The organism is Sporolactobacillus terrae, assembly GCF_019930545.1.
GTDB lineage: Bacteria > Bacillota > Bacilli > Bacillales > Sporolactobacillaceae > Sporolactobacillus > Sporolactobacillus terrae.
Window position 1 is genome coordinate 2189562 of record NZ_CP082837.1, and the last position, 57671, is coordinate 2247232.

General features: G+C 46.9%; 57 protein-coding genes, 3 pseudogenes and 1 riboswitch (2 of these 61 cut by a window edge). Of the genes and pseudogenes, 20 read left to right on the top strand and 40 right to left on the bottom strand.

Translation table 11 applies throughout. The features are described 5' to 3' along the window. Both K7399_RS10430 and K7399_RS10435 read right to left on the bottom strand, forming a co-directional pair. Positions 1-53 carry the 5' end (the start) of a rhodanese-like domain-containing protein gene (locus K7399_RS10430; RefSeq protein WP_223362600.1) on the bottom strand. The gene continues 292 nt to the left of window position 1, outside the view, so the window shows 53 of its 345 coding nt (coding positions 1-53); the start codon lies at positions 51-53; the stop codon falls past the left edge of the window. A gap of 23 nt (positions 54-76) precedes the next feature. Further along, complete coding sequence (locus K7399_RS10435; protein WP_028976641.1) at positions 77-340, bottom strand: metal-sensitive transcriptional regulator; 264 nt, start codon at positions 338-340, stop codon at positions 77-79. A 321-nt stretch (positions 341-661) separates the two neighbouring features. Between K7399_RS10435 and K7399_RS10440 the strand changes: the two genes are divergently transcribed. Beyond that, a complete protein-coding gene (locus tag K7399_RS10440) occupies positions 662-967 on the top strand; it encodes a type II toxin-antitoxin system RelB/DinJ family antitoxin (RefSeq protein WP_128167022.1) in 306 nt (101 codons plus the stop codon). A gap of 248 nt (positions 968-1215) precedes the next feature. Here K7399_RS10440 and K7399_RS10445 read toward each other — a convergent pair whose 3' ends face one another. The 3 genes from K7399_RS10445 to K7399_RS10455 form a co-directional block, all read right to left on the bottom strand. Next, positions 1216-1566 carry a DUF2200 domain-containing protein gene (locus tag K7399_RS10445; protein WP_010026441.1) on the bottom strand — a complete coding sequence of 117 codons (351 nt, stop codon included), beginning with the start codon at positions 1564-1566 and terminating at the stop codon, positions 1216-1218. A gap of 158 nt (positions 1567-1724) precedes the next feature. Then, positions 1725-2687 carry a tRNA dihydrouridine synthase gene (locus K7399_RS10450; RefSeq protein ID WP_010026442.1) on the bottom strand — a complete coding sequence of 321 codons (963 nt, stop codon included), beginning with the start codon at positions 2685-2687 and terminating at the stop codon, positions 1725-1727. 396 nt (positions 2688-3083) lie between these two features. After that, positions 3084-3992, bottom strand: coding sequence for an RpnC/YadD family protein (locus K7399_RS10455; RefSeq protein WP_223362297.1), 909 nt, complete (start codon positions 3990-3992; stop codon positions 3084-3086). A gap of 298 nt (positions 3993-4290) precedes the next feature. On the opposite strand from K7399_RS10455, the gene K7399_RS10460 reads away from it, so the two are divergent. Both K7399_RS10460 and K7399_RS16225 read left to right on the top strand, forming a co-directional pair. Then, a complete protein-coding gene (locus K7399_RS10460) occupies positions 4291-5904 on the top strand; it encodes a multicopper oxidase family protein (RefSeq protein ID WP_028976638.1) in 1614 nt (537 codons plus the stop codon). A 34-nt stretch (positions 5905-5938) separates the two neighbouring features. Then, a complete protein-coding gene (locus tag K7399_RS16225; RefSeq protein WP_272947200.1) occupies positions 5939-6205 on the top strand; it encodes an SHOCT domain-containing protein in 267 nt (88 codons plus the stop codon). Between the two features lie 195 nt (positions 6206-6400). Here the strand turns inward: K7399_RS16225 and K7399_RS10470 are convergent. Together K7399_RS10470 and K7399_RS10475 are read right to left on the bottom strand one after the other, a co-directional pair. Next, a pseudogene (locus K7399_RS10470) lies at positions 6401-6599 on the bottom strand (helix-turn-helix domain-containing protein). 478 nt (positions 6600-7077) lie between these two features. Next, the gene (locus K7399_RS10475) at positions 7078-7716 is read right to left on the bottom strand and encodes a TetR/AcrR family transcriptional regulator (protein ID WP_128167026.1); all 639 of its coding nucleotides are present in this window, start codon (positions 7714-7716) and stop codon (positions 7078-7080) included. Between the two features lie 179 nt (positions 7717-7895). Here K7399_RS10475 and K7399_RS10480 point away from each other — a divergent pair, with 179 nt between their 5' ends. The 3 genes and pseudogenes from K7399_RS10480 to K7399_RS10490 all read left to right on the top strand — a co-directional run bounded on the left by K7399_RS10480 (position 7896) and on the right by K7399_RS10490 (position 12747). Then, entirely contained in the window at positions 7896-8795 is a 900-nt protein-coding gene (locus K7399_RS10480; protein ID WP_128167028.1) for an SDR family oxidoreductase, read from the top strand. Positions 8796-9705: 910 nt separating this feature from the next. Then, a pseudogene (locus K7399_RS10485) lies at positions 9706-10649 on the top strand (SDR family oxidoreductase). A gap of 562 nt (positions 10650-11211) precedes the next feature. Further along, positions 11212-12747 (top strand): multicopper oxidase family protein, encoded by a 1536-nt coding sequence (locus tag K7399_RS10490; protein WP_128167030.1) that lies wholly within the window; start codon positions 11212-11214, stop codon positions 12745-12747. 264 nt (positions 12748-13011) lie between these two features. Here K7399_RS10490 and rlmD (K7399_RS10495) read toward each other — a convergent pair. After that, a pseudogene (rlmD, locus tag K7399_RS10495) lies at positions 13012-13428 on the bottom strand (23S rRNA (uracil(1939)-C(5))-methyltransferase RlmD); the annotation flags it as partial. Positions 13429-13598: 170 nt separating this feature from the next. Then, entirely contained in the window at positions 13599-13898 is a 300-nt protein-coding gene (locus K7399_RS10500) for a retropepsin-like aspartic protease (protein ID WP_223362298.1), read from the bottom strand. Between the two features lie 134 nt (positions 13899-14032). On the opposite strand from K7399_RS10500, the gene istA reads away from it, so the two are divergent. After that, positions 14033-15586, top strand: coding sequence for an IS21 family transposase (gene istA, locus K7399_RS10505; RefSeq protein ID WP_028977443.1), 1554 nt, complete (start codon positions 14033-14035; stop codon positions 15584-15586). Further along, complete coding sequence (gene istB, locus K7399_RS10510) at positions 15583-16326, top strand: IS21-like element helper ATPase IstB (protein ID WP_223362299.1); 744 nt, start codon at positions 15583-15585, stop codon at positions 16324-16326. Before istA ends, istB begins: the two co-directional genes overlap by 4 nt. A gap of 245 nt (positions 16327-16571) precedes the next feature. Here the strand turns inward: istB and K7399_RS10515 are convergent, their stop codons facing one another. Both K7399_RS10515 and rlmD (K7399_RS10520) read right to left on the bottom strand, forming a co-directional pair. Then, positions 16572-16817 carry a hypothetical protein gene (locus tag K7399_RS10515; protein WP_010023864.1) on the bottom strand — a complete coding sequence of 82 codons (246 nt, stop codon included), beginning with the start codon at positions 16815-16817 and terminating at the stop codon, positions 16572-16574. Between the two features lie 218 nt (positions 16818-17035). Further along, positions 17036-18409 carry a 23S rRNA (uracil(1939)-C(5))-methyltransferase RlmD gene (gene rlmD, locus K7399_RS10520; RefSeq protein ID WP_128167032.1) on the bottom strand — a complete coding sequence of 458 codons (1374 nt, stop codon included), beginning with the start codon at positions 18407-18409 and terminating at the stop codon, positions 17036-17038. A gap of 510 nt (positions 18410-18919) precedes the next feature. On the opposite strand from rlmD (K7399_RS10520), the gene K7399_RS10525 reads away from it, so the two are divergent. Continuing rightward, positions 18920-20128, top strand: coding sequence for an MFS transporter (locus tag K7399_RS10525; RefSeq protein WP_128167034.1), 1209 nt, complete (start codon positions 18920-18922; stop codon positions 20126-20128). Positions 20129-20184: 56 nt separating this feature from the next. On the opposite strand, the gene K7399_RS10530 is transcribed toward K7399_RS10525, so the two are convergent. The 10 genes from K7399_RS10530 to K7399_RS10575 all read right to left on the bottom strand — a co-directional run bounded on the left by K7399_RS10530 (position 20185) and on the right by K7399_RS10575 (position 32294). Next, a complete protein-coding gene (locus tag K7399_RS10530; RefSeq protein WP_010023859.1) occupies positions 20185-21123 on the bottom strand; it encodes a diacylglycerol kinase in 939 nt (312 codons plus the stop codon). 430 nt (positions 21124-21553) lie between these two features. Beyond that, entirely contained in the window at positions 21554-22990 is a 1437-nt protein-coding gene (gene gatB / locus K7399_RS10535; protein ID WP_028983584.1) for an Asp-tRNA(Asn)/Glu-tRNA(Gln) amidotransferase subunit GatB, read from the bottom strand. Continuing rightward, on the bottom strand, positions 22987-24444 hold the full coding sequence (gene gatA / locus K7399_RS10540; RefSeq protein WP_128167036.1) for an Asp-tRNA(Asn)/Glu-tRNA(Gln) amidotransferase subunit GatA: 1458 nt from the start codon (positions 24442-24444) through the stop codon (positions 22987-22989). The genes gatB and gatA overlap by 4 nt, the downstream gene beginning before the upstream one ends. A gap of 24 nt (positions 24445-24468) precedes the next feature. Next, a complete protein-coding gene (gene gatC, locus K7399_RS10545; RefSeq protein ID WP_010023855.1) occupies positions 24469-24765 on the bottom strand; it encodes an Asp-tRNA(Asn)/Glu-tRNA(Gln) amidotransferase subunit GatC in 297 nt (98 codons plus the stop codon). A gap of 135 nt (positions 24766-24900) precedes the next feature. After that, complete coding sequence (locus K7399_RS10550) at positions 24901-25524, bottom strand: LysE family translocator (protein ID WP_128167038.1); 624 nt, start codon at positions 25522-25524, stop codon at positions 24901-24903. Positions 25525-25533: 9 nt separating this feature from the next. Beyond that, a complete protein-coding gene (locus tag K7399_RS10555) occupies positions 25534-25995 on the bottom strand; it encodes an Lrp/AsnC family transcriptional regulator (protein WP_128167040.1) in 462 nt (153 codons plus the stop codon). Positions 25996-26148: 153 nt separating this feature from the next. Continuing rightward, positions 26149-27387 (bottom strand): CamS family sex pheromone protein, encoded by a 1239-nt coding sequence (locus tag K7399_RS10560; RefSeq protein ID WP_128167042.1) that lies wholly within the window; start codon positions 27385-27387, stop codon positions 26149-26151. Positions 27388-27402: 15 nt separating this feature from the next. After that, positions 27403-29406 carry an NAD-dependent DNA ligase LigA gene (ligA, locus tag K7399_RS10565; RefSeq protein ID WP_128167044.1) on the bottom strand — a complete coding sequence of 668 codons (2004 nt, stop codon included), beginning with the start codon at positions 29404-29406 and terminating at the stop codon, positions 27403-27405. A gap of 221 nt (positions 29407-29627) precedes the next feature. Further along, positions 29628-31856, bottom strand: coding sequence for a DNA helicase PcrA (pcrA, locus tag K7399_RS10570; RefSeq protein WP_010025126.1), 2229 nt, complete (start codon positions 31854-31856; stop codon positions 29628-29630). A 141-nt stretch (positions 31857-31997) separates the two neighbouring features. Next, positions 31998-32294, bottom strand: a complete 297-nt coding sequence (locus K7399_RS10575; RefSeq protein WP_010025127.1) for a YerC/YecD family TrpR-related protein — start codon at positions 32292-32294, stop codon at positions 31998-32000. 320 nt (positions 32295-32614) lie between these two features. On the opposite strand from K7399_RS10575, the gene K7399_RS10580 reads away from it, so the two are divergent. Further along, positions 32615-33178, top strand: a complete 564-nt coding sequence (locus tag K7399_RS10580) for an HAD-IA family hydrolase (RefSeq protein ID WP_028976626.1) — start codon at positions 32615-32617, stop codon at positions 33176-33178. Between the two features lie 305 nt (positions 33179-33483). Here the strand turns inward: K7399_RS10580 and K7399_RS10585 are convergent, their stop codons facing one another. After that, entirely contained in the window at positions 33484-34464 is a 981-nt protein-coding gene (locus K7399_RS10585) for an L-lactate dehydrogenase (protein ID WP_128167046.1), read from the bottom strand. 216 nt (positions 34465-34680) lie between these two features. Here K7399_RS10585 and K7399_RS10590 point away from each other — a divergent pair, with 216 nt between their 5' ends. The 10 genes from K7399_RS10590 to K7399_RS10635 all read left to right on the top strand — a co-directional run bounded on the left by K7399_RS10590 (position 34681) and on the right by K7399_RS10635 (position 39322). After that, the gene (locus tag K7399_RS10590) at positions 34681-35049 is read left to right on the top strand and encodes a GNAT family N-acetyltransferase (RefSeq protein ID WP_206612214.1); all 369 of its coding nucleotides are present in this window, start codon (positions 34681-34683) and stop codon (positions 35047-35049) included. Further along, positions 34965-35147, top strand: a complete 183-nt coding sequence (locus K7399_RS16300) for a GNAT family N-acetyltransferase (RefSeq protein ID WP_223362300.1) — start codon at positions 34965-34967, stop codon at positions 35145-35147. The genes K7399_RS10590 and K7399_RS16300 overlap by 85 nt, the downstream gene beginning before the upstream one ends. Before the next feature lie 12 nt (positions 35148-35159). Continuing rightward, a complete protein-coding gene (locus K7399_RS10600) occupies positions 35160-35591 on the top strand; it encodes a GNAT family N-acetyltransferase (RefSeq protein ID WP_128167048.1) in 432 nt (143 codons plus the stop codon). Positions 35592-35616: 25 nt separating this feature from the next. Continuing rightward, positions 35617-36042: a GNAT family N-acetyltransferase gene (locus K7399_RS10605; protein ID WP_164875500.1), complete on the top strand. Its 426-nt coding sequence runs from the start codon at positions 35617-35619 to the stop codon at positions 36040-36042. Continuing rightward, positions 36039-36566, top strand: coding sequence for an AAA family ATPase (locus K7399_RS10610; protein WP_037563184.1), 528 nt, complete (start codon positions 36039-36041; stop codon positions 36564-36566). The genes K7399_RS10605 and K7399_RS10610 overlap by 4 nt, the downstream gene beginning before the upstream one ends. A gap of 185 nt (positions 36567-36751) precedes the next feature. Further along, entirely contained in the window at positions 36752-37081 is a 330-nt protein-coding gene (locus K7399_RS10615; protein ID WP_028976621.1) for a PadR family transcriptional regulator, read from the top strand. Beyond that, entirely contained in the window at positions 37078-37425 is a 348-nt protein-coding gene (locus tag K7399_RS10620; protein WP_028976620.1) for a DUF1048 domain-containing protein, read from the top strand. Before K7399_RS10615 ends, K7399_RS10620 begins: the two co-directional genes overlap by 4 nt. Before the next feature lie 9 nt (positions 37426-37434). After that, entirely contained in the window at positions 37435-37809 is a 375-nt protein-coding gene (locus K7399_RS10625) for a DUF1048 domain-containing protein (protein WP_028976619.1), read from the top strand. Continuing rightward, positions 37793-38551, top strand: coding sequence for an ABC transporter ATP-binding protein (locus K7399_RS10630; RefSeq protein WP_028976618.1), 759 nt, complete (start codon positions 37793-37795; stop codon positions 38549-38551). The genes K7399_RS10625 and K7399_RS10630 overlap by 17 nt, the downstream gene beginning before the upstream one ends. After that, positions 38552-39322, top strand: a complete 771-nt coding sequence (locus K7399_RS10635) for an ABC transporter permease (protein WP_028976617.1) — start codon at positions 38552-38554, stop codon at positions 39320-39322. It abuts the gene before it with no gap. A gap of 292 nt (positions 39323-39614) precedes the next feature. Here K7399_RS10635 and K7399_RS10640 read toward each other — a convergent pair whose 3' ends face one another. From K7399_RS10640 to K7399_RS10725, 18 genes are all read right to left on the bottom strand, one after another. Next, positions 39615-40508, bottom strand: a complete 894-nt coding sequence (locus K7399_RS10640; RefSeq protein WP_028976616.1) for an AraC family transcriptional regulator — start codon at positions 40506-40508, stop codon at positions 39615-39617. A gap of 135 nt (positions 40509-40643) precedes the next feature. Next, a complete protein-coding gene (locus tag K7399_RS10645; RefSeq protein ID WP_037563183.1) occupies positions 40644-40844 on the bottom strand; it encodes a carboxymuconolactone decarboxylase family protein in 201 nt (66 codons plus the stop codon). A 1000-nt stretch (positions 40845-41844) separates the two neighbouring features. Next, entirely contained in the window at positions 41845-43116 is a 1272-nt protein-coding gene (purD, locus tag K7399_RS10650) for a phosphoribosylamine--glycine ligase (protein WP_028976613.1), read from the bottom strand. Positions 43117-43146: 30 nt separating this feature from the next. After that, on the bottom strand, positions 43147-44691 hold the full coding sequence (gene purH, locus K7399_RS10655) for a bifunctional phosphoribosylaminoimidazolecarboxamide formyltransferase/IMP cyclohydrolase (protein WP_028976612.1): 1545 nt from the start codon (positions 44689-44691) through the stop codon (positions 43147-43149). A 135-nt stretch (positions 44692-44826) separates the two neighbouring features. Further along, a complete protein-coding gene (gene purN / locus K7399_RS10660; protein WP_028976611.1) occupies positions 44827-45396 on the bottom strand; it encodes a phosphoribosylglycinamide formyltransferase in 570 nt (189 codons plus the stop codon). Next, on the bottom strand, positions 45386-46429 hold the full coding sequence (purM, locus tag K7399_RS10665) for a phosphoribosylformylglycinamidine cyclo-ligase (RefSeq protein ID WP_028976610.1): 1044 nt from the start codon (positions 46427-46429) through the stop codon (positions 45386-45388). The genes purN and purM overlap by 11 nt, the downstream gene beginning before the upstream one ends. A 10-nt stretch (positions 46430-46439) precedes the next feature. Beyond that, a complete protein-coding gene (purF, locus tag K7399_RS10670; protein ID WP_223362301.1) occupies positions 46440-47864 on the bottom strand; it encodes an amidophosphoribosyltransferase in 1425 nt (474 codons plus the stop codon). Continuing rightward, positions 47840-50062, bottom strand: a complete 2223-nt coding sequence (gene purL, locus K7399_RS10675) for a phosphoribosylformylglycinamidine synthase subunit PurL (protein WP_028976609.1) — start codon at positions 50060-50062, stop codon at positions 47840-47842. The genes purF and purL overlap by 25 nt, the downstream gene beginning before the upstream one ends. Next, a complete protein-coding gene (purQ, locus tag K7399_RS10680; protein WP_028976608.1) occupies positions 50043-50735 on the bottom strand; it encodes a phosphoribosylformylglycinamidine synthase subunit PurQ in 693 nt (230 codons plus the stop codon). Before purQ ends, purL begins: the two co-directional genes overlap by 20 nt. After that, a complete protein-coding gene (gene purS / locus K7399_RS10685; protein ID WP_010024447.1) occupies positions 50732-50983 on the bottom strand; it encodes a phosphoribosylformylglycinamidine synthase subunit PurS in 252 nt (83 codons plus the stop codon). The genes purQ and purS overlap by 4 nt, the downstream gene beginning before the upstream one ends. After that, positions 50980-51690 carry a phosphoribosylaminoimidazolesuccinocarboxamide synthase gene (gene purC, locus K7399_RS10690; protein ID WP_128167052.1) on the bottom strand — a complete coding sequence of 237 codons (711 nt, stop codon included), beginning with the start codon at positions 51688-51690 and terminating at the stop codon, positions 50980-50982. The genes purS and purC overlap by 4 nt, the downstream gene beginning before the upstream one ends. Positions 51691-51733: 43 nt before the next feature. Then, the gene (gene purB, locus K7399_RS10695; RefSeq protein ID WP_010024449.1) at positions 51734-53032 is read right to left on the bottom strand and encodes an adenylosuccinate lyase; all 1299 of its coding nucleotides are present in this window, start codon (positions 53030-53032) and stop codon (positions 51734-51736) included. Next, entirely contained in the window at positions 53029-54180 is a 1152-nt protein-coding gene (purK, locus tag K7399_RS10700) for a 5-(carboxyamino)imidazole ribonucleotide synthase (RefSeq protein WP_128167054.1), read from the bottom strand. The genes purB and purK overlap by 4 nt, the downstream gene beginning before the upstream one ends. Then, entirely contained in the window at positions 54177-54665 is a 489-nt protein-coding gene (purE, locus tag K7399_RS10705) for a 5-(carboxyamino)imidazole ribonucleotide mutase (protein ID WP_010024451.1), read from the bottom strand. The genes purK and purE overlap by 4 nt, the downstream gene beginning before the upstream one ends. Before the next feature lie 188 nt (positions 54666-54853). After that, positions 54854-54955, bottom strand: a riboswitch (purine riboswitch). Positions 54956-55043: 88 nt separating this feature from the next. Then, positions 55044-55220, bottom strand: coding sequence for an NETI motif-containing protein (locus K7399_RS10710; RefSeq protein WP_081791739.1), 177 nt, complete (start codon positions 55218-55220; stop codon positions 55044-55046). 146 nt (positions 55221-55366) lie between these two features. Then, a complete protein-coding gene (locus K7399_RS10715) occupies positions 55367-55645 on the bottom strand; it encodes a hypothetical protein (RefSeq protein ID WP_028976604.1) in 279 nt (92 codons plus the stop codon). Positions 55646-55863: 218 nt separating this feature from the next. Then, positions 55864-57171, bottom strand: coding sequence for an NCS2 family permease (locus K7399_RS10720; protein ID WP_028976603.1), 1308 nt, complete (start codon positions 57169-57171; stop codon positions 55864-55866). Positions 57172-57538: 367 nt separating this feature from the next. After that, positions 57539-57671: the final stretch of a TcaA second domain-containing protein gene (locus tag K7399_RS10725; RefSeq protein ID WP_128167056.1), read on the bottom strand. It continues 989 nt past the right edge of the window; only the last 133 of its 1122 coding nucleotides appear in the window; its start codon lies off the right edge, out of view; the stop codon is at positions 57539-57541.

Here is a 57671-nt window from a genome sequence, read left to right on the forward strand (position 1 = left end):
TTAGGTTTGCAAAAGAACAGGCAGTTCATATCTACTTTTCCTCTTTTCGCCATTCGATTCACCGCATCTTGATCCTTTAGCGACTTTTCACCAGCATTTGAACCGCTTCATTTATGATGGATTCAGCTGATCCGCCGCCGCTTTCAATCTGCTCTCGCAGACAGGCTTCCAAATTCTTTCCAATTACTAAACCAAGTGCACGATCCATTGCCGTCCGAGCAGCAGTCATCTGGGTCACTACACTGCGGCAGTCTTCGCCTTGTTCCATCATGTTAAGAATCCCGCGGATCTGACCATCAATTCGTTTCAATCGATTTTTCATTTGCGCTGTATACTCCATAAACAGCCTCCTTATACCCCTATAGGTATAATAATTGATGCATTTTTTTCTGTCAAATAAAAGGACAGTTTAGCTAAGCGAAAGACCTAGATGATCGGAAACCTCCTCAGCTTTTTTAAAAATGCCTGTACGGTCTCGCCATTCGCCCTTCAAATAGCTTCCAGACTATTCATCAATCCGTACAACACGGGATTTATCAATCGTTTCGATTCCTGAAGATTTCTCTTTCTTCATCCGTATTTCTAAAATTTCACAACATTTGCACTATGATTGCACATCGCAATACAATCGAATATAATTTTGGTATAGGAGGTGTTTCGAATGACAAGAACATCAAACATTTTCGCCCGTGTCGAACCTGAAATTAAGGAGCAGGCTGAACAAGTGCTGAAGCAGCTTGGTATTCCCATGTCCAACGCGATCAGTCTTTTTCTGCGTCAGGTCGTGCTGCAGCGTGGGATTCCCTTCGATATAAAACTGTCCGAAAACAAGCCGCTCACTTTCGAATCTCTCAATGAAAAGACGTTCAACGATGAAATTGAAAAAGGACTAGCTGACCTGACTGCCGGGAGAATTACATCGGCTGACCGCGTCGCCGAGAAGATGAGGCAGGATTATGGCAAATGAGTCAGTGGAAGATTGTATTCCTTCGGAAATGTTCCATTATAGTACTTAATCGACTCGATGATCTGTTTCATTTTCTTAGGATCCTTTCGTATATGTGTCGACCAATTCATGTTGTATCCTTTGCGCACTCATGGCATCAAAATAACTTTAAGCTTGAGCCACTAAATAGCGATCATCAATACATTCCTGTAACAATACTTGATGAAAAAACATCCTGTCGCTCTGGCGGCAGTGGTGTTCTTTCACCCTCAGCTTCTTAGAATCTTCTCCATCGACTTGCCTTTCGCCAGTTCGTCCACCAGTTTGTCAAGCCAACGAATTTTCTGCATAAGCGGGTCTTCGATGTCTTCGACGCGATGTCCACAAATCACGCCTTTAATTTTGACGGCGTTGGGGTTGACTTGCGGCGCATCGGCGAAGAACGTTTCAAAATCAGCGTTCTTGTCAATTTGCTCCTCAAGACCTGCATCGTCATAACCCGTCAGCCAGCAAATCACAGCATCCACCTCAGATTTACTGCGCCCTTTTCGCTCAGCCTTTTGAATGTAGAGCGGATAAACTCTCGAAAACGCCATTTTGTACACGCGTTCATTTTTCATATCATGCCACTCCCCTTTGCTTCTATCCATTCACTCAATGACTACTGGAATAATTCCAGACAGAATGACTTCAGTAAGAGTATTCTTTACTGCTTATAGCTGATTGTTGATTCAACCGGATGAAACAATCGGACATTGCTCGCTAGACCATCTTTGTCTCATTCCCGAACAAAGTGATCCAGCAATGTACGCACTTCATCGGTTGACTTTGTACTCATCAACTGATTTCTTAATTCACTTGCCCCGCGAAAACCGCGGACATAGATCTTAAAAAAGCGATGAAGCGCTGTAAACGGACGCAGCTCTAATTCTTCCGAATACTGATCATAGAGATCCAGATGCAGCTTTAAGAGATTAAGCAGTTCCTGGCTACTATGATCTTTCGGTTCCTTTTCAAAAGCAAATGGATTTGTAAAAATACCGCGCCCAATCATGAGTCCATCAATGCCATATTGATCAGCGAGCTTCAAGCCGGTTTGACGGTCAGTGATATCGCCATTGATCGTCAAAAGTGTATCCGGTGCCACCTGGTCACGCAGTTTCTTAATCTCCGGAATGAGTTCCCAATGGGCATCGACCTTGCTCATTTCCTTTCTTGTACGCAAATGGATGGTAAGATTCGCGATGTCTTGTTTCAATAGATGCGTCAGCCAGTTACGCCATTCGTCTACATCCGTGTAACCCAGCCTTGTCTTCACACTTACAGGCAGTCCCCCTGCTTTGGTTGCTTGGATTAAATCGGCTGCAATTTCAGGACGCAGGATAAGGCCGCTTCCCATCCCATTCGCCGTCACATTAGGCACCGGGCAGCCCATATTGATATCCACCCCACGAAACCCTTGTTTCGCCAGACCAATACTCATCCGCCGAAAGTGTTCAGGTTTATCCCCCCATATTTGGGCAACTATCGGTTGTTCATCCTCTGTAAACGTCAAACGCCCACGCACACTTTGGATTCCCTCTGGGTGACAATAGCTCTCCGTATTTGTAAACTCGGTAAAAAACACATCAGGTATGGCTGCCGCACGCACGACATGACGAAAAACAACATCCGTTACTTCTTCCATTGGTGCCAGTACAAAAAAAGGCCGCGGCAAATCATGCCAAAAATTATCGATCATCGTTACATTCAAATCCTCACATTATGGGATGCCTGACCAAAATCGCCATCCCCAAAATTACTTTCTTAACACTTATAGCACGCACAAGTACCTTAAAGCAAATGACCTACATTTGACACGATAATTTTCACACGTAACAAAAGCCAACAAGAAAAGGATGCTTATTAAATTGGAAATGTTTCTTTTGGTTTAGAAGCTCTTGACTATAAAGTGCTGCTCTCTAAAATTTTCCGGATAGAAATTTTGTCCATACCTTCCTTACAGTAACCTGAACTATTCATGATCCACTCCGGCGACTAGCTAGAACATGTGGTTAACAAAGGAATTCATCTTTACCTGTACGAGCAAATAGGGTAGGCGGTCATTCATTGGGGGAACACTATAATTCAGCTCATTTTACCCATTGTGATCCTCCAACTTAATGATCTCTTTATCGCTCAATCCGGTTAGTTCGCTGATTTCAGCATGACGCATTCCTTTTTGCAACAGTTTTCGGGCAAATTGTTCCTTTGCTTTTCGTTCTCCTTGTTCAATTCCTTGTTCAATTCCCTGCTCAATTCCCTGTTCAATTCCCTCTTTCTTTCCGCGGTCATAAAAGGAATTGGGCCACTTGAGCACTTCTTCGCGAATTTCTTCCGGAAGCTTTTTTGCTTGATCCATCAATTGATCCACCTCTTCCTTTTCTAATTGAAGATAGGTCTCGAAAAATCCATTGATCATGCTTTCACGCGCTTCTCCAAGATGCATTGTGATCATTTGCCTGATAAAAGCAAGTCGTACCTGTACACGTTCCCTTTTCGAGTAGTTCATCTTGCTCATCAGCGCGGCGGCGGCAGGATTATTGCTGTTCATAAATTTTCGCCAGCTCATTCTAGAAAGTTCGAGTTTTAAAAAATGGAACGTGCTAACAACCATTAGATGCGGCACTTTTATCACAAATTCGTCCGGTTCATCTCTAACTCCATCATAACTAAAAATGGCGATTGGTAAAACAGGTTTTCGAAATTTCAGATAGATCATGCTGTAATAGATATACATCCGTTCGGAAAAATCATCTTGGTAATAATTCTGTGCTTCAAGATGGACAATCAGGATGACATCCTTTTTTGATTTCAGCTTCGTTTCTGCGATTACATCTGCCCGTTTTTTGTCGCCTTCGACCATATCCGCAAACAGTTCCTCGGAAAGGAATTTTTTCTCGGAAAGATCGAGTGCCTGGTAAATTTTCGGGAAGAATGCTTCGAGAAATTCATCAAAAAATTCGTGAAGCAGGACTTTAAAGTGTCGATCGTGGTCTATAGACATAGGAAGCCTCCTTGCGAGGTATGTTTCGATCATTCGAGAGGAATGTGTGAAGGGAATCGAGAAGAGAACAAATGAGAACAAATGATCGTGCTTGCTATTAGTATACCTTATATTGAATAAATGCTTCAAGTCGTTTAGAGAAAACAGTGCCAGGTTGACGTGAGTAAAACTCGGTATCGGTTGCGCCTTCATATGCTTATACTTTTATTCAATTTTTTATTCAATTTCTCTTCAATCCTCACAGTTTCCCCACATTTATACGCTACACTGATGGAAACCAGATAAGGAGTTATCACTCATGAATAAGTTGCTTTTCGTTGCGGTCGCTGGTTTCGCATTACTGCTTATCACGGCGTGTTCGGCGAATACAGAGAACAGCAATAAAGCGATTGACCAGCAGGAAGCGGGCAGTGAATTCGCGACATCACAATCACCTCAAATAATAAAGGGACCAAATATTACGCTCGTTGCCAAAAAGGGGACACAAAAGTTAAGCAGTGGCGTCACCGTTCCGGTCTGGACGTTTAATGGATCGGCTCCCGGACCGGAAATTCGCGTGAAAAAAGGCGAGAAAGTGCGTGTCACGCTTAAAAATGAGCTCCCCTCACCTGTTTCCATACACTGGCACGGTTATCCAGTCCCAAATAAAATGGACGGCGTACCAGGTGTGACGCAGGATGCCGTTGCACCAGGAAAGAATTTTACCTATTCGTTCGTCGCCGACAAAGCAGGAACCTACTGGTATCATTCACACCAGGACTCAGTGAATCAGGTGGATCGGGGATTATATGGCGCTTTTGTTGTCGAAGAGCCCGAAGAAAAGTATGACAGGGATTACACGTTGATGCTGGATGAATGGGTGACCGATAAACGTCAGATTAACCGTCAAATCGCGTCTATGACTCAGGGAAACAGCCAAAAAGAAAACAAAGACTCCGGAGGAATGAATCATATGCCCGGCATGAATAGGAACGATTCGGATCATGACCGTGATAGGATGGATATGGGGAACATAGACATGTCCGGAAACATGATGAAAAATAATATGAGCATGTATGACCTGTATACGATTAATGGAAAAAGCGGTCACTCCGTGAAACCACTGGACGTTAAAAAAGGGGATAATGTCCGGCTTCGCTTCATTAATGCAGGCTATCTCCCGCATGATATTCATATCCATGGCCATAGCATCAGAGTCATCGCCACCGACGGTCAGCCGATTAACAATCCTCAGGCTGTCAAGAATCAGGTCATTCCTGTTGCACCTGGTGAACGCTATGATGTTTCCTTTATTGCCGACAATCCGGGGAAATGGTACATTGAAGATCAAGGAACCACAAAGGCTGCGGACGGCATGAAAACCGTTATTGACTATGCGGGGAGCAAGACAACAACCGATCGGCCTAATCCCGACTCGTCTCTGCCGGCAATCAACTTCGATCAATACGGGGCGAACGCAAAACCGACGTTTACTTTGAACCAGAAGTACGATGTGAACTACACGATGGATTTGAACGCTGGCATGGACAACAATGGGATGATCTATACCATTAACGGGAAGACCTTCCCGAATTTCGATCCGATTAAGGTCAGAAGGGGGGATCGTGTAAAGGTTAAACTGGTCAATCGTGATCCTATGAACAATCATCCGATGCACCTGCATGGTCACTTCTTCCAAGTACTAAGTAAAAATGGCAAACCAGTAACCGGTTCACCGATTTATAAAGATACGTTAAATGTGAAACCAGGAGAAACCGATGAAGTCGCCTTTCTGGCAGATAACCCCGGAAACTGGCTGTTTCACTGCCATGATCTTCATCATGCATCGGCCGGTATGGTGACAGAAGTCAATTATACCGATGATCATTCGAACGATGTAACAGATCCCTCAAACGATAATAAATCAGATTAAAGCCTTTAAATGAAAAAGCAGGTTCTTCCATTAAATGATAAAGAAGAAAGGTGTGGTAGATATGATGGGATGGAATAACGGTATGATGGGTGGATTCGGAATAGGTATGGGGTTCATCGGGTGGCTTTTACAACTCGCACTCTTTATTGTCGTAATTTATCTGGTGATTTCCTTAATCAAAAATTCAAATCACCATTCGAACACCAGCGATCATGCCGAATCGATTTTAAAAGAACGCTTTGCCCGAGGCGAGATCACGGAAGATGAGTACAAAAAAATGAAAAAGATTTTACATGACTGATAATGAGATTCGCCTAAATATATGTTGAGGAGGAAAAGTTACATGACTTTTTCTCCTCTTTTTTGTACGCGTATATTTGTCAAAATCATCAGCTGTTTTCATGTAGACAAAAACGTGTTCGAAACGATCTCACTTATCGATGTCATTTGGCTCAACCAAGACTTTGACTTCGGGTTTTCAGGAAAAAGTCAGGTTTCAGGTTTCATCCGTAAACTCAAGAATATCCCCGGCTGGCCGGCATATTTTGTTCAGCGTGTCAAACTAGATTGCTCTGGCTTTTCCATTTTTCAAAATTGATCTATTCGCCATTATAAATACCTACCCGTTCGAACAGTTCGGTCACACTCATCTTTCTTTTTGCCATCATGACATCGAGCGTCACCCGGATTGCCACATAGGCGTATTTTTATTGTATTTCAATAATGTTTTGTTACCTTTCAATAAAACAAAGTCATGAAACAGCCCGTGTTCGTTACTCAGTGTTTCCACACATTCATTTATTGCTTGCTCATCTGATCAGCAATAAATTGAACAGGCAGGCGGAGCGTGAACGTGCTGCCTTCCCCTGGTCTACTTTTTACCGTGATACCGCCGCCAAGCTTTTTTGCAATTTGCTCTGAGATCGGTTACGGCACCATCGGCTTCCATCCACTGGTGGCGATCGATGGGGCGACAGGCGAAGAGACCGTGTCCGCCCATTGTTTTTAGCAGGGGTTGGACTCGGTCCTTTGCCATTTGCTACCCTGCGAATGGAATCGAAAGCTTTTTAGCAATTGCCGCTTCAGGTCTCCCAAAAATCATGAACAAAGAGCGCAATTCTTATTGCAGAATTGCGCCCTATTGCTGAAGACATACTACGGGTACGAACAGGATTATGAAATGGTTTGTAAAACTTTAGAAACCTCTTTTTCAATAACGGAATCATCTACGGTATCTAAATGTTCAGGCTTAAGCAATTGATATTCTTTCATTTTATAAAAATCCATAATCGCTTGTTTCAAGGTAACATCATACTGAATTGAAAATGAGGGTTCCATGAAATGCCGCAACACAGCGTCGTCTTGAACCATAAACAACACCGCATTCAATTTGTTGAATATCTTCTGCTTCATTCCGGATTCAAAAAAGGTTTGTAAATTTTTAATTCGACTTTGTTGCGCAGCTGCAAGATCCTCAAAATGGTGCGGGTAAAATTCTTTGAGATCATTTAAGAACAAATCAGATATAAAAGCTACACATATCAACGATTGCAAAAACGTCATTTGAAAGCGTTCAACGTAAGAGACAGAATCATCTTTTACAAAGGTATCAGCCCCTTGCAAGTAATTAATATAATACATGACAACCCGTTGAATGATTTCATCTTTGGATGAAAAATGCTTATAAAGTGTCACTTTGCTAATATCCATATATTTTGCGATATCGTCTATTTTTAATTGGCTGAATTTGTTTCTTCTTATAACAGGTTTTATTTTTTCAATATATTGATCGACGCTCACGGGTTTTCTCACGAATGAAACCTCCTTTGACAGTTATATTATACCGACATCGCTTTGTTATCACAAACGTATTTTACATTGATTATTAAATTAACAAATTTAATTAAATTAGTTTACTTTGTTAATTCTGTGTTGTATAATTCTTTTTGTAGCCGAACATCTTTATAGAAATATCCAAAGGAGGTAAGAACATGCGTGTTTTTGTTACAGGAGCGACAGGATTCATCGGAACTGCAGTTGTCCGTGAACTCATCGAGGCAGGGCATCAGGTCATTGGCCTTGCTCGTTCAGACAAATCTGCCGATACATTAAAAGTTGAAGGGGCCGAGGTGCACCGCGGTTCCCTCGACGATCTTGACAGCCTTCGCAGCGGTGCCTCTGCTGCGGACGGCGTCATTCATCTAGCATTTAAGCACGACTTCTCAGACTACGGCAAGGCGATCTCAGACGACCTACGCGCCGTCAAGGCAATGGGGGAAGTGCTTGAGGGTACAGGCAAACCGTTCGTGATCACCTCGGGAACATTGATGCTCACATACGTACTCCCGCCAGGGCAAATCGGGACGGAAAAGGATGTGGTCGACAACTCAGTACCCAGGGGCGAAGCGGAGAACGTGGTTATCGCGCTGGCTGAGCGTGGGGTACGGTCATCGCTCGTCCGTCTCGCACCTTCCGTTCATGGCCTTGGCGATCACGGCTTCGTATCGAGCTTGATCGGCATTGCTCGCGACAAAGGCGTCTCGGCCTACATCGGCGACGGTTACAACCGCTGGCCGGCCGTTCATCGCCTCGATGCGGCGCGTCTGTTCCGGTTGGCTGTGGAAGCCGCCCCAGGGGGTTCACGGCTGCAAGGGGTCACTGATGAGGGAGTGCCATTCCGTGACATCGCCGGTGTCATCGGTCGTCACCTGAACCTGCCGGTGGTCAGCATTTCCCGCGAGGAGGCGGACGCCCACTTCGGATGGCTCGGCGCCTTTGTGTCGGCTGACAACCCAACGTCGAGTGCGCTGACTCAGGAACGCTTGGGATGGCAGCCAGTGCATCCTAAGCTCATTCCAGATCTCGAAAAAGGACATTACTTCAGCAACTAAAGGTACAGAGGGCAGAAAAAAAATCTGCCCTCTGTTTCTTTAACAGGAGAGGATTCTCCTTTCGCCTTATTCTATTAAATGGCCCTTCAATGGAATAATATGATTTACGGTCTTATATGTAGTGTAGTTAAGTACATAAATCATATTTATAGTATTTTTATATATTGTCATCTCATTGAACATTGGCTTTTACACGGTTAAGTTAGTTTCCAGTCCTGATTGCTCGTGTTATACCCCAAAATATAAAGCGATATAATGCTGCAACAAGAAAGAAAGGCCAAATATATTCAAAAGCAGTGTAAGACGTATTACTGATTAAAAGAGAGTTTAAAAAAAACTAGGAATAGAGACAAATACTCCATTAAAGAATCTTTAGATCTATATTTTTCATACAAATATTTAGTCTTTCTAAAATTAAAGACATCTTTTAATTCCTTAGTACGCCATCCTTTGACAAGTCCTAGCCCTATTATATAAATTCCCAGAGCAGGCCCATAGTCTACATCCAAGACCCGTGTTATTACACAATAAATTATAGGTGAATAAAACTAAATACATTTTACTATCCCCCTTTAGAGGATGGGATAGGTTTGCACGTAACGAGGATTAACATAATAAGGCGGTCTTGGTCCTATTAACGGCATTGGCCACGTGTAAGGATTGTCATTATAGAGCATCTCTACTTTTTCATCTGAAAAATTCACGAGTAATAATTTGACTTCAGGACTATATTGAAACAAGCGAATAACCTCCTCTTAAACTTCTTAATACACCTTATTCAGCGACTTCTCATAAAGAGCAAGTACTTCTTTCATCAAGCTGTAAACAATTGTGGATTGAAACATGCACTGGGTACGCCCATGTAACATAATGTAAAAGGGTATTTTCTATTAAGGCAAGGAGGTCTCCAATGGAGCAGGATGAGCAAAAAAATCAGAAGAGTATCACCAATGGAAATTATCCAATGTATCCAAATTACGGGGTCATAACTCGCTATGAGGAAATTCCGATTAATGTCCCTGAACAACGTCAACTTCGACAACCGGGCGTGGAAGGACTGATGGTCCCCCACCCATTATTGAAAATCCGAACTATAAAGGGAGTGGGAAGTTAACAGGAAAAGTCGCCCTCATCACAGGTGGGGACAGTGGTATCGGAGCAGCTGTAGCGATTGCGTTTGCTAAAGAAGACGCAGATGTTGCTATTTCATACTTAGATGAACATGAGGATGCAAACCGAACAAAAGCACGGATCGAACAACTCGGCAAGCGCTGCATTCTATTGCCAGGTGATGTCCGGGATAAAATTCAATGTATCTCCAACGTGGAACAAACGATTCAATCATTTGGACGACTGGATATTCTTGTTAACCACGTGGGTATCCAGTTCCAGCAACCAAGTTTACTCGATATCACAGACGAGCAATTCGATGACACCTGTAAAGTGAATATCTATTCTCATTTTTACACAACTCGAGCGGCGCTTCCCCATTTGAAACCAGGTAGCTCAATTATTAATACATCTTCGGTTGTGGCTTTTGAAGGTCCTGCACAATTGATTGATTACACATCAACGAAGGCAGCGAATATTGGCTTTACTCGTGCTTTGGCCAATAATCTTATAGGTAAGGGAATTCGGGTCAATGCTGTAGCACCAGGATCAACCTGGACTCCGCTCCAGCCGTCAACGTATTCTGCAGATCAGGTCGCGATATTGGGTGCCAGTAATCCGATGCGGAGAATGGCCCAACCATTTGAGCTTGCGCCAGCGTACGTCTTTCTTGCCTCCGACGATTCCAGATTTGTTACTGGCCAAACCATTCATGTTAATGGTGGAGAGGTGACATCATCATAAGGTCCTATTCAACCAGAAATTCCATTAAATAAGTTAATCATTGAGGGTACAACGGTAAGCGTCAATAGTCCCCACCTGTAACCAGATGGGGATTCGTTATATGATTTATTTAGCAGATGAGGAGACGCGACAATCTTCCGGGATGGCTGTTGACCGAGAAGTTGTTCCATCAGATTCGTGGATGAAAAAGGCAAGACAGATACTTGAAGGGATTCAATCCGTTTTCTTTCGCTGTCTCCACAACACTGTAGATAACCGCACTGGCCTGTGCAAAAGATGTGCAGGGTTTGACGCTTACCTGTGCTGAAAGCAAACAACTTTTTACCACTTTTTTTACTATATTTGTCGTGAACAACATAAACATTCTATAGAAGAAAATTATTTCTATAGGAGGTTACCATGGATCAAAAGGATCAAAGTCATCCATTTAAACGATTTTAAAACGACTTTTATTCAGTCGCCCTCAGATGATTAAACCTTTGATACCCATGACTTGCTTTTAAATCAAGGATTATTTATAGAAACATGTTGACATTACGGTATGTTATAAAGGAGACGAATTATGATTCTCTCTAAATTTGTAGACGAACTACCCATCCCACCTATTTTAAAACCTCGATGGAAAGATCCGTTTTATACTTATTACGAAGTAACTATGACTGAATTCCGTCAGTCACTTCATCGTCAGTTAAATGACTCAACTGTTTGGGGGTACGAAGATGGCTATCCAGGGCCTACAATTGAAGTCGAACGTGGCGAAAAAGTGTTGATTAAATGGATGAACAATCTTCCTGATAAGCATCTTTTTCCAATCGATTATACGGTTCATGGTGCCCATCAGGACGTGCCTGATGTAAGAACAGTCGTGCACGTACACGGTGCTTGCGTTGAATGGGAAAGCGATGGCTACCCAGAGGCTTGGTTTACAAAGGGCTTCAAACACGTGGGGCCATATTTTAGAAAGCAAATATATCGATATGATAATTGCAATCATGCCTGCACTTTATGGTATCATGACCATACGCTTGGTATTACGCGGCTAAATATTTATGCAGGTTTAGCAGGATTCTATCTTATCAGAGAAAATCGGGAACGTTCATTGAATTTACCGAGTGGGAACTATGAGATTCCTCTTATGATTCAAGACCGAACATTTAATAAGGATGGTTCGCTTTACTACCCGAAGCAACCAGAGAAACCGATTCCTGAATTAGAAACGTCGATTACTCCTGAATTTATTGGGGATACGATTCTAGTAAACGGTAAGGTATGGCCTTATTTAAAAGTGGAACCACGTAAATACCGCTTTAGGCTTTTAAACGCATCCAACACGCGTTTCTATAGGATTAAGCTTGATTCTGGACAACTTATGTATCAAATTGCGACTGATGGAGGGTTGCTGGACTATCCAATTGGTATCAAGGAAATCATGTTAGCCCCTGCAGAAAGGGCAGATGTGATCATTGATTTTACCAATTTAGAAGGGAAGAATATTATCATGACAAATGATGCCCCCGCTCCCTTTCCAGGGGGTGACAAACCGGATCCAAATACGGTTGGTCAAGTGATGCAATTTAGAGTAACTCTTCCTTTATCAAGTGTTGACACGAGTACAATTCCGGCTCATATGATACCTGTTCCAAAAATAAAAGAACAGTCAGTTTCGAGGATAAGATACCTAACATTAAATGATACTATGGATCAGTACGGTCGTGAATGGATGCTATTGGATCATAAACCATGGGCAGCACCCATATCAGAAAATCCAAAATTAGGGGCAACCGAGATATGGTACCTCATCAACGTAACTGGTAATTCACACCCAATTCATCTTCACTTAATTGATTTTCAAATACTTGACCGAAGAAATTTCGATGTTGATACGTTTAACAAGGAGAAGGTTATCGACTATACAGGTCCGGCAATGCCGCCGGAACCACAAGAACGAGGATGGAAAGATACCGTTCGAGCTAATCCGAAGCAAGTTACTCGAATAATCATGCAGTTCGGACCATTTACCGGGTTATATATATGGCACTGTCATATCTTGGAGCACGAGGATTATGAGATGATGAGACCTTATCGTATTATCCGATAATGATCGGTGACCTGTCAAAATTAACTTGAAACACCGGGATGGTACTTAATGTTATCCTAATTATTCACAATTTAACTTACCAATATTTTAAAAATATGATCTGGGGTTCAAGCTCCTAACTTTGCTAAAAGTCTTCAGAAAGTTGGTTGAAGGCAAAATCAAGGCAGGGCAAGTGATAGTAGAGAAAAGACCCCGAAATCAGAAAAGTTTATTTTAATCAGGGTCGGAATCGGAAATGTTTATTTTGACTGAGCGATTTATTTTTTAGTTAGACAAATTCCTTTGTAGCAGTGCGACTGTCTCCACGTGCATCTTCTGCGGAAACATGTCCACCGGCTGCACTTCAACAGTCTTAAATCCACCTGCTTCTAACACTTTTAAATCCCTTGCCAATGTCGCTGGATTACAAGACACATACACAATTCGTTTCGGTTTCATGTCGATCATGGTTTGAAGAAGGGCTTCATCGCAGCCTTTTCGCGGAGGATCTACGACAATGACATCAGCTTTTATCCCTTGATCATACCATTCTGGGATGACTTTTTCTGCTTGTCCTGCTTTAAAAGTGGCATTTGTTATTTGATTTAATTCGGCATTCTTCTTTGCATCTTCTATCGCTTCAGGAACAATTTCAACCCCATAAACATGTCCTGCTTTTTGAGCGAGGCATAATGAAATAGTCATTTCGGTGCCTGTCACTTATCGAATCATCTAACTGTTTACGCTTAAAGATAGGAGTTACCTCCTATCCTCCAAAACTCGCTACGAGTGGGTGGCTAACCTTACTCGACGGGAATCCCACCCGCTAAATGTTACGACCTAAGCTCGGTCGCTCTGACAGGCACCAAACTTTAATTCGAAGGATTTAACTCCAAGTTTTCTAGGTCAATTGTAAAGTTATATGATTTTAAAATATCTAACCCTAGTAATCCATTGTGATTATTAGGCAACATTCCTATATCTATTTCAAAATTCTTAATAGAAAATGTATCAATTTTAATATTGTCCATAACTTTTGTATAAAACGGAACAGTTCCACCTATCCCATAAGCTTCATAAATCACGTCCCCATTTTCATATCTAACCCCAATTTTCTCCAAAATATCCGGGTTAATTACTGTATGAGAAGATCCTGTATTGTATATTGCCATTGAATAGGGACAGCTGTGCCAAGTTTTTGGGACAGTAAAGACATCAAATTGGGACAGTTAGGACATGTGAGGGACACCTCCTGTATAATGAGCTTGCACCTAGTGGTGTAAATCCATTACAGGAGGTTTTTTTAATGATCAAATACCGTGAAATTTTGCGGCTTCATGCTCAGGGATTTAGCCATCGGCATATTGCTTCGAGCTGCGGATGTTCGAAGAATACCATTGGCAATGTCCTGAGGCGGGCTGGAGAGAAAGGAGTCTCATGGCCACTGGATAAGGACATGGATAATCCTGAACTCCAGAATATTCTTTTTCCTGAAAAGCATCGATCTGAGATGAGACGTCCACCGGATTGTAGCTATCTCCACCAGGAAATGGCTCGAAGCGGAGTGACCCTGTCATTGCTTTGGCATGAATATGTAGAAACGTGTAGACAAAACAAGGAGATCCCTTACAGTTATCGGCAATTCTGTCGTTTTTACAACAGCTATGTGATAAAGACCAAAGCAACCATGAGAATTAAAAGAAAGCCTGGTGAAGCAATGGAAGTGGATTGGGCAGGTCAAACTGCTTCAATTCAGGATTCTATCACCGGACAGACCATTCCTGCTTACGTCTTCATATCTGTGTTACCTTGTAGTCAATATGCTTACGTCGAGGCATTTCTATCCATGGATACACCAAGCTGGATAACCGCTCATATCCATGCCCTGCAGTTTTTCGGTGGGGTTCCCCGAATGATTATTCCTGACAATTTAAAGACTGGTGTTGAACGATCATCCTCAACAGACCCGGTGATCAATCGCTCGTATCAGGAAATGGCTGAGCATTATCAAACAGCGATTGTTCCTGCCAGGGTTCGCCACCCGAAGGACAAACCCAATGTAGAAGGGGGTGTTCGAATCATATCAACTTGGATTATTGCCTCCCTGAGAAACGGTCAATACTTTTCGATTTCCGAGCTGAATCAAGCGATAAGAGAGAAATTAACGGAATATAATGAGAAGCCCTTTCAGAAAAAAGATGGAAGCAGGCAATCCGCTTTTGCGGAGGAGGAGAAGTTTGCCCTTCTCCCTTTACCTGCTTCCTCATACGAATTAGCGACATGGAAAAAAGCTACCGTACCCTTTGATTATCACATATCTGTAGAAAAAATGTACTATTCCGTTCCCTATGAATACATGAAACACCAGGTGGATGTTCGAGTGACCCGAAACATGATCGAAATCTATTTTAATCACTTCCGCGTTGCTTCGCATATCAGACTTTATGGGAAGAAAGGTCAGCTATCTACCAATCCCGAGCATATGCCCGATAAACATAAGGATTATTTATCGATGAACCGAGATTATTTTATGTCCTGGGCTAAGGAAGTCGGGGTTCATACACTCATTACTGTAAAAGCGATTCTCGCTTCATACAAAGTAGAAAAACAGGCACTTAAATCATGTTCATCACTCACAAAACTAGCAGATAAATACTCTGTAGAACGCCTCGAACGGGCATGTGGACGTGCCTTAGACTATTCGCCAAGACCCAATCTGAACAGTATTAAGACCATTTTAAAAACAGGTCAGGATAAACAACAACTAGACTCTATCAATCCACCAAAATCAAATACAAATCAAAGCGATACTCACGGTTTCGTTAGAGGTGCAGCCTACTATGGGAGGAAAGAAAAATGACGAGCGAAAATACCTTATCAAAATTATATGATATGAGATTGACCTCTATGGCTGAACAATATAGCGAGCAATTACGCGATAGCCAATACAATGATTTATCATTCGAAGATCGATTCAGTCTCTTAGTGGATCGTGAGTGGGATCGAAGAAAGAACAACAAACTGGATCGCCTGATTAAGAAGGCAGGATTTCGATATAATCAAGCCTGTATTGAAGACATTGAATATCATCCTGATCGCAAACTGGACAAAACTCAGATTCTACGATTAGCCTCCGGACAATACATTCAGGACAAGCATAACTTGATCATTCAAGGGGCTTCTGGGAACGGAAAATCCTATCTCTCTTGTGCTTTTGGCATGGCGGCCTGTCGACAGTTTTATACAGTGAAATATACTCGTCTGCCTGATTTACTCGATGAGCTAGCCGTTGCCAGAGGAGAAGGGATTTTCCAAAAAGTCATGAAGTTATATCGCAAAGTCGATCTTCTTATCCTGGATGAATGGCTACTCACCCCATTGAGAGAAAACGAAGCACGTGATTTACTGGAAATTATCGAGACTCGACATCAAGTGTCCTCAACGATTTTCTGTTCTCAATTTGATGCACAAGGATGGTATGAAAATATTGGCCAGGCAACCCTCGCCGATGCCATTCTCGATCGTATCATTCACGATTCATACACCATCTTAATTGATGGAGAAGTGTCCATGAGAGAAAGACACGGATTAAAAGAATAAGAAAAATGGGTCGCAGAGGCATCATCTACGGATGATCCCTCTGCATTTTTAGCTCTGCCTGTCCCTCGCATGGCACACATGTCCCTCGTTTATGTCCTAAGTGTCCCAAAAACATGGCATAACTGGGCTTTTGCGATGGCAATATACACCTGTATCGACAATTACATCATTAATTTCTACTGCCATTCCACGAAATTCCACATAAAGAGTTGTTGTAATAAGTTGCCCATCATATGAAAGCTTCATTAGATTCTTCTCACTTTCATTAAAGGATCTCTGCGAATGTAAATTACAAATTCTTCATTAGATGTGTGATAAACAATAGTTCCTTCTTTAGCACGGAAGAATTCTTTGTTTGCATCCTTTTCGGAAATGGTTCTTATTGGGGCTACTTCATCAACAATTTTCTTGTCACCTTCTTCATGATAATCAAGAATTGAAACCAAAAGAAACTGATTTGGAAATAGCTCCCTCGCTTCTTGCCATTTCATTTTATCCAGCCCTCCTCCTACCAATACCTTTACTTTTATTATAATTCATTCAAAAAGAATTATCATACAATAGAGTAGATGTTCAGGTGCTTATAACACTTAAGAAGAAAACAGGCTCCGAAATAATTGTGCCGTTACAATCACAAATTTCCAACCCCTATTAAATTAAGTGCCACTTAAAGACTTTAGCCCAGTCTTAAGACTGGGCAAGTTTTCTACTATTTTAAAATGAGTTGCACCACCAACTCCACATGCATCGTCTGCGGAAACATATCCACAGGCTGCACTTTTTTGATCTCGAATCCACCTGCTGTCAGCAGTTTCAGATCGCGTGCGAGCGTTGCCGGGTTGCAGGAGACATAGACGATCCGCTGCGGCTGCATGGCGATCATTGTGTCGATCAGTGAGGCGTCACAGCCTTTGCGTGGCGGATCAACGACAATGACATCCGGTTCAATGCCTTGGTCGCGCCATTTGGGGATGACGTCTTCTGATTTTCCCGCCTCAAAGGTGGCGTTGGTAATCTTGTTGAGTTCAGCATTTTTCCGCGCGTCCTCGATCGCTTCGGGAACGATTTCGACGCCATAGACGTGTTTGGCCTGTTTGGCAAGGAACAGGGAAATCGTGCCAATACCACAATAGGCATCGATTACCGTTTCTTTTCCGGTCAGTCCGGCATATTCCAAGGCTTTCCCGTAAAGGACGTCGGTCTGAGTAGGGTTAACCTGGAAAAATGATCGCGCCGAAATGGCAAAAGTGACGTCGCCAATTTGGTCGTAGATCGTGTCACGGCCCCAGAGTGTTTTCGTTTCGTTGCCGAAAATCGCGTTGGTGCGCTTTGTATTGATATTTTGGGCAATCGACTTGATCTGCGGATAGCGCTCAGTGAGTACCTTAATCAGCGTTTTGCGGTGCGGGAGTTCTTCACCGCGCGTGACAAAGACGACCATCACTTCGCCGGTTTTCTTGCCAACGCGTGCCATGACATGGCGCAGCACGCCGCGATGCTTGGCTTCGTCGTAGGGCATGATGTGATGTTCTTCAGCGATCTTGCGTGCAGATTGTACGATTTCATCGATCAGTGGATCGGTGATCATGCAGTGATCCATGGTGACGATCTCGTGGCTGCGCTTTTTGTAAAAACCGAAGGCGAATTTGCCGTTTTGTATGGCGACCGGTACTTGAATTTTGTTGCGGTAATTCCACGGTTCGTCCATGCCAAGCGTTGGTTCAACTGGGATAGCGGATAGTCCGCCAATCCGTTCCAAAGCGCTCTGAACGATTTCCCGTTTGTAGGCAAGCTGACCCGCGGCGCTGATATGTTGAATGGAGCAGCCGCCGCATTGCGGATAGTATGGGCATGGTGCTTCTGCGCGGCGATCACTTGTCTCAATCCGTTCGATCAAGCGACCGTAACCGTAACCTTTTTTCGTTTTGATGACTTGAATTTTTGCTTTTTCGCCAGGCAGTCCACCGGGAATAAATAGTGTATAACCGTCGACCTTGGCCACGGCGGAACCGTCTTGAGTCAGGTCGTTGAAGGTGACTTCAAGCTGTTGATTTTTTTGTACAGGTATATTGAATGCTGCCATTGCTTCGAGCTCCTAATTGTTTCAATCTATTTTACACGTCTGTTGTTTCAGATGTTGAAGTTTGAATTGGGCTGCTTTGCTGCCTACGTTTACTTAGTGCCCTTTCCCCTTATTCTAAGATAGCGGGAAAAAGGCGAGAAAACAAGCGGATCCTCCCTTTTCTCGTCACTTACCTTCGTCTCCAATTGACAGCATTCCGCCCGTGATGTTACCCTTTTATTATATTTATCAAAGGAGGCTTGCTGCTCATGGGATTTTTCATCCGTATTTGGTAAGATCGGCAATAAAAAAGAAGCGCTTTTTCCACAATTGTGGGCTTTTTTATGCTGCTTGCCTTATGGATGATCAACCTGAGCACATCGAATATCGACGCAAATCCTGTGCCTTCTTTGCTGTGCTTCCGTTTGTATCTCCATGCAAAGCTTTTGCCCGCGTTGTGGACGTAAGCTCTGCATTTTTTATTGCCCTTTCGACCAAACGACAATAAAAAAATGCATGGGGGATTTAAGAATGGCACAGAAACTTCTTTGGAGACGCAAATTTTTTACATTGCTTGGCGGTCAGGCGGTTTCATTGATTACCAGCAGTATTTTACAGATGGCGATCATCTTTTATCTTACGGAACGAACCGGATCAGCAATGGTTTTATCGTTGGCAGCGCTCGTCGGCTTTTTGCCGCAGGCATTATTCGGTCCGATGATTGGTGTACTGGTTGATCGGATGAGCCGGAAAGCGGTGATGATCGGCGCTGATTTAATGGTTGCGCTGGCAGGCGGCATGCTCGCTGTCGTTGCGCTTTTTATCGAACTGCCGATCTGGATCATTATGGTGATCCTCTTTATCCGCAGCATTGGTACTGCCTTTCACGGACCGGCATTCAATGCAACGACACCGCTCATCGTGCCGGAAGACCGGCTGACCAAGTGTTCCGGATACAGTCAGATGATCCAGTCGATTGGTTTTATCATCAGTCCTGCTGCTGCAGCGTTCTTATACGCGATCTGGGATCTGAAGGAGATCATTTTGCTTGATATCGGCGGCGCACTCGTTGCCAGCGCAACGGTTGCCGCGCTGGCGATTCCAAGTCCTGAGCCGTACAGCAAAGCCGGGCGCCAACATTTTATGCAGGAGATTAGGGAAGGCTATGATGCCATCCGTGAAAACAAGGGCTTGTTTGCGCTGCTTTGGATCGGCACCTTGTACATGTTCGTTTATTCGCCAATCAGCGCGCTCTATCCTTTAATGAGCATGCAGTATTTCGGCGGTACAGCGGCCCATGCGTCGGCGGCTGAAGTGGCTTTCGCTGTCGGCATGCTTGGCGGAGGCATCCTGCTAAGTGCTTGGGGCGGTTTTAAAAAGCGTACCATAACGCTGTGCGCATCGATCCTGCTCATGGGGATCAGTATTGCTGCATCCGGCTTGCTTCCGAGCAGCACTTTTCCGATTTTTCTCGTTTGCTGCGCATTCATGGGCTTGTCCGCTCCCTTTTATGGCGTACAAACGGCTCTTTTTCAAGAAAAAATTAAAGCGGAATATCTAGGCCGTGTCTTTTCGCTATTTGGCAGTTTGGCTTCACTTGCCATGCCGGTCGGCTTGCTTTTTTCCGGGTTGTTTGCGGAACAGCTCGGCGTCCATCGCTGGTTTTTCATTTCTGGCCTGGCCGTCATTGGCATTGCCGTAATGGCCTTCCGGCTGCCGTCTATTCATCAATTAAATTAATTGCTAGAAAGTGCCATGAACCTTTTCGAAGTTCATGGCACTTTTTTATTTAATCATCACTGCAGTTGCTTAACGGCTTGCTGCACGTCCAGTTCATGGGCTTCTTTGGCCTCTTTGGGAACGATCAGATGAAGATGGTGGTAGAGATTGACAATTTCACCGGGCAGGTCGCCGCCATATTCTCCATCAATATTGAGCTGCATTTTTTCTTCCGATTCAACTTTAATACGGCTTGCTTGTGCGTAGATCACTTTTGGATCCTTCATGTGCTCGCCGCGTGTTGCCATCGATGCAAGGCGAATGAATTCAGCGAGATTGGACGCCTTGAGTATAATCAAATCAAACAGACCGTCATTCATTTTCGCTTCCGGTGCCAGTTTCTCAAATCCGCCGACCGAGTTGCTGTTTGAAACAAGAAACAACATAATGTCGCCTTCAAAGCTGCGGTCGTCATAGTCGATTCTGACTTTGATCGGGCGGATCGATGGCAGCATTTCAATCCCCTTGATGAAATAAGCCATTTGCCCGAGCATGGTTTTCAGTTTGCTCGGAACGTCGTAGGTCAGCTCGGTCAGCTTGCCGCCGCCGGCAATATTGACAAAATAACGGTCATTGACTTTGCCGATGTCGATCGGCATTTCATGACCCTCGCAGAGTACATCGCAGGCCTTAACGATGTCTCGAGGAATTCCGATCGCCCGGGCGAAGTCATTCGTTGTGCCCAAAGGTAAGATGCCGAGTTTCGGTCGATAATTCTGTTCGGCAAGTCCATTGATTACTTCGTTTATTGTACCGTCTCCGCCCGCCGCAACAACAAGATCAAATTTGCGGTCAACCGCTTTACGTGCGCCGGCCGTAGCATCGCCCTCATGTTTGGTGGCGTAAGCGGATGCTTCATAACCCACATCTTCTAGCCGATCCAAAATGTAGGCAATGTTCTTTTTCGCCAGTTCCCGGCCTGACGTCGGGTTATAAATGATTCTAGCCCTCTTCATGTTTATCACCCAATCAATTTCTGTGAAGATTTGTCAACGCTCAAGCTCAAAAAATTTACTGTACCGTGCAACTCTGAGGCGATCCATTTTCTTGAATGATCGCTGCCCCATTGGCGGGTTCATCCATGCGCATCAATTTTTGACGTTTAAAACGGGCGATGCCAGTCCGTTCCCATCGCCCATCCTTTCTCAACTAATTATATTGTAAACGTTTCTTAAAATCAAAATTTCAACGATGTAAAACATTTGGATTAAAACAGTTGGATTTTGTTGCACGGTTTTCGAGCGTAGCGTGGGATCCGTAAGTCGATGGCCGCTCAGTACATCCGGTCTTTACGCGCATCGTCCGATCAGCGGCATGAACCAGCTGTACCGTAGGAAGCAAAAAAGGACCCCCTGTTAAAGGGATCCCGTTTTCATTCCATAAAACTTATAGTTTGTTAATTTCTTCGAGAATGATCTTGTTGACCATTTTTGGATTGGCCTTTCCGCGTGACTGCTTCATCACTTGGCCGACAAGGAAGCCAAGTGCACGGTCTTTGCCGTTCTTGTAGTCAATCATTGACTGTTTATTGGCTTCGAGAATCGGCAAGATCAATTCGTTCAGTGCGCCTGCGTCGGAAATCTGAATCAAGCCCTTGGCTTTAACGATTTCTTCAGGGTCGCCGCCTTTTTCAATCAAATCCTTGAAGACTTTCTTAGCGATCTTGCTGGAAATTGTACCTTTTTCGATCAGTTTAACCAGCTTCGCCAATCCTTCGGCGGTCATCGGTACCTGATCGATTGTCTTGTAGTTGCTGTTCAGGTAGGCAGAGACTTCGCCCATCAGCCAGTTGGATACGAGCTTTGCGTCAGCTCCCTGAGCAACGGCCTCCTGGAAGAAATCGGACATGGTCTTGGTTTGTGTCAGAACCATGGCATCATATTCCGGCAGACCGAGTTCGTCCACATAGCGCTTTTGACGCGAGTCCGGCAGTTCCGGAATTTCAGCTTTAATGCGGTCGATCCATTCCTGATCGATCTTCAGCTTAATAATGTCCGGTTCCGGGAAGTAGCGATAGTCATCGGAGCCTTCCTTGCCGCGCATGACGGTCGTCGTCTTGGTTGCGTCATTATAACGGCGCGTTTCCTGAACCACTTCCCCGCCGGAGAGCAGGACGCGTTCCTGGCGCTTTTCTTCATAGGCCAAACCTTTTTCAACAAAGGCAAAAGAGTTGAGGTTCTTCAGCTCGGTCTTTGTGCCGAAGCCCGTCTGACCAAACGGACGAATCGAGATGTTGGCGTCGCAACGCAGCGAGCCTTCTTCCATCTTCACATCGGATACGTCAATGTACTGCATAATCGCTTTCAGCTTTTCAAGGTATGCATAAGCTTCCTGTGGATTGCGCATATCTGCTTCAGAAACGATTTCGATCAGCGGTGTGCCGACACGGTTGAAGTCGACAAGAGAACCGGAACCGTCTTCCAAGTGACTAAGCTTGCCGGCGTCTTCTTCAAGATGCAGACGATGCACGCCGATCTTCTTCTTCTTGCCGTCGACCTCGATTTCAATATAACCGTTGCGACCGATCGGCTGATCAAACTGTGAAATCTGATAGGCTTTCGGATTATCCGGGTAGAAGTAGTTCTTGCGGTCAAATTTCGTCTCGCGTGAAATGTCGCAGTTGAGTGCAAGTGCTGCTTTGATCGCATAGTCGACTGCTTCATGGTTCAGAATCGGCAGTACGCCCGGGTGTCCGAGACAGATCGGGCAGGTATTCGTATTCGGTTCTGCACCAAATTGGTTGGCGCAGCCGCAGAAGGCTTTCGTTTTCGTTTTCAATTCAACATGGACTTCGAGTCCGATAACTGTTTCAAAATTGCTCATTTGTTCATCGCCCCTTTGGCAGGCGTTAGTGTAAATCCGGTGGATTGCTCATACGCGTGTGCGGCGCGGTACAAGGTCTCTTCGCCGAATGGACGGCCGATCATCTGTAAACCGACCGGAAGACCGTCCGCAAGACCACACGGTAAACTGATTGCCGGCACGCCGGCGAGGTTCACCGGAATCGTCAGCAGGTCGTTTGCATACATCGTTAACGGATCATCGATGTTTTCGCCGATTTTAAAAGCAGTGGTCGGTGTCGTTGGTCCAACAATGAGGTCGTGATCCGCAAACACTTTTTCAAAGTCTTGTTTGATCAGCGTACGGACTTGCTGCGCTTTTTTATAGTAGGCATCATAATAGCCGGAGCTTAACGCAAAGGTTCCCAGCATGATGCGGCGTTTCACTTCGTCACCGAAGCCTTCGCTTCTGGATTTCTTATACATTTCAATCAAGTCGTCCGTTTCCGCACGAACTCCGTAACGGACGCCGTCGAAGCGTGCCAAGTTCGCCGATGCTTCTGAGGAAGCAATGATGTAGTAAGCAGGAACGGCGTACTTCGAATGCGGAAGCGAGACTTCATCAATGACAGCGCCCAAGGATTCAAGCTGCTTGATGGCAGCACGGATTTGTCCTTTTACCGATTCATCGATACCTTCGCCAAGGTATTCTTTCGGAACGGCGACACGCAGTCCTTTGATATCGCCGGTGAGTGCAGCCGCATAGTTCGGTACCGCGACATCGGCGCTTGTGGAGTCGTGTCGGTCAAGACCGGCGATCGCTTGAAGCAGATAGGCATTGTCTTCTACCGTACGGGTAATTGGTCCTGCCTGATCCAGCGACGAGGCGAACGCAACGAGTCCGTAACGCGACACACGTCCATAGGTTGGTTTCATGCCGACAACGCCGCAGAATGCAGATGGTTGACGTATTGAACCGCCGGTATCGGTACCAAGTGCGAACAAGACTTCTCCGGCAGCAACAGCTGCAGCAGAACCGCCACTGGAGCCTCCCGGAACGCGGTCCAAGTCCCAAGGATTCTTCGCTTTCTTGAAGAATGAGGTTTCGGTTGAGGAGCCCATGGCGAATTCATCCATGTTCAGCTTCCCGATTGTGATCGCTTTTTGTGCATTGACCTTCTCAACGACCGTCGCGTCATAGAGGGGATCATAGTTTTCAAGAATATGGCTGGCACAAGTGGTTCTCAATCCCTTTGTAACCATGTTATCTTTAATTCCAATCGGCATACCGGCAAGAATCGCATCGCCTGCTCCGGTTTCATCCAGCGCCTTGGCTTGTTCTCGGGCTGCCTCTTCATTTAATGTCAGAAATGCTTGCACGTCACCATCGACTTCACCAATGCGCGCGAACGCTTCGTCGACAAGATCGGATGCCTTAATTTCCTTGTTATGTAACTTTTGAGACAAAGACACAAGGCCTTCTTCAAAAAGTGGCATCTCGGTTTTCCTCCTTCTCTTCAATCAATCCGCACTCATAATCTGCGGCACTTTGATTTGTCCGTCTTCTTGTTCCGGCGCATTCTTCAGCGCCTCTTCACGTGGCAGCGACGGTTCGACAACATCCTCGCGCATCACATTATACATGTCGCGTACATGTGTCGTCGGCTCGATGCCGTCCGTATTCAGCTCGTTCAGCTGTTCGGCGAAGCCAATGATGTCGTCCAGCTGTGTGGTGAAGGTTTCAATCTCTTCATCTGTAAAAGAAAGACGTGCTAAATTTGCGACGTATTTCACTTGATCTTTATCAATTCTGCTCATCTTTTTCACCTCCGCCAATCGGCTTCATCTGCCGCCTTCCGGCAAATGTCCACAATAAATTTATCATATCAAATACTATTGACAAGATGCAATAACTGCAAGCGCCAAGGTCACGCTTTTCAGCAAAAAGATGCCTTAAAGCAATTTGTTAAATACGTGGTAAAGCGAAACAATCGCAAATCCAAAAATGACCACGGCCGACAAGTGATCCACCCAAATGAATGCTTTTCTGTCCATCTTTTCCCGAAAAGAACCGATACATACGCTGAGCAGCAGCCACCAAAACGCCGATCCGGAAAAGACGCCAAGTACAATGGAAAAGGCTTGCCATGGATCACCTGAGGTCAGCCCAATACCGGCAAACATGCTAATAAACGACAAAATGGTCATCGGATTGGTCAGTGTCAAAACAAACGTCGACCCGTATGCACCGAACAAGCGATTCGACTTCCCCGGTTTTGCGGCATCTGCCGTACCGGCAGATCGCCACGTTCGGACTGCAAGAAAAACAAGAAAAAGTCCGCCAAACGTTTGCAACCACATTTGTTGGTCCAGAAGGAAATGCGCGATTACCGTCAAGCCAAAGGCTGCTAATGAGCCGAAACAGGCATCGGCCGTTGCAGCACCTATTCCGGACAGCAGACCGACAAGCCGGCCAGCGGTTAAGGTTCGACGAATGCACAGCACGCCGATTGGACCAACCGGTGCGGCGATCGCCAAGCCTAAAAGGAAACCTTTGAAATAAAAGGAGGCATCCATCGGCTCACCTCACGAAAACCGTTCGGAATGGATCGGAAGCTGGGTGGTTTCCTTCAACGAATTCATCACAATGGTCGTACGCGTGCGCAATCCGGGCAGCCGCTTCAATTCAGCGCTAATCAAGCGATCCAAGTCCTTCGTGTTCCTTGCACGAATTTTAACTAAGTAGTCGTAATCGCCGGCAATATGATGGCATTCCTGAACTTCTGGCAATGTATCGATCAGCGCAAGGAAAGCGGCACGCTGGTCCATTTGCTCTAATGTCACAGCAACAAAAGCGGTACATGTATTCCCGACCAGTTCAGGATCAAGTACTGCTTCATAGGCGCGGATCACGCCTTTGTCTTCCAAGCGGCGCACGCGTTCCGCAACGGCCGGCGAAGACATCTCAATTTCGGCGGCCAGATCGGACCATGTGGCTCGTCCATTCTTCATGAGGCTTTGCAACAGTCTCCTATCAAGCTTATCCAACCAAACACCTCCTTGTTTTTCTGTATATATGTCCTTTATCCTTTAATATATTATCCATTTTACATTACTTTCATAATATTGTTAATTTATATTTCAAAAAATAATAAAAAAGCAAAACTGCTAGCCACCGCAATTTTGCTTTTCAGATGAACGTTATTGTTGGTAAATATGCACATAGGGTTCATCCATGTCCTTCGTCCGTTCGACGAGCGCCTCAGCATTCGAGCCGCTTGAGATATAGATGTGGACCGGAACATGCTGTGGGAAAGCCAATCGATTTTTCACAACAGAGGCAACGTAATTCGTAAACCCAATCAGTTCCGTCTTATCAACAAACTTATTAAAATTGATCTCTAAGGTAATATCGGCCAGTTCATCATTTTGATAGAAGCCTTTACCAATGACACCAAGATAATTTGGATAGTACTTTTGTATATCTGTCTTGAATTGATCAAATTTTTGGAGATCGCTTTTATAATCTTTTGTGGCCTGATCCGACGGGAACAAAACATGCTGTTGCTTAATCGTCGTCCATTTATTAATGGAACGTGAGCCTGAGGCAACTTCCGTTGACGCGAAGAAATTGCCGGGTACGAGCGAATCAGGCGCTGAGGTCATGTATAAAGTAACGTAAATCGGTATGTTTTGCAGTTCCTGAATCGGCTGGTTCTCTGAATCTTTAAGGCTGCGGATGCGCTGAACAACTTTCGCTGCCTGCGATTTGCCCCATTCTTTAACCTTTGCCTGATTTAGCTTTTCAGAGATTGGGTAGAGTTTATCCTTGTAGTTGATGCTGTCTGCATACACGGAATTGAGCGACAAAGCGATCGACATACCGGCAATCTTGTAGGCACCGCTGCTGTTTTTCTTCATGTAGTCCTGTTCAAGCACGTAATTCAAATACTTCGGACTGTTTTTTGACTGCTCGACGATATTTTTTCCCTTACCGAGCTTTGGATTTAAACCGTCAACAACCGGCTGCCGTTTACTTGAATCGTTGGTTTTCTTATTGGCGAGGCGCTGTGGTTCATTCATATAGCGATACAGCATGCTATTGATGTCTTTATCGGTGAGGTACTGTCCACTCTGAAAAACATAGTCGCCGGGACCGAAGACATTCTTGGAAAGATCCATCAATCCCGACTCAAGCTGATCCATATCGACACGATTGTCCGGACCGTACTGAATGTAGCCACGTGTCGTATTGCCTGATTTCGGTCGCAGCATCTGGTAGTCCGAATCATTGGTGCTTGGAATCAAACTTGCATTTTCCGTTTTTCCCTCGCTGTTTTTCACCTTGCTGTCTTTACTGGCATTGAACCAACATCCTGAGAGTATCAGCTGCAAAGCGAGCAGAATTGAAACCGCAGCCGCTGCTTTTTTCCATTTCATCGTTTGCGCATCCCCTTATTCCTTGAGCGTTTCTGCAAAGCGCGCTTCATCCCAAACCTCAATCTGAAGTTCTTGGGCTTTTTTCAGTTTGGAACCTGCCGCCTCTCCAGCAACGACCAAATCGGTACTCTTGCTGACACTTCCGGTGACGTTCCCGCCGCGCGCTTCAATCGCTTGTTTGGCTTCCTGACGCGTCATCTGTGTCAGTTTTCCGGTCAAGACAACGGTTTTCCCATTAAACGGTGAATCGGATTGCGCCGCTTCTTCAGGATCTGGGCCAAGATAAGTCATCGTAACGCCAGCGCTTTTCAATTCGCCAATCAGAGCTTGGGCTTCAGGTTGAGCGAAATAAGTCGTGAGAGAGTCGGCCATTTTCGTTCCAATTTCATCCACAGAAAGCAGTGCCTCCGCATCGGCAGCAGCCAAGTGATCGATGTCTTTAAATGACTGCGCCAGAATTCGGGCTGCTTTTGCACCGATATGACGGATGCCAAGTCCAAACAGCAGATGTTCGAGCGAGTTTTCCTTTGAGCGCTCAATGGCCTGCAGTAAATTATCGGTTGATTTCTCGCCCATCCGCTCCATCGAGAGCAAGTCCTCGCGCTTCAGCTGATACAGATCGGCAACGTCCGAGATCAGCTTCTTCTCAAATAACTGACGGATGACCTTCTCGCCAAGGCCGTCGATGTTCATCGCCGCGCGCGAGACAAAGTGAATCAATCCTTCACGAATCAGCGCCGGACATTTCGGATTAATACAGCGGAGCGCAACCTCGCCTTCAAGGTGTACAAGTTTACTGCCGCATTCCGGGCAGTGGGTCGGCATCGCGTAGGGAATTTCCTTGCCCGTCCGCTGCTCGGTCAATACATTGACAACCTCCGGAATGATGTCGCCGGCTTTACGAATGACGACGCGGTCGCCAAGACGCAGATCCTTCTCCTGAATCAAGTCTTCGTTATGCAGGGAGGCTCTTTTGACCGTTGTCCCGGCAACTGCAACCGGCGTCAGCACTGCAGTCGGTGTGACTGCTCCGGTACGGCCGACACTAACTTCGATCGCTTCAAGCGTGGTCACGACTTCTTCAGCAGGAAACTTATAGGCGATCATCCAGCGCGGCGATTTAACCGTGTTCCCCAGCTGCCGCTGCTGTGCCATCGAATCTACTTTTACTACGATGCCATCGATGCCGTAGGGAAGTGCGTCACGCTTTTCCGTATATTCCTTGATATAATCAAAGACTTCCTGCATCGTTTTGCAACGTCTTGATTCTGGATTGACCGGAAGCCCAAGCTCACGAATCGATTCGAGCAGACCGAAATGCGTCGTAATGCTTTCACGATCAAAGCGACCGGAGCTGTATAGGAAAACGGCAAGCCGCCGTTTTGCTGCAATTTTCGGATCAAGCTGCCGAAGCGAGCCGGCAGCAGCATTGCGCGGATTGGCGAACAAGAGCTCTCCATTCCGGCTGCGCTCCTCGTTCAACCGTTCAAACGAGCGTTTCGGCATATACGCTTCGCCGCGCACTTCAATATCAATCGGCTCGGGCAGAACGAGCGGAAGCGAACGCACGGTTTTTAAGTTATTCGTAATATCTTCGCCGACCGTTCCGTTCCCGCGCGTTGCGCCAAGGACAAAAACGCCTTTTTCATAAGTCAGCGAAATCGCAAGTCCGTCAATTTTCAACTCACAGACGTAGTCGATATCATCGCCAACGGCTTGACGTACGCGGCGATCAAAATCGAGCAGTTCCTCTTCGCTGAATACATCGCCAAGACTGAGCATTGGAACATCATGGGTCACTTTTCTGAACGCCTTAAGCGGCTCACCGCCGACACGTTGCGTTGGCGAATCCGGTGTGATCCATTCCGGGTGCGCTTTTTCCAGCGCAATCAGCTCGTTCATCAGCCGATCATACTCACTGTCCGGCACGCTCGGATTATCTTCGACGTAGTACTCATAACTGTATTGATTTAATTGTCGATGCAGGTCAAGGACATGCTGCGGCAATGATTCTTCCATAGTAGGTTTCTCCTTTACACCAATGGTTCAAATGCTGCAGGGTAGACACTGAAGGAGCAAGCCATCCGTTGTTCGCGTCGCACCTTGGATCAGTGATGCTCAAGACCGACTGGACGCGCTTACGGCCGAATTAAATGCGGCAACAACGGCATGCTCCGTAAGGTCACACGCCGTTACATCGGTTGCCATCGTAAAAAACGTGCGCCTTCACTAGTATTGCCTCATTCAACTTTCTCAATCGGAGCAAATGCGCCGAGCAAGCGCTTCAAGCCGACCGGACTCGGAAAAACAATGTCCAGCTCAACACTGTCGCCGCTGCCGCGTGTCGCGACAATTGTTCCCTGCCCCCATTTATTATGCGACACCTTGTCACCGGCGCTCCATTCTTGCGTCTGCGCTTTTTTCTGCAGGATCGGCCGTGGTTTGGCTGTCGGAGCAGCGAAGCGACGCCCGCCGCCGAACGGTGATGCGGCTTTCGATGCGAACCCGCCGGAAATGTGCTCCTCTTCCGACTCCGCTTGTTCAATAAGTTCTGCTGGAATTTCTTTAATAAAGCGCGAAGCAGGATTCGCAATCGTTTTTCCGTAAAGCATGCGCACCTGGGCATTGGTGAGGAACAGCTGCTGCTTGGCTCGAGTGATGCCGACATAAGCGAGCCGGCGCTCCTCTTCCATTTCTTCCTCATCATCGAGCGCACGCAGATGCGGGAAAATACCTTCTTCCATACCGGCAAGGAAAACAACCGGGAATTCGAGTCCTTTTGCAGAGTGCAGCGTCATCAACGTGACTGCGTCCTGTGGTGCCTGATCCTCCTGTTCCTCAATATCGGCGTCAAGCGCCAGTTCGGTCAGGAAATTGATCAACGATTTATCGTCATGATTACTCTCGAATTCCTTGGTCACCGACAGTAATTCGTCCAAGTTCTCCAGACGGCTCTGCGCTTCAATGGTTCGTTCAGCTTTCAGCGCATCACGGTATCCGGACTTGTCTAAGACTTCATCAACCAATTCGGTAACGGAAAGAAATTCCTGCATCTTCGACCAATTGAGCATCATATCGGCGAATTCTTTCATCTTCTTGGCTGTGCGCGCAGCAATGCTCGTCTGATCAACCTCACCGATCGCCTGCATCAGCGTCAGATCGTTTGCGATTGCGTAGTCGGCCAACTTATCCATTGAAGAGGCACCAATGCCGCGTTTCGGTTCATTGATCACGCGCGCCAAACTGATTTCATCATTTGGATTGGCAATCAAACGCAGATAGGCGAGCATGTCTTTAATTTCCTTGCGCTCGTAGAATTTGATACTTCCAACCATTCGATACGGAATATTTGATTTGACAAGCGTCTCTTCAATCACACGCGACTGAGCATTGGTTCGGTACAATATCGCCAGATCGGAATAGGTGAATCCATCCTGAAACAATTCACGCATCTTGCCGGCAATATAGTAACCTTCTTCCCGTTCCGTCGGTGCCCGGTAATAATTGATTTGCTGACCATCGTCATTTTCGGTCCAAAGATTCTTCGGCTTGCGGTCATGGTTGTTCTCAATCACATGATTGGCTGCATCAAGAATCTTTTTCGTTGAACGATAGTTCTGTTCCAGCATGATCACTTGAGCGTTCGGATAATCTTGCTCGAAAGAAAGGATGTTGTGAATATCCGCACCGCGCCATCCATAGATCGACTGGTCGGAGTCACCAACGACGCAGAGGTTTTTAAAGCGGTCGGCAAGCATACGCACGAGCAGATACTGCGCACGGTTGGTATCCTGATATTCATCAACGTGAATATATTGGAACTTTTTCTGATAGTATTCGAGCACTTCGGGTACCCGCTGGAACAGATGCACGGTCGTCATGATCAAGTCGTCAAAATCAAGCGATTGATTTTGCAGCAACCGTTTCTCATAATCCTGATAGACGTCGCGGACGACTTCCTGGTGCGGTCCATAGACAGTTTTTGCGAAATCCGCTGCCGTTTTCAGTTCATTTTTGGCCGCACTGATACTGCCGAGGATACTGCGCGGTGTAAATTTTTTCGGATCAAAATTCCGTTCTTTGAGGATTTGCTTGACTACCGACTGCTGATCGGTACTGTCTAAGATTGTAAAATTGCGGCTGATCCCCATGCGGTCGATGTCTCGACGAAGAATGCGCACACACATCGAGTGAAACGTGGATACCCATGTATCTTCCACAAGCGGTCCGGCAAGTTTTGCGAGCCGTTCCTTCATTTCCTTCGCCGCTTTATTGGTAAACGTAATCGCCAAAACATTCCAGGGTGCTACGTCGCGCTCGATCATTAAATAAGCCATACGATGCGTCAATACACGTGTCTTGCCGCTTCCGGCGCCCGCCATAATCAGCAGAGGCCCCTCATGGTGCTTCACCGCTTTTAATTGTTCCGGATTCAAGCCTTCCAGTAGTTCCTGTGAAAGTCGTTCCATTTAGCTCACTTCCTAAAAATAAAATGCGCTCACTGTCCAAAGAAAAAAAGGGCTGAAAAAGCAAAACCGGCGCATTCTGATTGCCTAAAGTCCCCCAGAACATCGCCGTCCATGCCTTTTTTCAAATAAAAGCAAAAGTGCTTAGTTGTTTTCCGATAAACGATCAAGGATCATTTTGTACCCTTCTGTACCGAAGTTGATGCACCGTTTCACTCGAGAAATCGTCGCTGTGCTAGCACCGGTTTCTTCCTCGATTTGATGATAGGTTTGACCGACCATCAGCATTCTTGCCACCTCTAGACGCTGCGAGAGCGATTGAATTTCGCCCATCGTGCATAAGTCATCGAAAAAACGATAGCACTCCTCACGGTCTTTCAAGGTAAGGATGGCATCGAAGAGCTGATCAAGGGCTTTTCCTCTTAATTTATCAATTTGCAACCTTGTCCATTCCTTTCTCGTCGGTTAAATCTGTCACTTCATCACTTTGCTGCAGACATTATGTCCGATGCCGATCGACAGGTATGCAACCGTTGAGCCGGCAACTTTTTTTCTATTTGGTCAATCCTGCGATTCGATCTTTTAAACTTGCAGATAAGATTCCTTTTATCATCTTACATCAATTAAGCTTGGTGATAAAGCCAGATCATCAAAATGATTTCATTCTTCACCGTGTGAAAATTTTCCTGGGCGACTTATTGTGTTTTCATTATGGCTCATTTACAGTAAAAGGGAACGCTAGCTGAAGGACGTGGCAAACGATGAAGATACTCTGGGATTTCGATGGAACAATTTTTGATACCTATCCGGTGTACACGAGACTACTCAAACAAGTACTCCCCCCATCAGTAAAAGAAAAGGATATATTTCGTCAGTTAAAGATTTCGGAAAGCACTGCGCTTGCAGCTTTTCAAGTGAATCAGGAACAGGCTCATCGCTACCATCAGCTGGTTCTCTCTTGCTCCTCGGATGCGTTCGAGCCGTTTCCATTTGTTGAACGGGTCCTGGCATCCGCCGATCAAAACGTGATCATGACGCATAAAAGCCGAGCTTCGTTGATGCAAATTTTAAAGCATCATGGGCTGGACAAGTATTTCAGCGCATACGTAACCCGAGACGACGGATTCCCGCGTAAACCGGATCCAGCATCCTATATTTATCTGGATGAGCACCATGGCTTTGATTTGGCGGTTGGCGACCGGACACTTGACATCATCCCGGCGAAAAAATTAGGCAAGAAAACATGTCTGTTTCAAAATGATGCACCGGGCGCGGACTTCTACCTCGACCGTTATGATCAGTTTTTTGATCGGGTTAAGCTATGATACGGACGTAAAAACTCACCGTCTGCTTCATGCTGGCGGCGAGTTTTCATTTGCGACTATTCAGCGTAACGGCATATCGATCCGTTTGCTAATTTTATCGACCACTTTTCGGGTTTTATCAACCGGTTTTGTGTTTTTATCGACCAGTTTGTGATTTTTATCGACCACTTTGCAAGTTTTATCAACCAGTTTACGATTTTTATCAACCACTTTACAAGTTTTATCAACCAGTTAGCGCGTTCAGCTAAATAAAAAAGCCTCCCGATGGAGACGCTATGGTCTCAAACGGAGGCTTGATGTATCGATCAGTTCGCGGTGGTTTCTTCATGTTCTTCAAGTGTTTTTTTAATATAGCCTTTGATCAGTTCAGCCGATGCGTTGAATCCTTCTTGTTCTTGTTCGCTGAGGCGGTACTTGATGATCCGTTCGACACCGTTGCGGCCGAGAATGATCGGAACACCGATGGCCAGATCGTTGTGGCCGTATTCGCCATTCTGAATGACCGAAGCGGCCGTCACGACACGCGCATCGTTCAAAATCGACTTCGCAAAAAATGCCAGCGCGTTGCCAATTCCGAATTGCGTGTTCCCTTTGCGCTTATGGATTTCCCAACCAAAATGGCGTGCTGCATCTTCCACCAGATCGCGATCAATTGGGCCAAATTCATCGATATTGTCTTCTTCAAACTGATCAAGCGATTGTCCACCAACCGTGGCTTGCGACCACGCTGCGATCTGCGAGTCACCATGTTCGCCAATCATGAAGGCGTTGATGCTGCGCGGATCAACATCACCGATCACTTGCGAAAGCTGACGGCGTAAGCGCATACTGTCCAGCGCCGTTCCCGTTCCGATCACATGATTCTTCGGCAGTCCGGACAGTTTATAAAACAAGTAAGTAATGATATCGCAAGGGTTGGTCGCAATCACATACGTACCTTTGAACCCTGCTTTGCGCAGTTTCGGGACGATATCATAGGCAATCGCCGCGGTGCCTTTCAACAACTCCAAACGTGATTGGGTTGGAATCTGCGATCGTTCGGTTACCGCAACAAGAAGCACGTCACATGCCGCCAGTCCTTCCAGCGGCGCCTCAAGCACACGCGTCCGCGATGGTGTCAACTCAATACTGTCTGCAAAATCCCAAGCCTCGCCTTTCGCACGTTCGGTATCAATATCGGAAATGTACAACTCATCCGCAATATTTTCATGAAGCACTGCAGAGGCCGCCGCCTTTCCAACATTGCCGATGCCAACAACTCCCACTCGTCTGACTGTTTTGCTCACTTCAATCCTCTCCTTGTGCCTTCTGATAGATCCTTTTTTTGTGTTTAGTGACGTATATTTTACACCTTATCGATGGGTGTATCAATATTTTTCCGACTATTAGCACTTAAATGATAAATACATAATAAAAACATATTGAATACCAAACACACTCAGCTTAAAATGAGACTAATCGCTTCATACGGCGCGGCTTCCATCATTAAAAAGAAAGAACCCATGATGAACGCTCTTCTATTTCGCAAGCTTAGAAACGAAGACATTGCCGAATTTGTGGAAATGAGAAAATTGCAGCTACTCGAAGAAGGTGCACTGCCGACAACTGATCTCACTGAGCCGCTCAGAGACTACTTCCGTCACGCACTTGAGAAGGACCGCTTTGTCTCCTGGATCGCATTGGATGATGGGAAAATTGTGGCGACAAGCGGCATGTCCTTCAGCCGCCGCCCGCCCTACTACAGCAATCCAACGGGATTTGTCGGCACACTATCCTGCATGCACACATGCCATACCGGCGAAAGGGGATCGCCAGCAAATTGCTCGATGCCGTCGTCAAGGAGGCCAAGCAGCGCCATTGTGGAAAAGTAACGATCACCGCATCCGCAATGGGCAAATACCTCTATAAAAGTTACGGATTCAAACCGAAAGACAATGATTTAGATTATGATTTGACGATGAACGATTGAGGAGCATGCGTGATGAAAATTCGCAGAATGAGAAAAGAGGATTACACGGAAATCTATCAACTCTGGACACGCAGCGACGGCATGGGTTTGCGCAGCCTCGATGATTCCGTCCAAGGCATCGAAAAGTTCTTAAAGAGAAACCCGAATACAAATTTTATCGCGGTCGCGCATCAAAAAATTGTCGGCGTCATCCTGTGCGGAAACGACGGCCGCAGAGGCTACATCTATCACACAGCAGTCGACCGCAGCTATCGCCGCCAAGGAATCGGCAAGCAACTGGTAAGCGTAGGCATCGATGCCTTGAAAAAAGAGGGAATTAATAAAGTTGCCCTTGTTGTTTTCTCCACAAATCAAGCAGGAAATGAATTTTGGCAATCGATTGGGTTTGACCAACGCGAAGATCTCATATATAGAAATTTAACCATTAATGAAAAAAATAACTAAAAAATGCTCTGAGGTGATGATCAAAATGATTCGCTCAGCAATCCCATCCGATATACTGGCGCTCAAGGATCTATGTACACAACTTGGCTATGAAGAAACGGAGTCTGAGATTAAACAGCGGCTTCACTACATCCTGAACAATCCAGACAACGGCTTTTTTGTCTATGAAGCTCAATCAGGATGCGTCTGCGGATGGGCGCACATCTTCGGTAAACATTTTCTTGAAGGGGTTTATGCCGAGCTCGGCGGCATCGTCGTTGACCGTGCGCATCGCAGACAAGGAATTGGCAGACAATTGCTCGAAGCATGCGAGCACTGGGCCGTTCAGCACGGCTATACCGAACTGCGCGTCCGTTCAGGAGGAACCCGGGAAAAAGCACATCAATTCTACAGGCAGCTCGGGTACGAAAATACAAAATGGCAAAAGGTCTTCAACAGGAGATTGACATGACACGCGCATTGAAACAGCCGCTTCCCGATCGCATACATATTATTGGTTCGGTGGGCAGCGGGAAAACGACCTTAGCCCGAAGGTTATCGAAGAACTATAATATACCCTATTATGAACTGGACAACGTTGTTTGGAAACGAACGTCGTCCGGCGATCTGCGAAGGAGCGATGAGGAGCGCGATCACTATTTAGAACAAATCGTTCGTTCAAAGCGATGGATCATCGAAGGCGCTCATGCGCATCACTGGGTGAACAAAAGTTTTGAAGCTGCTGACTTAATCATTTTTTTAGATCCCCCCTACTTCGTGAGAATCTATCGGATTACGAAACGCTTTATCCGACAAAAATTAAGAATAGAAGCAGCGCACTATACCCCCTCATTTAAAATTTTCAAGAAGATGTTTGAATGGAATCGCACGTTTGAAAAAGAAAGCAAACCGCAAATTGTGAACCTGCTCAGGCGCGATCCCGCTCATTCCATGATCCTAAACGATGCAGCGGAGATCGAAAAATACTTTAATTAATCATTGTGTTTGCGGATCATACAAATAAAACTTTCCTGCAACTTGATGCTATAAATGCATACTTACATCACGTTAAAACTTATCATCAAAGCAATTGCTCTTGACAAACCACCTACTAAGTGTAACTATATAGTGGTAGTCTGTAACACTGCATACCAGTCATACGAATTAGTAAAGAAGGGATTATGCTGGAAAACCTAACAGAAATGCTGAAAGGCGTACTCGAAGGCTGTGTCCTTGAAATGATCAGCCGCGGAGAAACCTACGGCTATGAAATCACGCGAACGTTGAATGCTCTTGGTTTCAGTGACGTGGTGGAAGGCACTGTCTACACCATTTTAGTGCGGCTTGAGAAAAAGAAACTCGTGGACATGGAGAAAAAGCCATCCGATATGGGACCACCGCGAAAGTTTTTTACTCTCAACGACGCGGGACGCGAGGAACTGCGGAAGTTCTGGGAAAAATGGGCTTTCCTGTCATCAAAAATGAATGAGTTAAAGGAGAGAAAAGAATGAATTTCTGGGAAAAAATCACGGGCAGTGACATGACTAAAGAATTGAGAACTTTTGAATCGCGAGCTAAAAAACTGCCGGCCGATTATCAGGTGGCATGGGAAAAAATCAAAGCCAATCTTTGGCCGCACTCAGATTTTACCGGACGCAACCTCATGCCCATTCTTGACGATGTACTTGGCCTGCTCGAAGAAACAGCAGCGGACGGGCAGAGCGTTCAAGAGGTTTTGGGTGACGATATCAAAGGCTTCTGTTCAGCACTTGCCGGCGAAGAAGGGGCAAAGTCTTTTCGCGACAAGTGGCGCAGGCAACTCAACAATACTATTGCAAAAAAATTAGGCAAATAGGAGGATAAAATGAGCATTCGAGATATCATCAAGAGCAAAAAAGAGTGGCGGGCGCACATGGCGCGTGTCAAAGCACTCCCGCAAGATTATCAGATTGTTTATAAAGAGATTCAAAAATATTTCTTTAAAGTCGGCCCAGTTGAGCTAACCAGCGGGATCGGTTTACTCTCAGGCATTGTCGATCTTTTTGAAGAGGGCGCAGCCTTGGGAAAAGGGGTGCTCGAAGTGACGGGTAGTGACGTAGCGGCTTTCTGCGACGCTCTCGTCAAAGATTCAAAAACTTACGCTGACGTCTATCAAGAAGCTGTTGACCAGAAAGTGAACAAGGCCATGAAAAAGGTTTCGGATAAAAAAAGAGGGGATCAAGATGGAAAAAGCAATTGAGGTAAAAGATTTGCGAAAGTCTTTCAAGAGCGCAGCAGTCCTGAAAGGTGTCGATTTTGAAGTAAAGCGAGGTGAGATTTTCGCCCTGCTCGGCTCCAATGGCGCGGGCAAGACAACGATTGTCAAAATACTCGCTACGCTGCTCAAACCAGATGGGGGAACCGCTACCGTTAACGGTTTTGATGTTGCGGCACATTCCGAAAACGTGCGGCAGTCGATCAGCCTGACCGGACAATTCGCCGCTGTGGACGAGATTTTGACCGGGCGAGAAAATCTGATTATGATCGCCAAGCTGCGCCATCTGAAAAATCCGCGTCAGGTAGCCGCTGATTTACTGAAGCGCTTTGGGTTGGTCGATGCCGCCGATCGCAGAGCCTCAACCTACTCAGGCGGTATGCGCCGCAGACTCGACATTGCCATGAGCCTAATTGGGAAACCGCAACTCATCTTTCTCGATGAGCCGACCACCGGACTGGATCCCGAGGCACGCATCGAGGTTTGGAACGTTGTCAAAGAACTTGCGAACAGCGGCACAACGGTATTCCTGACCACGCAATATTTAGAGGAAGCCGAGCAGCTTGCGGATCAGATTGCCATCCTGCATGAGGGAAGGATCATTGTAAGCGGCACGCTCGAGGAATTGAAAAAGCTGTTCCCGCCCGCGAAGGTAGAGTATGTAGAAAAACAGCCAAGCCTAGAGGAACTATTCCTCGCTCTCATCGGCAAGAAGGAGGAAAAGTAAATGGAAACGACAAAGAAACACTTTCTCAGTGACATTGGGGTCATGCTCGGACGTTCCATGCGTCATATTACCCGTAGCATGGACACCATCATCACAGTCTGCATCACTCCGATTGCGATGATGCTGCTGTTCGTCTACGTATTGGGCGGCGCAATTCAAGCCGGCACGGACAATTATGTAAATTATCTGCTGCCCGGCATCCTGCTGATGGCGATTGCGAGCGGCATCGCCTATACAGCTTTCCGCCTGTTCATGGATATGCAGAGCGGCATCTTCGAACGGTTCCACTCCATGCCGATTGCGCGTTCCGCCGTGCTGTGGGGGCATGTGCTGACCTCACTAGTTTCCAACGCGATTTCGGTCATCGTCATCATTCTCGTAGCACTGATTATGGGCTTTCGTTCGTCAGCAGGGATCGTGTCATGGCTTGCCGTGGCCGGTATCCTCGCGCTGGTTACACTGGCCCTGACCTGGATCGCGGTGATTCCTGGATTGACCGCAAAATCGATAGACGGCGCAAGTGCCTTCTCCTATCCGCTTATTTTTCTTCCGTTTATCAGTTCGGCCTTTGTGCCCACCGACTCGATGCCGACGGTTGTTCGCGCTTTTGCCGAAAACCAGCCGGTCACTTCAATAGTGGACGCCATCCGAGCGTTGCTGTCAAATCAGCCCGTCGGCAGCGAGATCTGGATTGCGCTCGCATGGTGCCTGGGTATCCTCATTGTTGCCTACCTGCTTGCAATGCTGGTTTACAAACGCAAAGCATTATGAGCTACGATCAGCAAATTGTTGGGAACACGATGCGCGATTAACGTCTGCAACAAAAATTCATGGATCCAGCTGTTTTGAGAGAAGTAGTAGATGGATAGAATGCAAGAACTACTTAAAGCTTAATAGGCTGATTCTTAGGATGGACGCTGATATTTTTGCTTGAACAATGTAGATTGCCTGTCTCTTTTCCTCACGCATTTTTTTGGTGTGCAGTATCGATGACCATGATACACAAAAAGGAATACCGTCAGCCGTGGTATCCTTTTTTACATGCTTCACTTTTGCATTGATTTTAGTCGTGCTTTTTCACGATTGGGATATAAATGTCGCATACTTTTCCTACGTCAGACATGCAGCGGTCATCGTAGCGTTCAAAGTCGACGCAATCTGGTGCGTACTCGTATCCTGATGTTGGAAACCATTCGCTGAAGATGTAGTTCCACGTTCCTTGAATTGCAGATACAAAGCGTTCGGCATTGCTTGGCGGCGTTGAAAACACAGCATAGGAAGCAGGTGGAATGGTGCATGTGTGGTAGCCATCCGGTACTGCTTCGCCCTCCTTTCGTTCAACACCGATCACATAATCAAAAGCGCCGTCCTGCGGATCTTCAGGAAAGCAGACCCCGTATTCATCGTGTGCTTTGACAAAGTGCTCGGCATGGAGCTTATCCATTCGCCCATCCGTCATATAGGCCTGCCAGAATGCCGGAATGGTTTTACTGTTTTCTCCATCCGATGAGGTTGTTTTAATCGCATAGCCCGCAAGTTTTACAGCAGCAAGCGTCACAAATTTTGGCTCCAAAATAATTCCTCCAGTCAAATAGTTGTTTGTGCGCGGAAGGCTCGGCGGATTCGGGCGACCGCCGCGTGCATGCAACCGGTATGTTGCCGGACTGCAGCCAAAATAACGGCGAAAAGCCTTGCTGAACCCTGAGTGCGTGTCAAATCGGTACTTCAGCGAAATATCGAGAATCCGCTTGCCTGAAGCAAGTTCGCATGCAGCAAAGGCAAGGCGGCGCTGTCGTACGTAAGCCATCACCGTATAACCCACGCCACATTGAAAGGCTCGGCAAAAATGCCACGTGGAAAATCCGGCTTGCGCCGCTAAACGTTCAGGAGTGATGTCGTCTGTAATATGTTCGTCAACATAGTCCAGCGTTTGTTGCAAGATCGCGATCGTGTCCATGAAGCATTCCCTCCAACCGTACGGTAAACCCAGTATATCAACTGCCATGGAAAGATGCTGTTCCAAAATTGCTCAGATGAATGCAAAAAAAGCGACTTGCTCAAAAAAACAAGCAAATCGCCACCGATTATCATCCTAAAGTATTTTCCTTTCTTTAAAGACCTCTTTAGCCACGGCTACAGCATTTAATGCTCGCGGAAAGCCAACGTAGACCGCGCAGTGAATGAAAACTTCAACAATTTCTTTAGCCGTTACCCCTACATTCAGCGCTCCGTTGATATGTACACGCAGCTGATTTTCAGCACCGCCGATTGACGCAAGACAGCTCAGCGTCATGCAAAAGACCTTAGAGCATGGATTTTTCAGGGTACTGCTCTTTTTCCTAGCATATGTTGTACTGATTTTCGTTTGCAGCTTATTATTGGCAGTGAGGCTTTACCACGTACCATTCATTGCCTTGTTCTTTCAATTTGTATCTGAGGCTTTAGTCTACACGTCACTAAGTTTTATGATCATTATTTTGTTTAAGCTGATTTGGGTCCCCTTGCTTTTTATAGGCTCCTACGTTTCAACAGAATATTTGACAGGAGGGCAAATCATTTTACATTCCCGAATGGTACGCGTTTCGGGGGTAATAAGGGGAGGTTTTCCGTTTATTCAAAGCAAAATCCCCCATTTTCACGTTTTTCAAGTTGATAAGCGGAATCTCTCCGTCTATTTAAGCTTCTTTTTATTCTATTTTCTAATTAAGGGGAATTTTTCCGTCTATCTATTTATCGGATTGGGTGCTTAACCTGATCCACCAACCGATAAGTGCTGAGCCTCTCGCCAGATGCGCATACTTTCTTTACCTATTAGAAAAACCGGGCAAAAAGCGCCCGGTCCCTAATCTCCAACCATGTTTGATGGGCTCGTGTCTTTTCGGCGCTGAATCGCCGCTTCGGTTACTCGCTTGCCGCGGGCGCACCGCGAGCCTCCTCAGACAGGTAAGGTATCTGCGGAGTCTCGCTGGCACGCATCAACTAAGCGCGATCCCGCAGGCGCCAGAGCCCCTCCGCTTTGATTCTTGGCCAAGACACTGGTCTAATGGTTTGAAGCCAGGGCAAAATCATATACTTTCTTATCCTATGATAAAACTTGGCTTTGCCAAGCCTCTGACAAAGGCAAAGTCACCGCCCGCGACGGCCATGGACGGCCTAGTGTTCGGTGAGCCGCAGGACGCGGCATTCTACCGAACCACTTACACTCGTTTCCTTAAATCTTTTATTTTTTATACTCTCCTACCAGTGTAAAAAAACTGCCTCCACCTATTTAGGCGAAGACAGTTTCTTAGGGCTTATTCATGTTTCGAAGCTTCCAATGCATGATGGCCGATGTCTTTTCGAAAGAATACGGCATCGGTTTGGATGCTTTCGAGATCATTATTGACTGCGTCGCGAGCGGAACGCAGATCGTCACCGAGCCTGGTGACGAGCAGCACGCGGCCGCCATTCGTCAGCCAATCTGCGTCGGACTTTTTCGTTCCGGCGTGGAAAAGCAAGGCTTCTTCCGGGAGTGCGTCGAGATCACCAAGCTTTTGTGCTTTTTCGTAGCTGCCGGGGTATCCGCTTGACGCAAGCACAACGCCCACAGCTGTTTTTTCACTCCATGCGAGCTGTGGTTGCTTGCCGTCCAAAACGTCAAGCACCGTTTGCACGAAGTCCGACTCCAGCCGAGGCAGAACAACTTGTGTTTCCGGATCGCCGAAACGGCAGTTGAATTCGATCACTTTCGGTCCGGCCGCGGTCAGCATCAATCCGGCATAGAGCACACCGGTGAAGGAGCAACCTTCTTGAACCATGCCTGCAGCAGTCGGCTGAAGGATTGTCCGCACGGCCTCATCGACAATCGTTTGCGCGATTTGCGGAACCGGCGAGTAAGCACCCATGCCGCCGGTGTTCGGTCCTTGATCGCCTTCAAATGCCCGTTTATGATCCTGAGCAATGTCCAGCGGTACAACTTTTTCTCCATTCACCAAAGCCATCAATGAAAACTCTTCACCTTCAAGGTATTCCTCAATCACAACACGTGACCCAGCCTCGGCAAATTTCTTGTCCTTCATGATTGCTTTTAAACCGGCCGCAGCTTCTGCCATGGTCAACGCAACGATAACGCCTTTGCCGGCAGCGAGACCATCGGCTTTCAGCACGATTGGCGCGCCAACCTTTTGCAGATAGTCACTGGCTTCTGCGTAGTCGGTAAACGTTCGGTAGTGGGACGTTGGAATTTTATATTTTTCCATAATTGCTTTTGCAAAAGCCTTGCTGCCTTCAATTTGCGCCGCTGCTTTTGACGGGCCGAAAACGTTTAGACCTCTTGCTGCAAAAACGTCGACAATACCAGCGACGAGCGGTTGTTCCGGTCCAACAAGGGTCAGTTCAATCTGATTCTTTTCTGCAAAATCAGCGAGTGCTTCGAAGTCCATCAAATCGATGGGCACGCATTCGGCAACAGCCGATATGCCGTCGCTGCCCGGTGCAGCGTAAACCTGGTCAACAAGCTTGCTCTGCGATGCTTTCCAAGCCATCGCATGTTCGCGGCCACCGCCGCCGACAATCAACACATTCATGGTCGTTCTCCTTTCGAAAAGCGAATCAAATTAATGTTTGAAGTGACGCATACCAGTAAAGACCATCGCAATGTTGTATTTGTTGGCCATATCGATCGATTCTTGATCGCGGATCGAACCGCCCGGTTGGATGATTGCGGTGATGCCGGCTTTGGCCGCTTCTTCGACCGTATCGCTCATTGGAAAATAGGCGTCTGAGGAAAGCACGGCACCCTTTGTCTTTTCGCCCGCTTCTTCAAGTGCAATTTTCGCAGCGCCGACACGGTTCGTTTGACCGCCGCCCATGCCGACCATCAGTCCGTTATTCACCAGCGCGATGGCGTTAGACTTTACGTGTTTGACGATCGTCCAAGCAAATTTCAAGCTTTCCAATTCCGCTTCGGTCGGCCTGCGGTCGGTGACGACTTTCAGATTTTCTTCAATGTCCGCGTAGCCCTTGGTGTCTAGATCCTGAACAAGCATGCCGCCGCGAACGGATGTATATTGGGCAAACTCTTGATTGTCATCCGTGAATTTGACTTGCAATAGACGCAGATTTTTCTTCTTATGTTCCAAAATGGCAATCGCTTTCTCAGAATAAGAAGGCGCGATGATAATCTCGAGGAAAATGCTATGCAGCTTTTCAGCTAAGGCGGCGTCTACTTCCCGATTTAACGCGACAATACCGCCGAAAATCGAAACCGGATCCGCTTCATACGCTTTGTCATAGGCTTCGTTAATAGTTTCGCCAATCCCAATACCGCATGGATTCATATGCTTGACGGCAACGGCAGCCGGTTGCTTGAATTCCTTGACAATACCGAGAGCTGCATCTGCGTCGCGAATGTTATTGTAAGAAAGTTCTTTACCATGGAGTTGTTTCGCAGCTGCGATGGTCGATTCGTTTTTAATCGGTTCGCTGTAGAAAGCAGCCATTTGATGCGGATTTTCACCGTAGCGAAGCGCCTGCTTCTTTTCATAAGTCAGGGTCAGCTTTTCCGGGAATTCTTCGCCGACTTGTTTGGTAAAGTAGTCGGCAATTAATGCGTCGTAAGCCGCTGTGTGGCGGAACACCTTGGCGGCCAGCTTCTGTTTCAATGCAAAAGGAACCTCTGCGTTTTCATCGAGGCTTTCGGCAACCCGATCATAATCTGCCGGATCGCAGACAACGGTAACGCTGCGATGATTCTTCGCTGCGGAGCGGAGCATGCTCGGCCCACCGATGTCAATGTTCTCAACGGCATCATCATAAGCGACATCCAGTTTTGAAATCGTTTCTTTGAAAGGATACAAGTTGACCACAACAAAATCGATCGGCTGAATGCCGAGATCCTTGATCGCATCCATATGTTCTTTTTTGTCGCGAACCGCTAAAAGGCCACCGTGAACGGCCGGATGCAACGTTTTGACGCGTCCGTCAAGAATTTCCGGAAAATCTGTGATTTCGCTGATCGACATCACCGGAATCCCGGCGTTTTCAATCGCTTTTTTGGTACCGCCGGTTGAGATGATCTCAATTCCCGCATCGACTAATTTTTGTACAAAATCAATAAGCCCTGTCTTGTCAGAAACACTGACTAATGCTCGTTTTGCCACTTCGCTACTTCCTTTCTTTTTTCAATCCGCATAGTTTTCTATTTATCTAGTGTCCTGTTATTTATGAGTGCTGATGAAATCAAGATTCTCTTTAACTTTCGCAGTTTTCGCTTTAACTCCTACTGGATCGTTTGATCACTCGCTGAGCATTTTCGCGATGGTTGCCGGGTACAGCTTGTGCTCGGTTTCGTGAATGCGTGCTTCCAGTGTCTCGATCGTGTCATCGTCCTCGACCGGGACTGCCGCTTGGGCAATGATCGGTCCGGTATCCATGCCTTCGTCAACGTAATGGATCGTGATGCCGGTCATTTTGACACCTTTGTTAAACGCTTGACCAATGGCATCGAGTCCGGTAAAAGACGGAAGCAAGGATGGATGAATGTTAATAATCCGATGCGGGTAGGCTTCAAGCATGACTTTGCCGAGAATCCGCATATAGCCGGCGAGAAAGATATAAGCAACCTCATGGGCACGGCAAGCATCCGCGATCACCTGCTCAAATGCTGCTTTCGACGGGTAATCATTTCGGGAGACAACCAGCGTGTCAATCCCTGCTCTTGCGGCACGATCAATGACCGCAGCGTTCGGCTGATCGCAGACAACCAATTCGATTGTTGCCGGAATCTGCCCCGAGTGAATGGCATCGTTGATCGCTGTGAAATTGGTTCCATGACCGGATGCGAAAACGGCTAGTTTATGCTTCATCGACATTCACCAGCGTCAATTCTTGACCTTCGAGAACTTTTCCGACGACTGCAGCTGAGGACTCTCCAGCTGCTTTTAAAACCTCAATCGCTTTTTCGGCATCCTCTTGGGCAACCGCCAAAATCAAACCAAGTCCCATGTTAAACGTATGGTACATATCATCCAGCTGCAGATTACCGAGCTGTTTCAACCAGTCAAATACAGCCGGGCGTTTCCATGAAGAAACATCCAGTTCCGCAGTTAATCCTTCCGGGAACATGCGCGGAACGTTTTCGTAAAAACCACCACCGGTGATGTGCGCGATCCCGTGCACGTCCACCGATTTCAGCAATTCCAGCACCGGTTTCACGTAAATTTTTGTCGGCCTCAGCAGGACTTCCCCGATCGTTTTATCTGGCTCCGGTGTATAGGTGTCGCTGTAGGCAAGCCCAGCATCGGCAACAAGTTTGCGGACAAGCGAGAAACCGTTGCTGTGAATACCGCTTGAAGCGAGTCCGATCAGAACGTCACCCGTCTTCACCTGATCGGGCTTGATCATTTTAGACTTTTCAACGGCACCGACCGAAAATCCGGCAATATCATAATCATTTTCATCATACATCCCCGGCATTTCCGCGGTTTCACCGCCGATTAGGGCGCAACCCGCTTGCGTGCAGCCTTCAGCGATCCCCTTGACGATTGCTTCCGCCTTCTCCGGCTTCAGCGCTGAACAGGCAAGATAGTCTAGAAAATAGACCGGTTCGGCCCCTTGGGTGATGATATCATTCACGCACATCGCCACGGCGTCGATGCCGACCGTATCGTGGCGGTCGGTTGCGATGGCGATCATCAATTTGGTGCCGACACCATCTGTTCCCGATACAAGCACCGGTTCTTTCAAATTCAATTGAGACAAATCAATTGCACCGCCGAAGCCGCCCAATCCGCCCATGACTTCAGGGCGGAAGGTACGCTGCACGTGCTTTTTGATGCGTCCCACCGTTTCATAACCGGCTTCAATGTTCACGCCGGCTTTTTTGTATGCATTCGCCATGATGCCCTCCTCAGACAAGCAGTTCTTTTTCGTGCGGCAGAACCGTATCCGGATAGATTTCTGTCGGATACTTGCCGGTGAAGCAGGCCATACACTGCCCGCAGTTCTTCATTGCCGGATCGCGTCCGATTGCTTTCTGCATCCCTTCAACACTCAGGTAGACGAGCGAATCGGCGCCGATCATTTCACGAATGTCTTCAACAGAATGCGTCGAAGCGATCAATTCTGACGATGTTGAGGTGTCGATTCCATAGAAGCAAGGGTGTGTGATCGGCGGCGAGCTGATGCGTACATGAACTTCGGTTGCGCCCGCATCGCGCAACATGCCGACAATCCGGCGGCTGGTTGTCCCGCGGACAATCGAATCGTCGACCATAACCACGCGTTTGCCCTCAACAATCGCCCGAACTGCGGAAAGCTTCATTTTAACCCCTTGCTCGCGCAATTCCTGAGATGGCTGAATGAACGTGCGGCCGACATAACGGTTCTTAATCATGCCCAGTTCGTAAGGAATGCCTGTTGCTTCTGCATAACCGATGGCGGCTGAGATACTCGAATCTGGAACACCGGTGACCACATCGGCTTCAACCGGAGCTTCTTGCGCAAGCATGCGACCGAGGTTCTTCCGTGCGGCATGGACATTAATGCCCTGAATATTGCTGTCGGGCCGTGAGAAGTAAATGTATTCCATGCTGCAGATTGCCGGTTCGGTTCGTGTCGTAAAGAAGTCCGAGTGAAGGCCTTCATTGTCGATCACAATAATTTCCCCCGGCTTCACATCGCGCACATATTTTGCACCGATTAAATCAAAGGCGCAAGTCTCTGAAGCGACGACCCAAGCATCGCCAAGCTTTCCAAGCGAGAGCGGACGCAGGCCATGCGGATCAAGCGCAGCGATCATTTGATGCTCGGTCAGCATCGTCAGTGCATAGGCACCTTTGATGATCGAAAGTGCATGCTTGACACTTTCGAGAAAATTATCGGCATAATCGCGTTTAATTAAGTGCGCGATGACTTCAGTATCGGAAGTCGTCTGAAAAATACTGCCGCGCTCTTCCAGCTCGCCTTTCAACTTATGCGCATTGACGAGGTTCCCGTTGTGAGCCACGGACAAGGAATCTTTCTGCGAACGAAAAACAAGCGGCTGCACGTTGGCGCAGATGTTACCGCCCTGCGTCGAATAGCGGACATGCCCAATTGCGGCGAATCCCTTATCCAGCGCATCCAGCGTTTCATTATCAAAAACATCATTGACGAGCCCTAGCCCTTTATGATCGTAAAGCGCTTTACCATCGGTACTTGCAATACCGGCGCCTTCCTGACCACGGTGTTGCATGCTGTGCAGGCCATAATAAGCCAGTTTGGCTGCTTTCTCATGACCCCAAATACCAAAGACGGCACATTCTTCATTCAGTTCTTTGCCGACATAATGCATGACAGAGCCCCTCTCCATTCGTTTTCAAGTTCATTTCGATTCAGAGTAATGGTTGACGATGCAAAGGCTAAGTTCAGATTTTCGCTGCGCGTCACGCTGCCGACGAGCACGGCATCATCAATGAGCGCTTCAAAATCGTTCTTAGCAGCTTCAGGGACTGTAATTAAATAGCGAGACTGTGTTTCTGAGAAAAGTTCAACATCCGGATCTGTAGCAAAGCGAAGGTCGCAGCCGAATGCTGTGCCGAATACCGATTCCGCAAGTGCTGCTGCAAGTCCGCCTTCTGAAACATCATGGGCGGAAGCAACATAACCGGCTTTGATCGCTCCAAGCACTTTTTCCTGTCGGCTTTTTTCCAGATCAAGATCAAGTGCAGGCGCTTTTCCACTGGCTTCGCCGTCCGTCATGATTTGCAACGCGCTGCCGCCGAATTCGGGCTTCGCTTCGCCGATGACGTACACCGCGTCGCCTTCATTTTTGAAAGGAGCGGTCATCACATGATCCAAATCTTCAACGAGACCGACCATCCCAACAACTGGTGTCGGGTCGATGGCGCCGCGGTCCGTTTCATTGTACAAGGAAACGTTGCCGCTGATGACCGGCGTATTCAAGTATTCACAGGCTTTGGCCATCCCTTTAACCGATTCATCGATCTCCCAGAACACTTCCGGATTTTCCGGGCTGCCGAAGTTCAGGCAGTCGGTGATCGCAAGCGGACGTCCGCCTGAGCAGACGATGTTGCGTGCTGCTTCGGCCACGGCAATTTTGCCGCCAACGTTGGGATCAAGCGCAAGATACTTTGCATTGCAATCGGTCGTCATCGCTAAGCCCTTCTTCGTACCACGCACGCGAACGACTGCCGCGTCCGAACCCGGGGCAACAACCGTGTTCGTTTGTACCATGTAATCATATTGGCGTGTCACCCATTCTTTCGACGCAAGGGTTGGCTGACCAAGTAATTTTTTAATCGTAGCTGCGTAGTCCACAACTTGCGGCTTCCAGGCAGGCGTATTCTGATTGGCCGTATAACTTGCCGGAACCTTGGATGGCATATGACGAACAGGGGCCGACGCTAGTGAATCTGAAGGCACGTTGGCAACAATCTTGCCTTTGTGTTCCAGACGAAGCACTTCTTCTTCGATCACTTCGCCAACAGCCACAGCATGCAGTCCCCAGCGAGCGAAGATCTGCTTGATTTCTTCCTCGCTGCCTTTCTTAATGACGATCAGCATCCGTTCCTGAGACTCGGAGAGCATCATTTCATAAGGCGTCATTTCCGTTTCACGCTGCGGAATCAAGTCGAGATTCATGTGAATGCCAACGCCAGCTTTTGCGGCCATTTCACTTGCAGAAGAAACAAGTCCTGCCGCGCCCATATCTTGAATACCAACAAGGGCTTCATGTTTGGTCAGTTCAAGGCAAGCTTCAACCAGCAGTTTTTCCATGAATGGGTCGCCGACCTGAACGGCTGAACGCTTTTCATCGGATTTTTCAGAGAGCTCTTCGGAAGCAAACGTCGCACCGTTAATGCCGTCACGTCCGGTGCTTGCACCAACATACATCACGGTGTTGCCGATTCCGCGCGCCTGTCCGACTTGAATGTCGTCGTGACTCATAATACCGATGCACATCGCATTGACAAGCGGATTGCCATTGTAGCACGGATCGAATTGCAGCTCGCCGCCAACCGTCGGGATGCCGATGCAGTTGCCGTAGCCGGCAATCCCGCTGACGACCTCTTCAAAGATGTAGCGGACCCGAGAACTCTCCAATTCCCCAAAACGGAGCGAATCGAGCAGAGCCACCGGGCGTGCACCCATCGAGAACACGTCGCGGATGATGCCGCCAACACCGGTTGCAGCGCCTTGGTAGGGCTCGATTGCTGAAGGGTGATTGTGGCTTTCAATTTTAAACACAACCGCTTGACGGTCGCCAATGTCGACAATGCCGGCACCTTCACCGGGTCCTTGAAGAACGTGTTCACCGGTCGTTGGAAAATATTTCAGTACCGGTTTCGATGTCTTGTAGCTGCAGTGTTCCGACCACATCACGGCAAATAACCCGGTTTCTGTGTAATTCGGTTTGCGGCCGAGCAAATCGATAACCTTTTGGTATTCCTCTTCAGTCAGACCCATTGTCCGGTATACTTTTTCTTGTTCAATCTGCTCTGGTGTCGGTTCAAGATGTGTAAGCGGCATGTGTGGATTCCCTCCAATGTTTTAAAATCGACTGGAATAGGCGCAGACCGTCCTCGCTTCCAAGCAAGGCGTCTGCCGCGCGTTCCGGATGCGGCATCATGCCGAGCACGTTGCCGGTTTCATTGATGATGCCGGCGATATCGGCTCTTGAACCGTTTGGATTTTCGCCAGAGTAAGTAAATACGATCCGGTTCTGGTCTTCGAGTTCTTGAAGCGTTGCGTCATCGCAGTAGTAATTGCCTTCGCCGTGAGCAATTGGAATGCGAATGATTTCGTTTTGGTCATATTGGCTTGAAAATTGTGTTTGATTATTTTTAACTTGGAGATTGACCGTCTCACAAATAAATTTCAGGTTTTTATTCTTCAGCATTGCGCCCGGGAGCAATCCGGATTCAAGCAGAATCTGAAAGCCGTTGCAGACGCCAAGTACCGGCTTGCCTTCTTGCGCTGCCTTGACAACAGCCGGCATAATTCCGGCAAAGCGTGCAATAGCGCCGGAACGCAAGTAATCGCCATAGGAGAAGCCGCCCGGAATCATGACTGCGTCATAGCCGTCAAGGGAGGTTTCCGCATGCCACACATAGTCGACTTCTTCGCCTAGTCCGTCTTTGATCGCATAGTACATGTCTTGATCGCAGTTGGAGCCGGGGAAAACAATGACCGCGGTTTTCACGAATGAACCTCCTCCTCAATTTCATAGCGATAATTTTCAATAACGGTATTGGCGAGCAGCTTATCACAAATCGTATCCACTTCTTCAGCGACATTAGCCGAGTCATCGAGCTGCAATTCAATATATTTGCCGATGCGCACGTCCTGAACATTCTTGTAGTCCATGTTGTGCAGTGACTGCATAACCGCCTGACCTTGAGGATCAAGCACGCTTTCTTTCAATGTAATGAATACCTTCACCTTTTTCATTTGACATCCTCCAAGCGCTTTAGAAGTTTTTCATAGGTTTCCGGAAGATCGGCGATATTTCGGCGGAACACGTCTTTATCCAGCTTTTCATGCGTTTCTTTATCCCACAGGCGGCAGCTGTCCGGTGAAATTTCATCAGCCAGTACAATCGCGCCTGTTTCCTTTAGTTTGCCAAATTCCAGCTTAAAGTCGACAAGCAGAATGCCTGCTTCTGCAAAAAAGTTTTGCAGCGCGTCATTGATACTCAATGCTAGGCGACGAATTTCAACAAGTTCATCCTTCGTTGCGATTTCCATTGCCAGCGCATGGTCGCTGTTGATCATCGGATCGCCGAGTTCATCGCTTTTATAGTAAAATTCAATGATCGTGCGTCCGAGTGACTCGCCTTCATCGATGCCGAGCCGTTTGGAAAGGCTGCCGGCAACGACATTTCGAACAACAACTTCAATTGGAATAATGTTGACTGCTTTGACCAGCTGTTCATTCTCAGAAATCGTGTCTACGTAATGCGTCGGAACACCGTTTTTTTGCAGCATCTTGAAGATCTTCGTGCAAATGGCATTATTCAGGCGACCTTTGCCGTCAAACGACGCCTTTTTTTGACCGTTGAATGCGGTTGCGTCATTCTTGTAGACAACCCGCAGGACATTCGGATCATCCGTTGTGAACATTTGTTTGGCTTTTCCTTCATATAAAAGCTGAGTCATGTTATTTTCCCCTTTTCGCTTTTCGTACGGATCCCTGCTTGGATCAGTCGTTCAAACCTAAACGTTCAAAGATGAAGTCAACATTTTTCAGGTGATAGGTTGCGTCAAAACACGCATCAATCTCTGCTTGCGACAGTTGGCCAGTAATCCGTGTATCGGCTTCCACGATTTGCTTAAACGGTGTTTCCGTCTCCCATGATTTCATCGCATTCGGCTGCACAATGTCATAGGCTGCTTCGCGGCTCATCCCTTTTTCAATCAATGCCAGCAGGACATGCTGCGAGAAGATCAAGCCAAAGGTGCGTTTCATGTTCCGTTTCATGTTTTCCGGGAAAACGGTCAGCTTTTCCAGAATGTTGGAGAAGCGATTCAGCATGTAGTCGAGCCCAATCGTTGCGTCCGGCAGGATGATGCGTTCTGCTGAGGAGTGAGAGATGTCGCGTTCATGCCAAAGCGGCACATCATCATAGGCAGTCGTCATGTAGCCGCGAATCACGCGAGCAAGTCCGCACATATTTTCTGAACCGATCGGGTTGCGTTTGTGCGGCATTGCCGACGAACCTTTTTGCCCTTTAGCGAAATACTCTTCAACTTCGCGCACTTCCGAACGTTGCAGGCCGCGGACTTCAACCGCGAATTTTTCAATCGAAGTCGCAATTAAGGCAAGAACGGACATGTAATGGGCATGGCGGTCACGCTGCAGTACCTGTGTTGAGATCGGCGCCGGTTTGATGCCGAGATGTTCGCACACATACGTTTCAACACGCGGGTCAATGTTCGCATAAGTGCCGACCGCACCGGACAGCTTGCCGAATTGTACTTCGTCCGCAGCACGTTTGAAACGGACGAGGTTGCGTTTCATTTCTTCATACCACAAAGCCATGACCAGACCAAATGTTGTCGGTTCCGCGTGGACGCCGTGCGTACGCCCCATCATAACCGTGTTCTTGTATTTTTTCGCTTTCTGACGAATCACTTCAATGAAGTGTTCGATATCTTTTAAAAGAATGTCGTTTGCTTGCTTGAGCAAGTAGCCTTGAGCCGTATCCACAACATCCGTTGAAGTTAAGCCATAGTGCACCCATTTCTTTTCTGCGCCAAGCGATTCAGAAACCGTTCGCGTGAAGGCAACAACATCATGACGCGTCTGCTGTTCGATTTCATGAATGCGTTCCACGGTAAATGTTGCGTTCTTTCTCAGCTTTTCAACGTCTTCTTTTGGAATTTCTCCGAGCTCGGACCAGCCTGCACAGGCAAGTATTTCTACTTCAAGCCATGCCCGATACCTGTTTTCTTCCGTCCAAATTGCGCCCATTTCCGGCCGCGTGTAGCGATCAATCATGAATGCTTACCTACTTCCTGTTCAATTTTCCATATCCCTATTTGTTCTGCTTTCTCTATTGCTTCATCCACCGTATCGCCGAGAATGGTGAGATGCCCCATCTTGCGACCGGTTTTCGCCGCATCTTTTCCATAGAGGTGAAGATGAGCGGAGGATAATTCACTGATTTTGTCTAAAACCGGCTGAACATGCTGGCCGAGAATGTTAACCATGATGACCGGTTTGAGCAACTGCGCGCTAGCAAGTGGTAACCCGCAAATCGCGCGGATATGCTGCTCAAATTGCGATGTCTCACAAGCATTAATTGAAAAATGCCCCGAGTTGTGCGGACGAGGCGCCGTCTCATTAACGTACACCCTGCCGTCCGTGCCGACAAACATTTCGACGGCAAGCGTGCCGACGAGATGAAGGGCTTCCGCAAGCCGGAGCGCATGTTGCGTCGCTTCTTCGCGGAGGTTATCGGATATTCTCGCCGGCACAAGGGTATGATGCAGGATATTATGACGATGTATATTCTCAGCAACCGGAAAAACCGAGGTTTCGCCGGTGGTGCTGCGTGCAACAATAACAGAGATTTCTTTTTCAAATGGAAGCCATTTCTCAAGTTCAAAAGGGGTTTTGCCAATGTAAGGCAGTGCTTCTTCTAAATCGGCTTTCGACTTTAAGACATATTGTCCCTTGCCGTCATAACCACCTTGGGTTGTTTTCAGAACCGATGGAAAACCGATTGTATCGATCGCTTCTTCTAATTCCTTGGTATTACGAACCGGCATGTAGGGGGCAACCGGTAAGCCTGCGCTTTGGATTGCCGCTTTCTCATTCAGCCTGTCCTTGGTTATTTCAAGCAAGTGGCCGCCTTGCGGAAGATAACTGTTCTCCTGCAGGTAGTCCACTGTCTTGACGTCGACATTTTCAAATTCATAGGTAACGACATCGGCGACGTCAGCCATTTTTTTGGCGGCATCCGGGTCGTCATAATCAGCGGTGATGACGCTGCCCGCAACTTGCGCGCAGGGACAATCTTCAACCGGGTCGAGAACAGCGATGCGATAGCCCATTTGTTTGGCGCTGATCGCCATCATTCGTCCTAATTGTCCGCCGCCGAGAATACCAATGGTTTGTCCCGGCAGGATTGTTTTCTGATTCATTCCAGCTCACTCCCTTTTGCTTTATCAGCAAGAGATTCCCGATAAGCTTCGAGCCGATTCTTCAGGTTTTCATCAAAGGCGGAGAGGATTTGCGCGGCAAGCAGTCCGGCATTTTTCGCGCCTGAATCACCGATTGCAACCGTTGCAACCGGAATACCGGCCGGCATCTGAACAATGGACATTAACGAATCTATCCCGTTCAACGCCCGTGATTTAACCGGAACGCCGATGACCGGCAAGGTCGTTTTCGCTGCGGTCATGCCCGGCAAATGAGCTGCTCCGCCTGCACCGGCGATGATCACTTTCAATCCGCGTTCGCGCGCCGACGCTGCATATTCAAACATGAGATCAGGTGTGCGGTGCGCGGAGATCACTTTTTTTTCATAAGGAATATCCATCGCATCCAAAATGTCGCACGCGTTCTTCATTGTTTCCCAATCCGAACTGCTTCCCATAATCACGCCTACTACTGCTTGACTCACCATACTGCCTCCCAATAAATTCTGTTCAAAAAGTCAGGTGAAAGCGACAGCTCTTGCATGTTGCCGATCCTTCGCGACACAATTGAACCTAGTCAAAATCCAGACAATAAAAAGCCCAGAACAGCTGTTTTCCTGTACATGAAGAGAAAACAACCGTCTGGTCTCAGGCCGCGGGCAGCGGTCAAAACAAAACGTTACCATTTTCCCTTCATAGTCCGGCAATTTACGGTCGCCAGGTAGAAACAGTTGGGCCAAATTCCCAAAAATATATGAGGGTTCGTTTTTCATTTTCGACACTCTCATCATATCAGCACTATTCGCCGGATGTCAACCGGAATTATCGAACATTAAACAAGGGAAATGAATTTATTGTTCGCCTTTTCAAGGCATGCGTTTGCCCTCTAAGATACATTGTCGGCCAATACATTCAGGACCTGATGGAGTTTCGCGAAAGACTGGTTTCTCGATTCTTCTCACCGGCAGGTAGCCTTCCCGCTTCATTCGATCAAGGCATTGTGCCAAGCTCTCATGATCACCGACTGTAAACTGCTTTTTCAAAAAGAGGCTGTCCGAATGCTTTTCTTTGCGTTTGCGCATATTTTTCACCGCTTTGCTATGATCATTCATCACGTGCGCGCTTAAAAATTCACTGTCTTCAGTATACCAAGAGCTCGCAAGTTTCGACAGCAATCGGTCGCACGTATTTAGTGAAAATAAAAAGCGAGCGCTACCACACCTAAAGCAATGAGCGTCAATCCAACAACCCCGGTCACAGAATGGATAACATAGCTCGGAATCCGATCTAAGATTTTTCCTTCAATCGTCATCGCAATGCTTACTGATTCATCTTTCCCCTGTTCATGTTCAGCATCTTTGAGTAAAACATCTGCTTTTTTCCTCATAATAGCGTTCAGAAAAAAACTTGCACTCAGCACGAACAGACCAATGAGCCATAAAAGGATGGCAAGCAGAATCGCAGCCATGAGCAACACGTCCTTTATCTAAGGTTATGTTTAGCATGTGTAAGCTGCTGATTCGCTATGCAGTACTCATCATCAACACTTTGACCGGATGATGCGTGATGAAGACCGGATTACTCATCATAAAGACCGAATTATGCGCCACAACGACCGGATTCCAGGCAGAGAAACGTAAAAAAGCCCTCTCCAGTATTAGTGGAGAAGGCTCGATGCGCGCTTCGTTAAATCAGCGCGAAGAAAACGATAAAGACAAAGAACAAGAAATAAACAATTGGATGAATTTCTTTTGCACGTCCGGCAGCAACCATTGTAATCGGATAGATAATGAAGCCGAGTGCGATGCCGTCAGAAATACTGTAGGTCAGCGGCATACCGATCACGGTCAGGAATGCCGGTACAGCAATTTCAAATTCATCCCAAGGAATCTGTTTCAATGCGCTTGCCATCAGGACACCAACAATGATCAGCGCCGGTGCCGTTACTTGCGGAGTAACAACGGCCAGAAGCGGCGAGAACAACATACCAAACAGGAACAGAATCCCCGTTACTACCGCTGTGAATCCGGAACGTCCGCCGACAGCAATACCGGTTGATGATTCAATGTATGCAGAAGTCGGTGAGGTACCCAATACAGAACCCGCAAGCATTGAGGTTGAGTCGGCAAGCAATGCTTGACCGACACGCGGCATTTTATTATTTTTCATGAAGCCTGCTTGTTCAGCAAGTCCGATCAGCGTTCCGGCCGTATCGAAGAATGTGACAAGCAAGAAGGTCAGAACAACAATCGCCAGCTGCATCGTGTTAATATCCGGAACATGCGTGATTGCTTGGCCGAATGTCGGTGCAAGACTTGGCGCAGGCGAGATGATCTGCGACGGCAGTGGGATCAATTTAAAGACAATCCCTGCGATCGAAGTCAGAACCATACCGATAAAAATTGCTCCCGGGACTTTGCGAACCATTAGAATAACCGTAACGATCAAACCGAAGATGGTCAGCCATGTTGTGCCGACGTTCAGCGGACCAAAAGCAACCGTTGTCGCCTTGTCGGCAACAATCAGACCGCCTTCATGAAGGCCGATGAATGCGATAAACAAGCCGATACCTGCAGCCATTGCAAGCTTCAAACTTTGCGGAATCGCATCAATAATAATCTCACGCAGTTTGAAAACCGTAATCAGAACAAAGATGATCGAAGCGATGAATACGCCGGCAAGCGCGGTTTGCCACGGAATCTTCATGCCGATGCAGACGGAATAAGCGAAGAATGCGTTCACGCCAAGCCCCGGTGCAATGGCAATCGGATACTTGGCAACAATCCCCATGATTAAGCAGCCTAGCGCGCTGGCAATGGCCGTTGCTGTAAATACCGCACCCTTGTCCATTCCAGAAGCACCAAGAACACTTGGATTGACAAATAGTATGTACGCCATTGAAATAAAAGTCGTTAAACCAGCAAGTGTTTCACGACGCAGCGTTGTGTTCAACTCGGAAAAATGAAAATAGCGAGATAACCAATTTTCGTTCACAATAATCCCCCTTAATGCTGTATTGTTGTCCTGAACCGACGTTCGTATTCTTCAATGCGCAGCCTTTTCCGTATCAAGGTCATAAGATCATAAGAAAATAAAAAAGCTTCAAGACTATTGAAGCAAAAGAATTAATGCAGAAAACCACACCCATTGAACAATCGATCCAACGTCTGGAACAAAACAAAACTATCTTTAACAGTGTTCATTATATCAGCATGGTTGTTCGCACGTCAACGAAATAACGAACACTTGGCATAATTATTATCCAAACGTTCGGAAATTGCCGATTTCTCTTAATGGTTCATGCGCGTTTCGCGCAGGTCACGAACGAACACTCACTCAGCGCACTGTTTGAACGCGCTGCCTACAAATCTGTCCCGCTATCTGCACCCCAAGTATGCAGCTGCGGGTGATCAATCGTCCACTGCTGTTTCTTCGGCCATTCCGATGCAGCCTGCTTGGTTATATAGTTGTCGGAGAGTCCACTTACAAGCCAA

Bases quoted from the DNA above. Each gene is read 5' to 3' on its own strand.
- K7399_RS10435 (WP_028976641.1), bottom strand. From the start codon at position 340: ATGGAGTATACAGCGCAAATGAAAAATCGATTGAAACGAATTGATGGT.
- K7399_RS10440 (WP_128167022.1), top strand. From the start codon at position 662: ATGACAAGAACATCAAACATTTTCGCCCGTGTCGAACCTGAAATTAAG.
- K7399_RS10445 (WP_010026441.1), bottom strand. From the start codon at position 1,566: ATGAAAAATGAACGCGTGTACAAAATGGCGTTTTCGAGAGTTTATCCG.
- K7399_RS10450 (WP_010026442.1), bottom strand. From the start codon at position 2,687: ATGATCGATAATTTTTGGCATGATTTGCCGCGGCCTTTTTTTGTACTG.
- K7399_RS10455 (WP_223362297.1), bottom strand. From the start codon at position 3,992: ATGTCTATAGACCACGATCGACACTTTAAAGTCCTGCTTCACGAATTT.
- K7399_RS10460 (WP_028976638.1), top strand. From the start codon at position 4,291: ATGAATAAGTTGCTTTTCGTTGCGGTCGCTGGTTTCGCATTACTGCTT.
- K7399_RS16225 (WP_272947200.1), top strand. From the start codon at position 5,939: ATGATAAAGAAGAAAGGTGTGGTAGATATGATGGGATGGAATAACGGT.
- K7399_RS10480 (WP_128167028.1), top strand. From the start codon at position 7,896: ATGCGTGTTTTTGTTACAGGAGCGACAGGATTCATCGGAACTGCAGTT.
- K7399_RS10490 (WP_128167030.1), top strand. From the start codon at position 11,212: ATGATTCTCTCTAAATTTGTAGACGAACTACCCATCCCACCTATTTTA.
- K7399_RS10500 (WP_223362298.1), bottom strand. From the start codon at position 13,898: ATGGCAATATACAATACAGGATCTTCTCATACAGTAATTAACCCGGAT.
- istA (WP_028977443.1), top strand. From the start codon at position 14,033: ATGATCAAATACCGTGAAATTTTGCGGCTTCATGCTCAGGGATTTAGC.
- istB (WP_223362299.1), top strand. From the start codon at position 15,583: ATGACGAGCGAAAATACCTTATCAAAATTATATGATATGAGATTGACC.
- K7399_RS10515 (WP_010023864.1), bottom strand. From the start codon at position 16,817: ATGAAATGGCAAGAAGCGAGGGAGCTATTTCCAAATCAGTTTCTTTTG.
- rlmD (WP_128167032.1), bottom strand. From the start codon at position 18,409: ATGGCAGCATTCAATATACCTGTACAAAAAAATCAACAGCTTGAAGTC.
- K7399_RS10525 (WP_128167034.1), top strand. From the start codon at position 18,920: ATGGCACAGAAACTTCTTTGGAGACGCAAATTTTTTACATTGCTTGGC.
- K7399_RS10530 (WP_010023859.1), bottom strand. From the start codon at position 21,123: ATGAAGAGGGCTAGAATCATTTATAACCCGACGTCAGGCCGGGAACTG.
- gatB (WP_028983584.1), bottom strand. From the start codon at position 22,990: ATGAGCAATTTTGAAACAGTTATCGGACTCGAAGTCCATGTTGAATTG.
- gatA (WP_128167036.1), bottom strand. From the start codon at position 24,444: ATGCCACTTTTTGAAGAAGGCCTTGTGTCTTTGTCTCAAAAGTTACAT.
- gatC (WP_010023855.1), bottom strand. From the start codon at position 24,765: ATGAGCAGAATTGATAAAGATCAAGTGAAATACGTCGCAAATTTAGCA.
- K7399_RS10550 (WP_128167038.1), bottom strand. From the start codon at position 25,524: ATGGATGCCTCCTTTTATTTCAAAGGTTTCCTTTTAGGCTTGGCGATC.
- K7399_RS10560 (WP_128167042.1), bottom strand. From the start codon at position 27,387: ATGAAATGGAAAAAAGCAGCGGCTGCGGTTTCAATTCTGCTCGCTTTG.
- ligA (WP_128167044.1), bottom strand. From the start codon at position 29,406: ATGGAAGAATCATTGCCGCAGCATGTCCTTGACCTGCATCGACAATTA.
- pcrA (WP_010025126.1), bottom strand. From the start codon at position 31,856: ATGGAACGACTTTCACAGGAACTACTGGAAGGCTTGAATCCGGAACAA.
- K7399_RS10580 (WP_028976626.1), top strand. From the start codon at position 32,615: ATGAAGATACTCTGGGATTTCGATGGAACAATTTTTGATACCTATCCG.
- K7399_RS10590 (WP_206612214.1), top strand. From the start codon at position 34,681: ATGATGAACGCTCTTCTATTTCGCAAGCTTAGAAACGAAGACATTGCC.
- K7399_RS16300 (WP_223362300.1), top strand. From the start codon at position 34,965: ATGCCATACCGGCGAAAGGGGATCGCCAGCAAATTGCTCGATGCCGTC.
- K7399_RS10600 (WP_128167048.1), top strand. From the start codon at position 35,160: ATGAAAATTCGCAGAATGAGAAAAGAGGATTACACGGAAATCTATCAA.
- K7399_RS10605 (WP_164875500.1), top strand. From the start codon at position 35,617: ATGATTCGCTCAGCAATCCCATCCGATATACTGGCGCTCAAGGATCTA.
- K7399_RS10610 (WP_037563184.1), top strand. From the start codon at position 36,039: ATGACACGCGCATTGAAACAGCCGCTTCCCGATCGCATACATATTATT.
- K7399_RS10615 (WP_028976621.1), top strand. From the start codon at position 36,752: ATGCTGGAAAACCTAACAGAAATGCTGAAAGGCGTACTCGAAGGCTGT.
- K7399_RS10620 (WP_028976620.1), top strand. From the start codon at position 37,078: ATGAATTTCTGGGAAAAAATCACGGGCAGTGACATGACTAAAGAATTG.
- K7399_RS10625 (WP_028976619.1), top strand. From the start codon at position 37,435: ATGAGCATTCGAGATATCATCAAGAGCAAAAAAGAGTGGCGGGCGCAC.
- K7399_RS10630 (WP_028976618.1), top strand. From the start codon at position 37,793: ATGGAAAAAGCAATTGAGGTAAAAGATTTGCGAAAGTCTTTCAAGAGC.
- K7399_RS10635 (WP_028976617.1), top strand. From the start codon at position 38,552: ATGGAAACGACAAAGAAACACTTTCTCAGTGACATTGGGGTCATGCTC.
- K7399_RS10640 (WP_028976616.1), bottom strand. From the start codon at position 40,508: ATGGACACGATCGCGATCTTGCAACAAACGCTGGACTATGTTGACGAA.
- K7399_RS10645 (WP_037563183.1), bottom strand. From the start codon at position 40,844: ATGACGCTGAGCTGTCTTGCGTCAATCGGCGGTGCTGAAAATCAGCTG.
- purD (WP_028976613.1), bottom strand. From the start codon at position 43,116: ATGAATGTGTTGATTGTCGGCGGCGGTGGCCGCGAACATGCGATGGCT.
- purN (WP_028976611.1), bottom strand. From the start codon at position 45,396: ATGAAGCATAAACTAGCCGTTTTCGCATCCGGTCATGGAACCAATTTC.
- purM (WP_028976610.1), bottom strand. From the start codon at position 46,429: ATGGCGAATGCATACAAAAAAGCCGGCGTGAACATTGAAGCCGGTTAT.
- purF (WP_223362301.1), bottom strand. From the start codon at position 47,864: ATGCATTATGTCGGCAAAGAACTGAATGAAGAATGTGCCGTCTTTGGT.
- purL (WP_028976609.1), bottom strand. From the start codon at position 50,062: ATGCCGCTTACACATCTTGAACCGACACCAGAGCAGATTGAACAAGAA.
- purS (WP_010024447.1), bottom strand. From the start codon at position 50,983: ATGAAAAAGGTGAAGGTATTCATTACATTGAAAGAAAGCGTGCTTGAT.
- purC (WP_128167052.1), bottom strand. From the start codon at position 51,690: ATGACTCAGCTTTTATATGAAGGAAAAGCCAAACAAATGTTCACAACG.
- purB (WP_010024449.1), bottom strand. From the start codon at position 53,032: ATGATTGATCGCTACACGCGGCCGGAAATGGGCGCAATTTGGACGGAA.
- purK (WP_128167054.1), bottom strand. From the start codon at position 54,180: ATGAATCAGAAAACAATCCTGCCGGGACAAACCATTGGTATTCTCGGC.
- purE (WP_010024451.1), bottom strand. From the start codon at position 54,665: ATGGTGAGTCAAGCAGTAGTAGGCGTGATTATGGGAAGCAGTTCGGAT.
- K7399_RS10715 (WP_028976604.1), bottom strand. From the start codon at position 55,645: ATGGCTGCGATTCTGCTTGCCATCCTTTTATGGCTCATTGGTCTGTTC.